This window comes from Chryseobacterium sp. Marseille-Q8038, from assembly GCF_965111995.1.
The window spans coordinates 689,324-746,994 of record NZ_CBCOPN010000002.1; the positions used below are offsets into that span (position 1 = coordinate 689,324).

The following is a 57,671-nucleotide window of genomic DNA, read 5'->3' on the forward strand; positions in this document are numbered from 1 at the left end:
TTCCAGCTTTTCGTCTGAGATATCAATATATTCCCGGATGTGTTTTTTTAATGGCTCAGTCATCGTTTAAAAATAAAAAAAGGTTTAGAAAAATCCTAAACCTTATATGTTGTATGGTAAACAGTCATGTATTGTGAAAAAATCACAATTGACTATTCATTTATTAGAGTTGTACCATCTCAGTAACCTCTACATCATATCCTCCAACCTGAGGTTTGATATTAGGGTTTTGAGTGATTACTTTAAACTTATTGATTCCTAAATTCTTCAAAATCTGCGTTCCAATTCCATAATCTCTGTAATTGTACGCTAATGTAGGATGCTGCTCCTGACCATCCTGATAGTTTAAGAACTGCTGAAGTTTTCTCAATGTATTTTCAGAATTAGAAACGTTATTGATGAAAATAATTGCTCCTTTTCCAGCTTCATTTACCATATTGGTTACTTTTTCCAACAATGGTTTTTCACCGTTATTTAATCTTGTCAATACATCGAAATAAGAATCTGATGACTGTACTCTTACCAACACAGGCTCATCTACTGTCCAGGCTCCTTTTGTCAGTGCAAAGTGGATCTGATCATTAGAAGTTTCTCTGAAGGCATAAAAATCAAACTCACCGTAATGTGTTTTTACTTTTTTCTCTTCAAGTCTTTCTACAAGATTTCCTTTTTTGAGCTGATAATGGATCAGATCTTCAATAGAAACGATCTTCATATCGTGTTTTTGAGCAAAAGCATGAAGTTCAGGCAAACGAGACATTGTACCATCTTCGTTCATGATCTCACAGATCACTCCTCCTTCTTTTAAACCTGCTAAATGAGTAAGGTCAATAGCTGCTTCGGTATGTCCGGCTCTTTTCAATACTCCTCCTTTTCTTGCACGAAGCGGGAAAATGTGACCAGGTCTCATAAAATCTGTAGGTTTGGATTTTTCATCCATCAGCGCTAAAATAGTCTTTGCTCTGTCTCCTGCAGAAATTCCGGTAGATGTTCCGTTACCCAGAAGGTCAACCGATACGGTGAAAGCAGTTTCTTTAGGATCGCTGCTTCTGCTTACCATCACTTCAAGGCCAAGCTCATCACATCTTTTTTCAGGAAGCGGCATACAGATCAGCCCTCTTCCGTGAAGCGCCATAAAATTGATAATTTCCGGCGTTGTCAGCTCTGCCGCACAAAGAAAATCGCCTTCATTTTCTCTGTCTTCATCATCTACTACTATGATTATTTTACCATTTTTAAGGTCTTCAATGGCCTCTGGAATAGTATTTAATTTAATATCGGACATTTTTACTTTTTATTTGTGCAAAGATACTCATAAAAATAAGCATCTCCCAACTAATTATGAATGGTTTATTACGCTTTGGATAGAGTTCGCTGCCTCTCTGAAAATCTCATAAGATCTCAATCTTTTCTGATGGTCATAGATATGTGAGTTGATCATCATTTCATCCACCTGAAATCTTTCCTGGAAATTTGTAAGCTTTTCCTGAACTTCCTCCTGATCCCCAATAAACGTATATCTCAGCTTTTGTAAAACCATAGATTTTTCCATGGGAGACCAGATCTCATCCATATCATCCACCGGCGGAGCAAAAGGTTTTCTATCATTTCTTACAATATTGATAAATGCCTGGAATAAAGTAGTAGATATTTTATGAGCTTCTTCCGATGTTTCTGCTGCCACCCCGTTTACACAGGCAATGATATAAGGTTTGTCCAAATATTTTGACGGTTCAAAATGTTCTCTGTATATTTTAAAAGCCATTTCCATCTGCTCCGGAGCAAAATGTCCTGCAAATGCATAAGGCAGCCCAAGTTCTGCGGCCAGCCATGCACTATCTGTACTTGATCCCAGAATATAAATCGGAATATCAAGTCCTTCTCCTGGAATAGCCCGCACCATGGCCTCTGAATTTTCTTTTGAAAAATATCTTTGCAGTTCGAGGATTTGTCTTGGAAATTGTTCATTGATGAGAGCCGGATTTCTTCCTAAAGCCTGAGCTGTTAATCCATCAGTTCCCGGAGCTCTTCCTACTCCCAGATCAATTCTTCCCGGGAAAAGAGATTCCAGGGTTCCGAACTGTTCCGCAATGATCAGGGAACTATGGTTGGGAAGCATAATTCCTCCCGAACCTACTCTGATTTTTTTCGTTCCATTGGCGATAAAACCAATTAAAACAGAAGTAGCTGAACTCGCAATACTTTCCATATTGTGATGTTCTGCCAACCAGAATCTTTTATAATCTAAATTTTCAGCGTGATTGGCTAATGATAAGCTGTCCTGAAAAGTATCGTGAATGCTTTTACCTTGCTTTACAGGGGCAAGATCTAAAACAGAAATTTCAAAATTTTTCATATTGAGATGTTAATTTTTTCAAAGTTGATCCTGAATCTCCTTTGTCAATTTCATAATTCTAAAGTCGGTTTTAAAAACCAAACAAATTTAAAACATAAAAACTGCATTAGTTACTTTTTGTAATTAATAAAAACAATGGCTCAGTTCAGGGAAAAACTATGGGAATAAAATTTTTGTTTATTTGATTTTACTTATGAGGTTTTGGGTAACTTGCAACATCATTTAATAACTAATAACATGAAGACAAAAATAATGTATATCGAAAACAAATCCTTCGGACATAGCGGGCCGGCATGGATTGGTTTTGTGGAATTTTCAAAGTCCGGACAAACTATTTACTGCAACGGGAAAGCTTTCAAAAGATTGAAAAGACCGGAATATATTGCCAACTATTTTGATATAGAAACCGGAGAAGAATACTGGGTATCCGGTATTAAGAAAAACGGACAGGACAGGCATTGGTTTGGAGGCGGAAAAATTATGCTTGATAAAAACTCTATGGATGAATATCTGAAATTGGTAGATTTCAATAGCATAGACAAAAATCACTTTGAGATCGTTGAATTCTCCAAAACAGATAAAAGCAGATTTAATGAAATAGAAAATACAGAAACTGAATTCAGAGATAGAAGTTTTCATGCTACTTTTTATGATAACAACCGAAGAAAATTAATCTTAGACACTAAAATTTAAAGGAAAAATATTTATTTACTGCTTTTATCATTCTTTTTAATAAGCTGCTCTTTCAATCAATTTTATAAAGACAGAGAATCAGACAAAACAGATGGTGAAAAAATTCCCATAAAATTTTATTGGGAACTTCGTTATGGAAAAAATCGGGATGATATTTATAAGTTATTTGGTGAGAAGTTTTTTGAAGTGACCGATAAAGAAAAACTTGTAAAACTTATGAATACAGTCAATGCGATTGGTCCTGTTGAAGAATACAATCTTGCCAAATGGGAAACAATGGTTGTGAAGGGAAACAACGCACGAAGTCAATATTTCTTCATGTATAATGTAAAAAGAGGGACTAAGAAAACAGAAGAATCTTTTACTTTAGAAAAGAATAAAGAAGGAGACATAAAAATCGTTGGCTACAGAGTTAATCAAGATATGCTAAACGAATAAAAATAAAGGGTTTTGAACATTTTCAGGACCCTTTTTTATTTTACAGGGTTTTGTTTAAGTGATTTTTAAAACAAATAATACGAATAAGTATATTTTAACGAAAATAATTCAACAAAAAGAGAGATATTCATTATATTCGTATACCAAATTTTTAAAAACTTTAATATGAACAAAAAAACAAACAGCCTGTTTTATAAGCAGATGCTGACAGGAAAAACTGTGTTTATGAGTTTTCTTATTGCAGCTACATTTTCCTCTTGCAGCAAAAATAATGAGGAAATTACCACCGAAGCCCAAACCAATGCCTTGAGCACAGACAATGTAAAAAAAGGAAAATTTGGAGGTCAGGACATTACCTATGAAAGAAAAAACGGAATGAATTTTTTCCAGGGAGATATTGTTCTTACCGACAAACAATTGTCAGAAGGCAGCGAACTCAATAAAGGCGGTGCCAGTTATTCCAGATGGCCCAATGGTAAAATTTACTATACAATAGCCAGCAATATGGGTTCAATCAACGTTAATAAAATCAATTCCGCAATCAGTGAGTATAATAATAAAACCAATACTCAATGGATCTACCGAAGCAATCAGTCTAACTATGTTGAATTTATTTTTGGGAGTTCATCCGGATCAGATGGCTGGGCTCATATCGGATATCGGGGCGGAAAACAAACGGTTTCTTTGGATCAGTATATTTCTGTAGGATCCGTAATTCATGAAATGGGCCACACGGTAGGTCTTTATCACGAACATACCCGCAAAGACAGAGATCAATATGTAAAAATCCTTTGGAACAATATTCAAAATGGGCAGGCTTATAATTTTAATATCTATAATTCCGGGACAGACATAGGGCCTTTCAATATTAATTCAGTGATGATGTATTGGCCAACATCCTATTCTAAAAACGGACTGCCAACGATTATAAGAGCAGACAATTCAAATTTCACTTATAACAGAACAGGTTTTACCACCGGGGATATCAATACCATCAATGCGATGTATCCTTAATTTTAAAGAATTTTTGTGACCATCAAAAAGGGAAGAATTCTTATGAATTCTTCCCTTTCTTATAATTATAATGATTAATCAAAATCCTGATTTCATTGAATTCAAAGTGGTTGGGCAATGCATTCTTCCACTCAGTCAATGTTTCGTGTGGGTTTTTGTAAAACTCCTCTTCAAACGCTTTGATTTTATCTGAAGTAATGACTCTTGCAATATCCAGCAATCCCTGTTCTGCAAATTTGGCAAGATGGCCAATGACCGTTTCTTTTACCAACCCTCTTTCGAGAGCAATTTCCCCAATGGTTTTTCCCTGTTCAAACAACTGAAAAGTTAAAACCTGAGACGGAACTTTAGCTATTTTCAGATTGATTTCCTTATCATTTTTTTCATCTAAAAGTTTCGTTTCTAGAAGGTAAATATCTCTTAAACTGTTCAGGTATTCTTCAATATCCTCCAGCCAGCTTTTAAATTCTTCGTTATATTGTTTTAAACCTTTCGCTCCTTTTATTTCAGCATAGAATTCCTTCAAAGGATCAAAAATTTTATTTCTGGTTTCTGTAAAAAAGAAATTAACCGCTCCTTTTGACTTGCTTTCAATTTCGGACCAATCTTCTTTTTGTTCAATAAAATTATTAACCTTCTGAAAAATGATACGTTCCAGCTTTTCAAATATTTTCCCAAGATTTACCGCTTCATGTTTCAATTGCAGATAAAGCTGCTTGGTCTTTACATGATCGATATTTTTGGTCACGATCGAAAGGTTGTTCCATTCTTCTACCTCTTTTAAAAACCATGTACAATCTAATGTACGAAGTACTTTTCTGATGCTGTAATCATATTTTTCCTGGTTCAGGATGGCTTCAACATGGTCGTTGGCAATAGTATCTGTATGGAAATGTAAAATTCGGTTATCCTTGAAAATAACTTCAGGGGTAATTTTTGATTTTAACACAATTCCTTCCAATGTTCTGCAACGGGATAAAGCCACATACACCTGACCGGCTGTAAAACTTTTTCCGGCATCAATAATCACTTTATCAAACGTTAATCCCTGACTTTTATGGATGGTTACCGCCCATGCTAATTTGATAGGAAACTGCTCGAAACTTCCTAAAACTTCTTCCTGGATATTTTTATCCGTATCAAGGAAATATTTTTTCTGTTCCCAGGTTTCTCTTTTTACAACAATTTCGTTTTCGCTTTCGTCCAGTACAACACGGATTTCATTTTCATCTAATCCGATAACCTCGCCTAGTTTTCCGTTAAAATATTTCTTCTCACCGGAAATGTCATTTCGGATAAACATGATCTGGGCTCCGATTTTCAGTTCTAAAAACTGTTCGTTCGGAAACTGATTTTCTTTAAAATCACCTACCAATTTCGCTTCATACACCTGAGGATCAACTTTAATTTCTGTCAGTTTTTCCTGGTTGATTTCATCTGCCATTTTGTTGTGAGAACACAAATAAACGTAAGACTCTTTCCCCATATCAAAATCAGGATCATACCTTTCATTGAGATGATTAAAATCTATATTATCTACATCTCCATCACGGATCGCATTCAGAATTTCCAGAAACTCTTCGTCAGATTGTCTGTATACTTTTGTCAGCTCAATGGTAACAATGGGAATTTCTTTAATGGCATGGCTGTCAAAAAAGAAGGGTGAATTGTAATACATTTTCAAAATGTGCTCATCCCTCACTACCGGAGGAAGCTGAAACAAATCCCCGATAAAAAGCATCTGTACCCCTCCAAATCTTTGATTATTCCTTCTGATGAATCTCAAAGAAAAATCCATCATATCCAGAACATCTGCCCTCAACATTGAAACCTCATCAATAATAATGATTTCTACTTCTCTCAGAAGCTTCAGTTTATCTTTACGATATTTGAAATGGGGCATCAGGTCAGCAATATTATTAGCCAAACTGGTATCTATCCTTTCTGTGGTGGGAAGAAAGGTTCTTAGCGGCAGTCCAAACATAGAATGGATGGTTACTCCACCCGCATTGATTGCAGCAATTCCCGTAGGAGCTACTACAATATGCTTTTTCTTTGTACGCCTTACAAAATCATTAAGAAATGTCGTTTTTCCTGTTCCGGCTTTCCCGGTTAAAAAAACGCTTCTGTTGGTATATTCTATTAAGTCAAAAAAATGATTGTTCATCGTTGTCAAAAATACGGAAATGAATTTGAATTTCTTACCTTGGCATAAGTTTTGAAAATTTATAAAAAGAAAAAAGTTTATTGTGAAAAAATTATTCTTTCATATCCCGGCAATAGTATTATGTACTACAATAACCCTGGTTTCATGTAATACATCAAAGAATGCCAATACCAATCTTCCTATTGATATCGCAGACAGACCTGCTGACGAAGAAAGTCAGAAATATGAACAGGCGCAGCTCGACCGATTAAAAGCCTCCATCGAATCTGAAGTGTCAGGAGAAAAATGTACGGATGCCAATGAATGGACATTTGCTCCCATGGGATCGAAATCCTGTGGCGGGCCTCAGCAATACATTGCCTATCCTAAAAAAATAGAAGAAACTTTCTTACCAAGAGTGAATGAGTATACGGATAAAGTGAAAGCTTTTAATGAAAAGTATAATATTATGTCTGACTGTATGATGATCACGCCTCCTACATCTCTCAAATGTATCAATGGCAAGATAAGACTGATCACACCGGACAATAACTAACAATAAAGCAAAGGTTCTATATCAAATCGAAAAAGCTCTGTCCAAAAACAGAGCTTTTATATTATTTTAAATAGATCAATGGTGAATTTTGCTTCGCAAGTGAATAGTGAATTTTTAACACCAAAAAAATTGACAAGCGCAGCGAATTGACTATTCACTATTCACCTGACAGCCTAAAATTGATGGTCTTTCACATTTTCCTTATACCACGATGAGTATTTCACATAGTTATCTGCAATTCTGTTCACTTCTCCTTCCAGTAACTGAGCATTAATATCTTTGATTTTTTTTGCAGGAACTCCACCCCAAACTTCTCCGGATTTTATGTGAGTTCCCTGAGTTACTACAGAACCCGCTCCTACAATGGAATTCTCTTCTACAAGACAATCATCCATCACAATCGCTCCCATTCCGATCAGTACATTATCTTTAATGGTACATCCATGAACAATCGCGTTATGCCCGATAGAAACATTGTTCCCGATATTCAAAGGGAATTTCTGATAGGTACAGTGCAGCATTGCATTATCCTGAACATTCACCTTATCTCCCATTTTGATATAGTTAACATCTCCTCTGATCACTGCATTATACCAAACACTGCAATCTCTTCCCATCTCAACATCGCCAATAATGGTAGCTGTTTCTGCTAAAAAAGTATTCTCTCCAATCTGTGGTGCTTTTCCTAAAAGTTCTTTTATAAGTGCCATAATATTAATTTGAAAATTTGAAAATGAGCTAATTTGAGAATGTATGATGTGTTATCTTTTCTTGTATCTAAGTTCTAAATTACAGCGATAGCAAAAATCTAACTCTCAATTTTCAGCTTCTAACTTCTAATGCGTATTTTTGTATCTCAAATTTAACGAAAAAATGCGTACCGTACTTATAGAACCAACTGAAAACCCAAAAGTGATGAAATTTGTAGCAGATTACAATCTCATCCCAGGGTCTTTAGAACTGGATAGAAATTCAGATATTTCAGAAATTCCTTTAGCACAGGAACTTTTCAATTATCCTTTTGTGGAAAGAGTTTTCATTACGGCTAATTTTGTAGCTGTAGCAAAACAAGATACCATAGAATGGGAACATGTTGCTGAAAGTCTGAAAAATGTAATTGAGGATGAATTATTGGCAAACCCAAGAATTTATCTTCAGAAGAAAAAAGAAATGTATCAGATTTATGCTGAAATGACTCCGAATCCCAATGTAATGAAGTTTGTGTCTAGCAAGCTGCTGATGGATGGTTTTGTGGAAGTAAAATCGAAAGAAGCTGCTGAAGAAGTTCCTTTGGCGCTGGCTATTTTTAAAGAATTTGATTTTGCAACGGAAGTTTTCATTTCTGACAACTTTGTAGCGGTAACCAGAAATAATTCTGTAGAATGGCATCAGGTAATGATGACTGTTCGTGCGCTTATTGCTGAATATCTTCAAAATGGAGGTGAAATTTCAAAAATAGAACCTCAGAAACATGAAAACCCTGTTGAAAAAATCATCAACAGAGATTATACTGAAGATGAGCAGAAGATTTCTGACATTTTAAATGAATATGTAGCTCCTGCCGTGGAAAATGATGGAGGAAAGATTTCTTTGATGGAATATGATCAGGAAAATAAAACGGCAAAAATGCTTCTGCAGGGTGCATGCTCTGGCTGTCCAAGCTCTACAGCTACTTTGAAAAACGGAATTGAAAATATTTTAAAACAATTCGTTCCTGATTTAGTAGAAAGAGTGGAAGCTGTAAACGGATAAAACAGTGGAAATGCCTCCCGAAAAGAAAATTGTCATCATTATAGGAAGTGCTTCTGAAAATTCCAGCAATCAGAAACTGATGGAACAGGTACTGAAAAAAATGGATCATGCAGATTTCAAGATGTATGATGATCTTTCTGTTCTTCCGCATTTTGATACCGCATTAACCGATGCTCACACTCCGGAAGAAGTTCTGAAAATCAGAGAGGACATTAAAAATTCAGCAGGCGTACTATTTTCTACACCGGAATATATTTTCAGTATTCCCGGAAGATTAAAGAATCTGTTGGAATGGTGTGTTTCCACAACAGTATTTTCTGAAAAACCGGTTGCTGTGATCACCGCTTCTGCCAATGGAGAAAAAGGCCATGAAGAGTTATTATTGATTTTAAAGACTCTCGGAGCTGTAACAGATGATAAACATCAGGCATTAATAAAAGGGATAAAAGGCAAATTTGACAGCAATGGCTTACTGGAAAGTAATACCTTTGCTAAAGTATCAGAATTAGTAACAGATTTTACAACTTCTGTTTCATAATTAAAAATTAGAATATTGAATAAGAAAGGAATTTTACTGGTCAACCTCGGATCACCGAGATCAACTTCTGTAAACGACGTAAAGGAATATCTTGATGAATTTTTGATGGACGAAAAAGTGATTGATTATCGCTGGATCTTCCGTGCCCTTCTTGTACAGGGAATTATTCTGAAAACAAGACCCGCAAAATCTGCTGAAGCTTATAAAACAGTCTGGACGGATAAAGGTTCTCCACTGATTGTTATTACTGAACAAATTCAGAAAAAACTTCAGAAAGTGGTAGATGTTCCGGTGGAAATCGGAATGAGGTATGCAGAACCGAGTATTGAAACCGGTATTCAGAAACTGGTAGATCAGGGAATCACTGAAATCGTTCTTTTTCCTCTATATCCTCAATATGCGATGAGTACTACGGAAACAGTGATTGAAAAAGCAGAAGAAGTCAGAAAGAAGAAGTTTCCAAAAGTAAAGATCAATTATATTCAACCTTTCTATAACAGGGATATCTACATCAACTGTCTGGCAGAAAGTATTAAAGAAAAACTTCCTGAAAATTTTGATGCCCTGCAGTTTTCGTATCATGGGGTTCCGGAAAGACATATTTATAAAACGGATCCTACCAAAACATGTAACCTCAATGACTGTTGTTCCAGAGATGATAATCCAAGTCATCAGTTCTGCTACCGTCATCAATGTTATAAAACGACACAGCGTGTTATCGAAAAACTGGATTTGCCAAAAGAAAAAACAATCGTGTCCTTCCAGTCAAGATTAGGAAAAGACAAATGGATTGAGCCATATACCGACGAAACATTGGAAACCATTGGCAAAAAAGGGATAAAAAACCTGGCTATCGTCTGCCCGGCTTTTGTTTCGGACTGTCTTGAGACCCTGGAAGAAATTTCTGTGGAAGGGAAAGAACAGTTCATGCATGGTGGTGGTGAAAATTTCCACTATATTCCATGTCTGAATGATGAAGACCGTTGGATTGAAGTCGTAAAAATCCTTTGTGAAGAAAAACTGAATGATTTCTATCTGGTATAGTTTACTTTGCACTAAATATACAAAAGGCCACAAGAATTAACTTGCGGCCTTTTTGTTGAATATATTAAAAAATTTGGTGCTACTTTTTAATCAGGTTTCCTGCTTTCTCTCCGTTTACCATTACAATATATACTCCCGGAAGAATATTGGAAGGAAGCTGGATATTAAGTCTGTTTACTCCATCGGTAATTTCTACTTTTTCAGAAATTTCTTTCTTACCTGTAAGACTTACCAATTCTACAATTCCTTTTCCTGATTTACCTTCAAAGTTGATGGTGAATCTATCAGTTGCAGGATTTGGACTGATAGTATACAGAGCTGTCTCTGCTGCGGCTACTTTTCCTGCCGGAGAAGTTCCACCTCCTACACCTACAGCGTTCCAGGCATTTTTAACCTGAGTCACTTCATTGCTGGTTGCTCCGTATAAATCGGTAGCTGCCTGAATAGAATAGGTTCTTGCACTTGCATAAGTAGAAGAAGAAGTAAGATAAGTCGTTAATGTTCTGTAAGCAATAGCTCCTGCTTTATCCAGCCCGATTGCTGAAACATTATAAGCAAAGCCTTTGTCATTAGTACCGGAACCTCCTGTAACCAGTAGATAATACCAGAAGTTAAGGACTCCTGAGTTGGTATGAACTCCACAATAATCATTAGATTGGCTTGGAGTTACACAACCGGAAGTTGTTGTTGTTTTCCAATACGTTCCCAGATAAGTATCAGGCTGGCTGTATGCGTTAGGATTAGCCATATTTCGGATCACATAATTGAAATCTTCTCCCAATGTCCAGCTTGCCTGTGTAGGTCTTGCCCAACGTTCAATGGTATTTCCGAAGATATCTGAAAAGCCTTCATTTAATGCTCCGGGTTCTCTCTGATAGACAAGGTTAGCCGTTTTAGAAGTGAGTCCATGTGTAATTTCGTGACCGCAAACATCTATTGCTGTTAAAGGTTTTCCACCGTTTGTTGTAGAGCTTCCATCTCCATAAGTCATTCTGGAACCATCCCAAAATGCATTAAAATAGTTGCTGGAATAATGAACATATGATTTTATAGCGAAGTTATTATTATCGATACTCTTACGTCCATATTTTGTATAAAAATAATCCACTGTCATTTCGGCTCCCCAATGGGCATCGGTAGCGTATTGATCTTTATTGGTATTAACATTATTCCAGTTATTGTCCGTATCTGTAAAGTCTACAGCAGAAGCATAGCTGGTTCCCTTTTTAAGGTTATAAGTTTCTACAGATGTTCCTGCATTTCTTCCTGTTTCTCTTAATCGGTAGCTTCCGTTATAAGAATCTGTAGTGATGCTACGGGTTCCGCTATATCCTGTAACGGCTGTTCCCGGGCTGTTCACTTCATGAATAATGGCATCTACACCTAATACTTTTCCATTTTTAGCATCTACGAAAACATATTGTCTGCTTAATGGTTTTTCAGCATAGATATCAAATTTATAAGCTAGTCTCAGATCATTCAGCTTATCATCATCAGGATCTGAATAATACACTAATTCTCCTTTAGGGGCAAAGCTTGCATTGGGATCACCCGTTTCTTTTTTCAGAAAATCTTCCTCCTCTTTATTTTTCCATTTATAGGATTCTGCTCCCACAAATGACAAAGCACTTTGTAATGCAACATTTTCAGCAAGGCTGGCATTTTTATCAAGTTCTTTCGGAAGTTTAAGAACCCATTTTCCTGACTGTCCTACAATTTTACCGTTTTTTGTCTGTACTGCCATCATTCCGTATTCTACAGGAATATCATTAACAGTCTGTTGAAATCTTTGGGTTTCAAAACCTAATGCATCCTTTTCCAAGCCTAGTTTACGAGCTTGTCCCGGAGAAAGTCTCTGAGACGCTTCGTCAAATAAAACAGGGTTCCCCTGATAGGCAGGAGCATTTTTTTCAAATCTCATAAACTCGGCATGTAATCCGCTTTTTCCCGGAATTAGTTTTGATGGTGTGTTTTGCCCAAAAACAAATGAGCAGGCGGCAACACTTGCCACTAAGATAAATTTCGTTTTCATAATAATATTTGGTTGGTTGTGGTGACGAATTTATAAACTTTTCACAATAAAATGATATAAACAATGAATAAAATTCAATTGATATTATAAATCGATAAATAAAACACAATGACGATTTTAAAACAAAGAAAATTTTTTAAAGATAATTTTTCTGCAATACAAACTTTACATTAAAATAATTAATTAAAATCAAAATTTTGTGAATTATTTTTTTCACTATGTAGTGCATTATAATTAAAAAAAATAACCCTATTCTGAGATTTTAGAGCATATTTTATTTCAATATGGGCAAAAAAATAAGGACTATCTTAAGAGACAGTCCTATTTTATATGTATATTTTTTATACAAAAATGATATCAAGTCATTGCTTATCGTTTATTGGCAATTGGGGTTCTGAATTCTCCGTACCCCATAAGACCATCATAATTTCTTCCGAACGGTGCATAATAAAGGAATGCCTGATAGAGGTTTTCTGTCTGCCAGAAGTTACCATTTACTTCCCCAAAATTCAGAGCGCCATTTCCTTCTTTTGTTACCAAAACGTAGTTATAGAAACCTTGCTTCAGAAATATTTTGGCTACATACTGTTTCGTGGAAGGATCATATTGCATCTGATTTTCTTTGCCCGGTTTAAAATTATTAAATCCTCCCAGCACATAGATTTCTTTATCCACAGGATCTGAATCCAGGTAGAAATGTACCCATGAATAATCCGCTTCTCTTTCTGCATCTCTTTCCCGACCCAGATCATTTCTCCTGTAATACCATGCTCCATTGACATCCGGCTGGTATTGGTAATTCAAAGGAAATGCCCATACCGGATGAAGATAAGTCTGGTTAACATCATCTTTTATTTCAGTGGCACGCACCATATCTGCTGCCATATTCATATTTTTATTATCGAAATAATAAAACTCATTGTCTCCCGGGAACGTAAGATTCGTCTGCTGAAAAAGCACCTGATTTCCTAAAACGCTGCTTGGCTTAAGATTAGAAATCACCATATTCGGGTTGTTATTCTGCATCACATTCATGGTGATTGAATTGACATTGGAAGAAATATCTCCTCCTTTCGGAGAAACATTCACTTCTACCCTTTGATTAATATTGGGATTTTTTGCATCTGCAAATCTTGAAATATTTAAAGCAACAGAGGTTACATCCTCAACCAGATAAAACCTTTTTTTGAAAAGAGGCTGGTCTGCAGAATCTTTATAAACAATCAGCTCATAATTCCCTGAAACCTTCAGCTGGATTTTATCATTCGGAAAAACCAGTTTATAATGAGTATAGGCCTGTAATGTATTGAAAGAATACTGAAACTGATCCAGCAATGCATTCATACTTCCGGTTGCAAATTCTGTAAAAAACAGGTTATCCTCATTCCAGTTTCTGTCATAATGTTTAAAAGTATACCGGTAGATCTGACTGCCATTTGTAAGATCATCAAAGCCCAGAACCAACTGTTCTCCTATCTTAATTACCGGAGTTTCATCATTCGTCTGAGGATTGAACAACTGAACACTTTGGATATTTTGTCCAAAAACCAGTCCGCCCAAAGAAAGTAAGAGTATTCGCAAAGTTTTCATTATGACGAAGATAACGAAAAATAGCCATTTTCTTAATAATATCGTATTTTTGAATAAAAAATATTCAGATATGCTTCAGATTCAAGGTTTCGTATTCAACTTTGCGAGTGAAAATACTTACATCATCTATAACGAAAATAAAAATGCCTGGTTAATTGATCCGGGAAATATGAATGCTCAGGAAACTCAAGCTATTGATCATTTTATTACAGAGAAAGAGCTGAAGATTCAGAAAATTCTTTTGACCCACGCTCATATTGATCATGTATTCGGACTTCAGTGGGCTTTTGACAAATTCAATATCCCCGTGAATATGCATCAGGAAGATCAGGAAGTATTGGATATGCTTCAGGCGAGCGGTGTAAGATTCGGAATGCAGATAGATCCGGTAAAAGTAGATGTAGAATATATCAAGGAAGGAGATGAACTGGATTTAGATGGCGAGAAATTTAAAATTTATCATGTCCCAGGACATTCGCCGGGAAGTGTTGTTTACCATAATGAAAATCAGAAATTCATGATTTCAGGAGATGTTCTTTTTGAAGGCAGTATCGGAAGAACAGATTTGTATAAAGGAAATTATGATCAGCTGATTGAGGGAATTAAATCAAAGCTTTTCATTCTGGATAATGAAACACAGGTTTTCTCAGGACATGGAAATCCTACATCCATTGGTTTTGAGAAGCAGTATAATCCGTTTTTGAAGTAAGAGAATCTGAGGATTTGAGAGTGAAATCAGCTCAATTCCCCAAATCTGCGAAAGAATAAAAAATAAAAACCGTCAGGACTAAGCCTGACGGTTTTGTTGTTATAAAGAAATAGAGTTTAGAAATCTAAAGTGATGGAAGCTCTGGCAGCTGCTCCCATAATAGGTCTTGCCATGATGATTCCATCTCCATTGGGTGATCCGGCTCTTGGATCTCCTTCTGTAATACCAATCGTATTAAAGATATTGGTACCATCCACTGCAAAACGTATTTTTCCTAACTGATAAGACATTCCTGCTCCAAATTCTGTGAAAGAAGGTAAAGTCTGTACATTCAGCTCATCCTGGAAGCGTTTTCCGTAATAGTTCATGCTTACATAAGCTCTCCATGACTTGGTAATGTTCACAGCCGGTGAAATATTAAAATAAAACTTCGGCATTCTTCTCACCACATTTCCTTCCAGAAGACTTCCGGCTTCAAGGTTTTTATATTTTGGACTCTGAACTGTTCCGTTAAAGGTAACTTCCAACATATTATTGAATAAGCGGGCATACCCTTCTACCTCAACTCCATAGTTTTCTGTATTGGCAAAGGTATTTTCAGATTTTCCATCAGAGAAAATATCTGTAAATGAAAGGTTCTTCAAGGTAGAATAGAACGGAATCACGGCTATATCAAAGGTACGCGAGTAGTATTTATATCCTACTTCCAACTGATTGGTGGTTACAGATTTTAACGGTTTATCAGGAGTCGGGTTGGAGAAATAATTGTAGTACGCTTCCTCATTCGGAGATCTGAAACCATTAGAAAAACGTGCATATACTGCATTCTCTCTGTTGATTTTATAATTCGCTGCTAATGTGAAAGAAACTTTATCTACGTTAAAATTCCAGTAAGTAAATTTATTTCCCAGTACACTCATATTATCATCAGCAGTTGTTGTGTTGAAACCGTGAGTTCCATCTGTTGTTAACCCTGAGTTATTTAAATTGGAAGTTGTTGTATTGGCAAAATTTCCTTTGTAATAATCATGGCTGTAACGAAGACCTCCGTTCACACTTAAAGCATCGGTAATATTGTAATCTAAGTTTACATAAAGGTCATTCAAACTTCCCTGAGTTTGTGTTCTTCTTTGCAGGAATGTCATATCCATCACCCCATTATAGGTTTTAGAATACCCATCATCTGTAGGGCTCATAGAAGGGTTTACCAGATTTAAAAGCTCAGGTCTGTCTGTTGCTGTGGTCAGAATATTGCTCCAGTTCCAATATTGCTGAGATTTCCAGTTGGATTTGTAAAAACCTGCCGTAACATTTCCTTTATCAAATTTATAATTGAACTGTAAATCATTCACAAAGTTATTCATCTGCTTGTCAATCGCCCAGAATCCTAATTTTTGTACGTACTCAGGATTTACAACGGCTCCGTTGCTTACCAGAGAATACTGATAATTGCTCATTCCAAGCCCGCCGTCTTTCACAGCATCTGTGGCGTATTTAGAAGCAAGTTTTGGTCCTCCTGCCGGGAAAATCCCCGTATAGTTCATATTGATATCCGTATATCGGGTTTTGTTTAAAACCGTGAAATTATTTCCAAGATCATATTTAAACTCAGCACCTAATACATCTACTTTCGGATGGATTCCGTCTTCAAGATTTCTGTTGAAAAACCCGCCTCCGGCCTGTGGAATATTCAGCTGGCTGATTGCTCTGTAACTATACGTTCCATAGTTGGGATCAAACCCCTGGAATCCTTTCAGTTTATTTCCGTTTTGTACCAATGGAATAGGAAGGAAGAATGTATTTCTGTCATCCAGTTTTTTGTAATACACTTTTACATAGCCTTTATCAAAGACATATTTAAGATTCATTCTGATTTGTCCTCCATTATTGGCTTTGAAACCTGTTTTTCTGATTCCGTCATCTGTTCTGTAAAAACCTCCGACATTGAAAAACAATTTATCCTGAACCAATGCTCCACCTACGTTAACATCGGTACGCATTAATCCATAGGTACTTGTTTCCAATTTTGCTGTACCTCTAAAATCATTGGTTCCTTCTCTGGTAATAAAGTTGATCAGACCACCGGGAGAATTCGTGGCGTAAATAGATCCGGAACCTCCTCTCAAGGCTTCCATACGATTCACGGAATTATCTACACGGAAAAAGTTATCCGCATTGGCAAACTGAAGCGCACCATCTTCAAAAACCGGAAGCCCATCTTCCTGTACCTGTACAAATTCATAGGCTCCTGCAGAAGGAATCCCTCTTGCAAAAAGGTTGTTTCCTACTTCACCTCCTGAAGTTTCCACGGCAAACCCTGGAACTCTCTGTAATAAAGCAGCAGCACTGATTGGATTCTGCTTCTGGATTTCTTTGGAACTGAATGTAGAAATTGCAGTACTGGATTCTATTTTTTTCTTCGGGTTTGAATTTCCGGTAATAACAATCTGATCTATAGAAGAAACTTTTGCAGAATCCTGCGGAGTTTCCTGGGCATAAGCATTATTAAAATATAACGTAGCTGTTGCGGCAATTAAAAAGATCGATTTTTTTTTCATAGCCATATTTTTTATTGTTAGTTTCAGTTTTGTTGTAATTGTAAATACACTCCATTGGTCCAACCGAATCCATCCTGATTGGGGTATTCCCCGCCGCCTGCTATTGTTTCTGTGTCTAATGCATTGTATTTTTCCATCAGTTTTCCGGTGTTTTTGTAGACTCTTTCTACGTTTGAACACCAGTTGTCTTTAATTTTTTCTGCCAGCTCGTTAAAGCCATAATTTTTCATTGCTTTAAAGCCCAGCCATTGATAAGGAGCCCATGCATTGGGAAGATCCCATTGCTGTCCTGAGTTTTTGGTTGTGGTGACAAGCCCGCCTTTATAAAGAAATTTTTCAGCAACCGTTTTAGCCACCGCTTCAGCTTGTGTATGGTCTGCAATTCCCAGGAATAAAGGATAAAGAGCAGCAATATGTTCAGACGGTGTTTTTGTGTTTTTTTTAGTGTGATAATCTTTATAATTGTTAGTATTTCCATCCCAGAAATATTTATTGATCATCTGTCTTCGGCTTGCTGCTCTTTCTGAAAAATAATTTTCTTTTTCACTCAGATTGTGAAGCGCTGATGATTTCGCCAAAGTTGTTTCCAAATGCCATAAAAGACAGTTCAGATCAACCTGTGCAAGGTTCAGCGTTTCTATCGTCTGTATATTTTCTCCGTCTGCGAACCATCTGCTGGAAAAATCCCAGCCGGATTCACAGGCACTTCTTATATTTCTGTAAAATTCATCTCCTGAAGTTTTTTCATGATCTTCAATATCGATCAGGTAACTTTCAGGGCGAGGTGCATTTTCTGCATCGTAATAACGGTTCAGAATATCTCCGTCTGCAGTTCTCACTACTCTTTTTACACTGGAATTGTTTTCAAGCCATTCTTCACCATTCATCCAGAAAGCATATTCTTTTTCCAAAGTGTCATGGTATTCTGTATAAATTCCTTCGTCATTTGTAGTTTCAAAAAGGAGATCCAGCATTAATGAAAAATAGGGAGGCTGTGATCTGCTCAGGAAATGAGTTCTGCTGGCATTGGGAACAAATCCTACGTTTTGAATCAGATAAGAACAGTTCTCAATAATGTTCTTCATCATTTCTACTCTGCCGGAAGCTTTTAGCCCAAGCATAATAAAATAGCTGTCCCAATAGAAAAACTCATTAAAACGACCTCCAGGAACGATGTAAGGTTTGGGTAATTTTAAAAGTGTTCCTTTTTCTTCATAGGCTGTACGGGTTAATTCATCCCATAATTTCTCAATATGTTCGCCAATAGGAAGTTGTTTTTCTCTGTGTACGGAAACTCTTGCTCCCAAAAAGTCAAAATGAGTCATCACAAAATCTTTCAGGTCAAAACCTTCAGTATTTTTTGTTTGTTCATAATCTTCATTAATCTTTGCAATGGGAAACAGAGGAACTGCATCCGTCATCATTTTCTGATCTTCAAAAATTTCAGATCTCTGTACATCATCAAACAGACTTTGAATTTCGTTTATGTAAAGCTGATTACTCATTGTTATTTTTTAGGATTAATTTTTAATTTATTCATGAAAACCGCTGAGGTGATCAGTAATGAAAGCGGAATCAGGGAAAGGTAAAATGCCTGTTGTCCACTAAACTCCTGAAACACAAAACCGGTAATGATAGAACCTATAGTTCCCCCGATTGCTGAGAAAACAACAATCAATCCTGACATGGCACTGTGTAAATATTTGGGAATAGATGCCAGAATTACAGAATTAATGCTCGGATAAATAGGTGCCAGCAAACCTCCCATTAAAGGAAATAAATAGACAACCAGAGGAGCATTCGTCCAGTTTGTATTCTTATCAATAGTAATATTATGTGTCAGTGGTAAAACCAGCAGTAAACTAATACCAAAACCTACTACACAAAAAGAAACAACATAGATCCAGCTGAATTTTTTGGAGAAGAATCCCGATAAAAATCTTCCCAACGCAAAAGCTCCTGCCAAAACCGCTCCTGCCTGAATACTCATTGAGGTAGGCACTTTTAAAATCTCTTTATAAAAAGTAGGAGTCCATGTCTGAAAACTTTGCTCTACCAATACAAAAAGGAAAGCACATAATAAGAAGCACAACACTTTTTTATAACTGAACAGGCTTGCGCTGTTTTTTAAATCTCCCAAAAGATCTGTTTTCTCACTTTTAGCTTCCTGCTCATTGAGTTTTGAAAAGAACAGGAATAAAAAAGATAAACTTGAAAGTGCTCCCAGCACCCAATACACATTCAGCCATTCGGTAGATTTCGGATTGTGATCATCAATATATAAACTGAATAAGACATTTCCCGCCAATACACCAATCATAAAAAAGCCTTCCAGAAATCCCATGAAGCTGGAATGTTCTTTATCTGTTTCCGTTACTAATCCAATAGAAGTAAAAACTGATATTTTGATCAGTGCAAAGGAAACTCCTACCGTGGCAAATAATAATTTAAATACCCAGAAATCATTGGTAAACGGCATTACAAAACACATACAGCTTACCAGGAGTAAGGCAGTCAGCATTGATTTTTTGATTCCTATTTTAGGAAGAAATGAAGCCAGAATGAATGAACATATGGCGATTGGAAGATCTTTGAAACCTTCCAGAACACTGGCCGAAGATTTTGAAATCCCAAAATTCTGCTGTACCTGTAGAATAACTGTTCCTACAGAATTCAGAAGAATTGCGAAGACAAAATAGTTTAAAAATAAAACGGCCTTGATGTTAATATTTTTCATTCAGGTTATTTCTTGTCGGCTAAGATAGAAGCATTTCTGTTAACGATAATTTAACACAGTAAATCAATATTTGAACTATATTAATATATTTAGTATTTTTAGTAATTAAATATGATTAATTAAATGAAAGTTACTTTTGAAAGGGTGATCCCAAATGAAAAGAGCTCGTTCCGTACCATTCATAATAATTCCCCTATTTCAGAATTTAAATGGGAGTATCATTATCATCCCGAAATTGAGCTGGTATGTGTCATTTCCGGGAACGGAACCCGCCATGTAGGCTACCATAAAAGTAATTATACGAATGGAGATCTGGTATTAATCGGGTCCAATATTCCCCACTCCGGATTTGGACTGAATTCTATTGATCCACATGAGGAAATTGTACTTCAGTTCAAGGAAGAAATCCTTCAGTTTCCCCAGCAGGAAGTAGAAGCACGATCCATCAAAAACCTGTTGGAGCTTTCAAAATACGGAATCCATTTTCATCATAAAGTAAAAAAAATAATGCTTCCCAAACTGAAACTGATGCTGGAATCTGAAGGTTATAAAAGATATTTACTATTGCTTGAAATTCTTTTCGAGCTTTCGAAATGCGAGGATTATGAACTTTTAAATAAGGAAATTATGCCTTACACCATCATTTCAAAAAACAAAACCCGTCTTGAAAATATCTTCACCTATGTAGAACATCATTACGATAAGGAAATTGATATTGAACAGGTAGCCAAACTTGCTAATCTGACTTTACCTGCTTTCTGTAATTTCTTTAAAAAAGCCACCCAGATTACGTTTACAGAGTTTGTAAACCGCTACAGAATTAATAAAGCATGTCTTTTGATGGCACAGGACAGATCTATTTCAGAATGCAGTTATCAATGCGGCTTTAATAATGTCACCTATTTTAATAGGATGTTCAAAAAATATACAGGGAAAACGCCTTCAGAGTTTATCAAGAACTACTCTCACAATAAAGTCAATATAGATTTAAAGGTTGAAAAAGAGGTTAAAAGTAAGGTGAGTTTTTGATAGTGTAAAGAAACTCCTACGGAGTGACAAGGTTTGTGGATAGACCATATCTCGTATTTGTCATTCCCGTAGGAATCCAGGCTTAATTCAAATTTTGTAATAATTTACAATAAAAGATATGCAGAGACTCTTACAGAGTGACAAAGTGTGTGAATAAACTGCAAGTATATGTTGCAATCAACAAAAAAGCCACTCTAAAAAGAGCAGCTTTGTATTATTGAGTAAAACCAGTAACTAAATAAACCAGCAACCAGCAATTATTTCCATTTGATATTACACCCCATGCTTGGTCTCTGGATTTCTTCCTGAGCTTCTCCAGCTAAAAGATTTTCAAAAGCTATGATTAAATCTTCACCGGTTACATCTTTATTATTTCCCGGTCTCGAATCATCCATTTGCCCTCTGTATACAAGGTCAAGTTTGTCATCAAAGAAATAAAAATCAGGTGTACATGCAGCATCATAAGCTTTTGCTACAGCCTGACTTTCATCAAATAAATATGGAAAATCAAATCTTCTCTCGATTTGGAATTCAATCATTTTTTCCGGAGAATCTGCCGGATATTTTTCAATGTCATTCGCATTAATGGCGATGAATTCAATTCCACGCTCGTTGTAATCTTCGTATAATTCATTGATCTTGTCAATCACATGCAGAACAAACGGGCAGTGGTTACACATAAAGATCACCAAAGTACCTTTTTCTCCTTTCAGTTCGTCCAAAGACTGAAGTTCATTCGTTTTTGACGGGTTAGGAAGTTCAAAGAACGGAGCCTTTGTTCCTAATGCCAGCATATTTGAGGGAGTATTCATATCCTTATTTCTTTATCGGCAAAGATAATTATTTCTTTTGTTAATTGAGCCGAGTTCTGAAACATGCATTTTATTTTTGGTAGAGTAAGGAAGCGGGAAGCTGGAGGCGGGAAGATAGTAAGCGTTCAAAAATAGTTATAGTCAAATTCTATTATTAAATTTATTTACCCCTGAAATAACTTCCAGCCCCCATTCTTCCAGCTTCCAGCCTTTGATTTATTTTCTTTAAATAGTCAGCAAATCTATAAAACTTACAATATCCTTTGGAACTTATATCAAAAAGTTTGTAGTTTTGCTAACGCTGTTAGTAAATAAATATCATGGGTCTACATGAACGCCGTCAACGAGAAAAAGAATCCATCCGTGCAAATATTTTGCAGGCTGCTTTTACGTTGGCTAAAACTGAAGGCTGGGGTTCGCTTTCTATGCGTAAGATAGCTGATGCTATTGAGTATAGTGCGCCTGTTGTATATGATTATTTTGAAAATAAAGAAGCTATCCTATTTGAAATTTCTTTAGATGGCTTCCACAAGTTACATATAGAATTATTAAAAGCTCAGCAGAAACACGATACTCCGGAAGAGCAGCTTGTTGCTATTGTGGATGCTTACTGGAACTTTGCTTTTAAAAATAAGGAATATTACCAGCTTATGTTTGGTCTTGGAATGCAGTGTTGCGGAAAAGGTCAGATGAAAAAGGAATTCTCATCATTTCAGGAGCTTATCTATGAATGTACTTATGAGATTATCAAGAAAAACGGATCCAATCCGGACAATGCCTGCCATATGTCTCATGCTCTGTTTTCTGCGGTACACGGAATGATCTCTATTATGATGATGCGTACAGCTGATATTCCTGCAACAATGAATAAGACTACATTGGACGAAACCGTTTCGGCTTTCATTAAGTCTTTGTAAATTTTTTTTGAATTAAAAATTAACACCGTTAGGAAACTTAACACCGAATTAATTTAAATTCTTCTGTTATTCCTGATTAAAAACTCAATCATTTATGAAACCATTCATAGAATTCAGTTGTTAAAAGTAATCATTTTTTGCTTACGAATTAACACTGTTAGTAAAATTAACACACCTTACACCTCATTATATACTTAAATACATTAAAAACAATTTTCAATTATGGAAACTATCGACTTTATCGGACATTAAAAATTCTGTAATTTTTTTTGAACTAATTATTAACACTGTTAGGAAAAAATACAGCATTTATTAAAACACTTTACTTACCTCTAACATTTCATTAAAAAAATTAAACCAAAATGAAAATACCTGGAAAAACAAGGTTTATTGTACTTATTGCAAGTATAATTCTTTTACAGAGCTGCACAAAAGCCGCAGAAGGAACCAATGCCGCACCTCCAGCTCCAGAACTTCCGGTTTATACCGTTATTACATCACCCGCAACTACATATCAGGAATTCCCAACTGCTTTGGAAGGGAAAAACAACGTAGAAATCAGATCTCAGGTAGACGGATATCTGGATAGAATCTATGTGGAAGAAGGCGCTTATGTAAGAGCAGGACAACCGTTATTTAAAATAGATTCAAGAAGCTACGGTGAGCAGATGAATATGGCCCAGGCTAATTTTCAGGCTGCGAATGCCAATATCCAAAAAGCAAGAGTGGAAGTAGAAAGACTTCAGCCACTGGTTGCTGCAAAAGTAGTTTCTGATGTACAACTTAAAACAGCAAAAGCCAATTATGATGCCGCTGTTGCCGCTGCTTCACAAGCCAAAGCCTCTGTAGGAAGTGCAAGAATCAACGTAGGATTTACAACGATTACAGCTCCTGTAAGCGGTTATATTGGAAGAATTCCTTACAAAAAAGGAAGTCTGATCTCCAGAACAGATGTAAATCCATTAACCTTATTATCTGATATCAGTGAAATCTACGCGTATTTCTCTTTAAGTGAACTTGACTTCATTGCATTCCAGAATAAATATCCGGGAGCAAGTTTAGAAGAAAAGCTTAAAAATATGCCAATGGTAGATCTTGTCATTGCTGATAACAGTACTTACCCTGAAAAAGGAAGATTAAGTATTGTAGACGGACAGTTTGATAAAACTACCGGAGCCATCAGTGTACGTGCTGTTTTCCCTAATGCCAACGGAACTTTAAGAACCGGAAACACAGGAAGAGTGCGTATGCCTCAGCTGATCTCAAATGCCGTAGTAATTCCTCAGGAATCCACATTTGAAATTCAGGATAAAACCTATGTATATGTGATGGATAAGGATAAAAAAGTAATGGGAAGACCTATTAAAATAGCGGGGAAAACAGAGAGCTATTACTTTATTTCAGAAGGACTTTCCCGTGGAGAAAAAATAGTATTCACAGGAATTGGAAACTTGAAAGATGGTGCTTCCATTAAGCCGAAAAATATTTCTTCTGACAGCTTATTAAAAGCAAAACCATTATAGTCCCTTTTCCCAATACAGAAGACTAAAAAAATAAACTTCTTATGTTAAAACAATTTATAGAAAGACCGGTCCTTTCAACGGTCATCTCCATAATACTCTTATTATTGGGAGCTTTGTCTCTCTTTAATTTACCGATTGCCCTCTTTCCGGATATCGCTCCTCCAAGCGTTCAGGTAACGGCATTCTATCCTGGAGCGAATGCTGAGGTTGTTGCACGTTCGGTAGCTACTCCTATTGAGGAAGCAGTGAACGGTGTGGAAAATATGACCTACATGACTTCTAACTCCAGTAATGACGGTACCATGACACTTAGTGTATACTTCAAGCAGGGAGCAGATGCTGATAATGCGGCGGTAAACGTACAGAACCGTGTATCGAAAGCAATGAGCCAGCTGCCTCAGGAAGTAGTACAGGCCGGGATTTCAACCCAGAAAGTGCAGAACAGTATGATCATGTTCATGGGATTAACCAGTGAAAATGAAAAACAATACGATGAATTATTCCTTCAAAATTATCTGAAGATCAACGTAATTCCACAGATACAGCGTATCCCGGGAGTTGCACAGGCTCAGGTATTCGGTACAAGGGATTATTCCATGAGAATCTGGCTGAAACCGGATCGTCTGGCATCCAATAACCTTTCTCCTCAGGAAGTTTTGGGAGCGATTAAAGATCACAACCTTGAAGCCGCTCCTGGTCGTCTTGGACAGGGAAGTAAGGAAACTTACGAATATATCCTTAAATACAAAGGGAAACTGAATAAGAATGAAGATTATGAAAACATCGCGATCAAAGCGAACAGTGATGGTTCTTTCTTAAGATTAAAAGATGTTGCTCGAGTAGAATTCGGATCTTATACATATACTGCCACCAACAGAGTAGACGGAAAACCGGTTGCCGGATTTGCCATCTTACAAACCGCAGGTTCCAATGCCAATGAGATCCTGACCGAAATTGAACAGCAGGTGAAAGTAATGGAAACTACCCTTCCAAAAGGAGTGAAGCCTATTATTATGTATAATTCCAAAGACTTTTTGGATGCTTCGATTCATCAGGTTGTAGAAACGCTTGTTATTGCTTTCGTCTTGGTATTTATTGTAGTATTTATCTTCCTTCAGGATTTCAGATCTACATTAATTCCGGCTATTGCCGTACCGGTAGCGATTATCGGAACATTCTTCTTCCTGCAGTTATTTGGTTTCAGTATCAACATGCTTACCTTATTTGCATTGGTACTCGCCATTGGTATTGTAGTGGATGATGCCATTGTAGTAGTGGAAGCCGTCCATTCTAAAATGGAACAGACAGGAATGCCTGTAGAGCATGCAACGATGCACTCAATGAGTGAAATTTCTGGAGCCATTATTTCCATCACACTGGTAATGTGTGCCGTGTTTATTCCGGTTGGTTTCATGCAGGGACCTGCAGGAGTTTTCTACAGACAGTTTGCCTTCACACTAGCGATTGCAATTTTAATTTCAGCAGTGAATGCATTAACCTTGAGTCCTGCATTATGTGCGATGTTCTTAAATGATCCTCAGGGAGAACACGGTGAGCATGGTCATAAAAAAGGTTTTGGAGCAAGATTCTTCAATGCTTTTAATGCCAGCTTCAACAGCATGACGAGAAAATATATCTATAGCCTTAAGTTTTTAATTAAAAACAAATGGGTTGCGATAGGAGGCCTTGTTGTCATTACAGCTGCAAGTGTATTTTTGATCAAAAAAGCACCGTCAGGATTTATTCCTACTGAAGACCAGGGATTCGTACTTTATGCAGTGAATACTCCTCCGGGAAGTTCACTGGAAAGAACACACAGAGCAACCGCACAAATTGATAAAATTATCAACGGAGAAAAAGCAACCAACCACCTTTGGGTAGCAGATGGGATGAACTTCATCAGTAATGCCAACGCTTCTCCCTATTCTGCGGGTTTCATTAAACTTAAAGATTATGACAAGCGTGGTGAAATGAAAGATCCTGATCAGATTGCAGCAACATTAACAGGTAAGGTAAGCCAGGTAAAAGATGCCAATGCATTTTTCTTCAACTTCCCTACTGTACAAGGTTTCGGTAACGTTTCCGGATTTGAATTCATGCTTCAGGATAAAACGAACGGTTCTTTTGAACAATTGGGTACAACCACTCAACAGTTCATTGGAGAGCTGATGAAAAGACCTGAAATTGCTTTTGCCTTTACCACATATGCCGCAGGAAACCCTCAATATACCATTGATGTGGATACTGATAAAGCCAACCAGCTGGGTGTTTCTGTAACAGAACTGATGCAGACTATGCAGATTTATTTCGGAAGTAGCTTTGTATCAGACTTCAACAGATTCGGAAAGTATTACAGAGTAATGGCACAGGCAGATATTCCTTATCGTACAGATGTTAATTCACTGGAAGGAATTTATGTAAAAAATAAATCCGGAGAAATGGTACCAGCAAAAACACTGGTTACGTTAAAAAGATCTTTCGGTCCTGAAACAGTAACAAGAAATAACCTTTTCAACGCAGTAACAATTAACGGAACTCCAAAACCTGGTTACAGTACCGGAGATGCCATCAAAGCGGTAGAAGAAGTTGCGCAACAGTCATTACCAAGAGGTTATGGATATGAATGGACAGGGATTACCCGTGAGGAAATTAAAACAAGCGGACAGACTGCCTTTATTTTCTTCTTAAGTATTCTGTTTGTTTACTTCTTACTGGCAGCACAATATGAAAGTTATATTCTTCCGTTTGCTATTATTCTTACGATTCCTACAGGGATTTTTGGAGTATTTGCCTTCACAGGATTAGCCGGAATTGATAACAATATTTATGTTCAGGTAGGATTGATCATGCTCGTAGGACTATTGGCGAAAAATGCCATCCTGATTGTAGAGTTCGCTGTACAGAGAAGAAAAGCAGGGAAAACATTAATTGAATCTGCTCTTCAGGCATCAAGATTACGTCTAAGACCGATCTTAATGACCTCTTTTGCCTTCATCGTGGGAATGCTTCCGCTGGTATGGACGCAGGGTGCATCTTCAAAAGGAAACCACTCTATCGGTTATAGTACAGTAGGAGGAATGCTTACAGGAGTAATATTCGGGATTTTTATCATTCCGGTGATGTATGTAATATTCCAGTATCTGCATGAAAAAATGCCAAGCAGAAAAAAGAAAAGACTTCTGAAAAAACAAATGGAGGAAGAACTTTTAGCTGCTACACACTAATAAAAAATGAATTACAAAAACTTAGAGAAAATTTTAAGATCATAGGTTTACCTATTTACCTGCCTGATCTTAATGGTTTAAAAAAGCTAATTATTTTCTCCTACTAAAGACAATTTTTGCCTCTACAGAAACCTCTCTAAGTTTTGGATTCAATTAAAAGTTTAAAAACTATGAAACGAGTAAAAAATATTATTCTAACATTTGTGCTGGCCATCGGCTCTGTTTCGTGTGTGTCTAAACTGGCATACACGGAACCCGAGCTTCCTCTCCCGGAAAAGTTCCAGTACACCGCAACTGCAGACACCGCCAGTATAGCCAACCTGGAGTGGAAACAGTTCTTCAGCGATCCTATTTTACAGGAACTGATTGAAAAAGGAATTAAAAATAATTATGACCTTCAGATTGCCCTGAAACAGGTAACTGCTTCACAGGAAAAACTGAAACAGGCAAAATATATGCAATATCCGGACGTTGGATTCGGAGTAAGCGGACAGATTTCAAGACCTTCCAAAAACAGCATGAACGGACAAAGCTTAAATTTATTTTTAGGTTCAAGCCATGTTGAAGATTATAACGCAGCCTTCAACCTTTCATGGGAAGCAGACATCTGGGGAAAAATCAAAAACCAGCAGGAAGTTTCAAGAATGCAGTACCTTCAGACTTATGAGGGTTCAAAAGCAGTTCAGACTCAGGTAGTAGCAGCTATTGCACAAGGATATTATAATTTATTAATGCTTGACAGACAATTGGCTATTGCAAAATCTAATCTGGAACTGAGCAGCAACACCCTATTGATCACCCAAAAAATGTGGGAAAGTGGTGATAATACCTCTTTAGGAGTTCAGCAGGCAGCCGCACAGAAACAGGCAACAGAACTTTTGATTGCCCAACTGGAGCAGAATATCGCCATTCAGGAAAATGCACTGAGCATTTTGACAGGAGAACTGCCTAATAAAGTAAACAGAACCATTGAAATGTCTGATACTTCTTTACCTCAAAACATAACAGCAGGACTTCCGGCAGCTATGGTAAGCCGCAGGCCGGATGTTCGTCAGCAGGAATTGGTTCTATTAGAATCCAATGCGATGGTAGGTATTGCCCAGGCTAATATGTATCCTGCATTGAAGATTACCGCTAACGGAGGGGTAAATTCATTCAAATTTGATAACTGGTTCCAGATTCCGGCTTCGTTATTCGGATCAGTTTTAGGAGGACTTACCCAGCCTATTTTCCAGAAAAGACAATTAAAAACAGATCTGGAAGTAGCAAAAATTCAGAGAGAGAAAAATGTTCTGGCATTCCGCCAATCGGTACTGAATGCAGTAGGTGAAATTTCAGATGCTTTGGTTTCCAATGAAAACTTAAAAATTCAGGAACAAAAAGCCTCTGAGCAGACCACTACACTGAAAGACGGAATTAAAAGTGCACAACTTCTTTACAAAGGAGGTTCAGCCAATTACCTGGAAGTGATTACAGCACAAGGGAATTCCCTACAGGCAGAGTTGAATCTGGCTTCCATTAAAAGACAGAGATTAAGCAGCATTGTAGATTTATACAGAGCGCTAGGCGGCGGTTGGAAGTAGTAAATTAAATTATATTTGTTAAGGTGCGGTTCTTTTTAGAGCCGCATTTTTTGTTCTATAAGACTGCATTGTCATTCTGAATGGAACAAAGTGGAGTGAAGAATCTATTAGTCGTAATGAGATTCTTCCTTCGTCAGAATGACAAACACGCGTTTAATTTATTTCTCAAACTGCTCAGCAATCCATTTCAGCAAGTCTTCAAAATCCTTTTGAGAATACCCGAGTGGTAAATAATGAATATCATCCGCCTTTCTGTACCACGTCAGCTGACGTTTCGCATACCTGCGGCTATTTTTTTTAATTTCTGAAACCGCAAAATCAAGATCCCACTCTCCGTCAAAATACTTGAAAAGTTCCGCATATCCGACCGTATTTAAAGCTGTAAGTTCTTTGAATTTTTCAAGATCTTTTACCTCATCCAGCAAGCCACTTTCCATCATCATATCTACTCTGCGATTAATTCTGTCATACAGTTCTTCTCTTGGCGCTTCAATTCCGATACGGATCACATTGAAATCTCTGCCATTCTGGGAAACCGAAATATGTTCAGAATATTTTTTATCCGTTTGCCAGATAATATCGATTGCTCTCAACAGCCTGCGATGATTGTGAATATCTACCACATTGAAATATTCCGGATCCAGTTCTTTTAAAATATCCTGAAGCTTTTCTATCCCCTCCTGCTCCATCATAGTCTGAAGTTTCTCCTGATTTTCAGCGTTCGCTTCCGGAAGATCATGTAAACCTTCTATTACCGCTTTTTCATACATCATACTTCCACCGACAAGAATAACAGTGTCATGAGTGGTAAAAAGTTCATTAAGTTTTTGAAGCGCATCTTCTTCGTACTGCCCGATAGAATAATATTCTTCCACTGAAAGATTTCCGATAAAATGATGAGGGGCACCCGCCAGTTCTTCTTCAGAAGGTGCCGCTGTTCCTATTTTCATTTCTTTAAAAAACTGGCGGGAATCACATGAAATAATCTCCGTATTGAAATGCTGAGCCAAATCAATTGCCAATCTCGTTTTACCAATTCCGGTGGGTCCCACTACAGAAATTAAATTTTTCTTTTTCACGGCGCTAATTTACGAAAACGAGTTTATTTAATTTGCTGGAAGATGGAAGCTGGAGGCTGGAAGTTAAAATTAGATCTATCACAATCTTCCTGCTTCCTACCTCCATCTTCCAGCCATTCAACATTAGCCAAACTATAGACTTAAATGATTATCTTTGTAAAACAATAAAAAACTATGATTTTATCAATGACCGGATTCGGTAGAGCCGAAGATGTTTTTGAAGGAAAAAAAATTACAATAGATATTAAATCTCTGAACAGCAAGAGCTTTGATTTGAATATCAAAATTCCTTTACGTTATAAAGAAAAAGAATTTGAAATCAGAAAAATTCTTAACGATAGAATTATCCGTGGAAAAGTAGACTGCTACGTTAATATTGAGAATCTTGAAGAGTCCAATGATGTAAAAATTAATAAAAACTTAATTGACTCTTATATCAAAGAACTTAAAAATATAGCTTCTGACGGTCCAGATTTCGAATACCTTAAAATGGCGGTGAGACTTCCTGATGCCATTACATCAAGACCAGATGAATTGACTGATGGTGAATGGGAAGCTTTGGCTAAAATTGTTAATAATGCTATTAACAAATTCGAAGAATTCAGAAAAACTGAAGGCAGCATTTTACATGAAGAATTGAACAGGAATATCCAGAATATCGACAAATATCTTGGCGAAGTAATTCCTTTTGAAGAAGAAAGAATTGTAAGCGTGAAAGAGCGTTATCAGAAATCTTTAAAAGAATTTGAAAACGTTGATGAAACACGTTTCTATCAGGAAATGGCTTATTTTACTGAAAAACTTGATATTTCTGAAGAAAAGGTAAGACTTACCCAGCACTTAAAATATTATAAAGAAGTAATGGATAATGAGTCTTTCAATGGAAAAAAACTGGGCTTCATTTCTCAGGAAATCGGAAGAGAAATCAATACACTAGGTTCTAAAGCCAATCATGCAGAAATCCAGAAACTGGTAGTAATGATGAAAGATGACCTGGAAAAAATTAAAGAACAAACGTTAAACGTATTGTAAGATAGATGCGCGTTACGAGATGCGTGATTGTCATTCCCAACAATGGACTCCGCAACTCGAAACCCGTAACCCGAAATTGTAAAAAATGGATAAAGTAATTATATTTTCAGCACCATCAGGGAGCGGAAAAACTACATTGGTAAAGCATTCACTGGAAACATTTCCCGAATTGGCATTTTCAATCTCATGTACTACAAGACAGCCAAGAGGAAGTGAAATTCATGCAGTGGATTATCATTTTCTGACACCTGATGAATTCAGACAGAAAATTTCTGAAGAAGCTTTTGTAGAATATGAAGAAGTATACACTGATAAATATTACGGTACTTTAAAATCTGAAGTAGAAAAAATCTGGAATCAGGGAAAAGTTGTTATTTTTGATGTAGATGTAAAAGGAGGCATCTCTTTAAAAAAATATTTTGGTAAAAAAGCACTTTCTATTTTTATAGAACCCCCTTCCATTGAAGAATTGGAACGAAGATTGATCTCCAGAAACACAGATGATGCAGAAACCATCAAAACCCGTGTTGCCAAGGCAGAAGAAGAAATGACCTACGCCAGCGAGTTTGATAAGATCGTGATCAATGAAGATCTTGATGCAGCTAAAAAAGAAATAGAAAGTTTAATAAAAAGTTTTATAGAAAGAAACTAGAAGTTAGAAATTAGAAGTTAGTTTTTTTAGTGTCAGGAAAATTATCCTCATTTTGTACTAACCTCTAGTTTCTAATCTCTAACTTCTATAAAGAAAAAATTGAGGTTGATATGAGTACCGAAACATTAGAAAAAGCTAAATCTGCAATTCCTGTCAGAGGATTTCTGGATATAAAAGATATTGCTATTCCTCAGGGAGAAGAACTGGTGAAAGCCATTCTTAAATTGAAAGAGGAAAAGAATGCTGTTATTCTGGCCCATTATTACCAGCCGGGAGAAATTCAGGATATTGCTGATTTCCTGGGGGATTCTCTACAGCTTGCAAGACAGGCAAAAGATACGAATGCTGATATGATCGTATTCTGCGGAGTACATTTCATGGCAGAAGCCGCTAAAATTCTGAACCCAACTAAAAAAGTAGTTCTTCCTGATACCATGGCCGGATGCTCTCTGGCAGACGGTTGTTCCGGAGAAGGATTAAGAAAAATGCGTGAACAGCATCCGAATGCTTTAATTGCCACTTACATCAACTGTAACGCAGAAACTAAAGCAGAAAGTGATATCATCGTAACAAGTTCAAATGCTGAAACAGTAATCGAAGCCCTTCCGAAAGACAGACCCATCATCTTCGCACCGGATAAAAACCTTGGAAGATATTTATCTAAGAAAACGGGACGTGACATGATCCTTTGGGACGGAAGCTGTGTAGTACACGAAGCATTTTCAATGGAAAGAATTGCTCAACAGTTAGCAGACAATCCGGATGCTAAACTCATTGCACATCCTGAAAGTGAAGAAGCTGTTTTGAAACTGGCTCACTTTATTGGTTCCACTTCTGCCCTGCTGAACTATGTAGAACAAGATGACTGTCAGAAATTCATTATTGCTACAGAAGAAGGGATTCTTCACGAAATGAGAAAACGTGCTCCTCACAAGGAACTGATTCCTGCATTGGTTTTTGATGAAAGCTGTAACTGCTCAGAATGTTTCTACATGAAACGTAATACAATGGAAAAATTGTATTTATGTATGAAGTATGAACTTCCTGAAATTCTTATCGACGAAGAATTAAGATTAAAGGCATTGAAACCTATTGAAGCCATGCTTGATCTTTCAAAAAGCATAAAATAAACAAAGAGGCTGTCTCTGAAAAAATTTACTTTTTGAGACAGCCCTTTTTATTTTAGTCTGCAGGAACTGCAACAAAACAATCTGCGCTTACAAGTACACACATTCTGCAGTTCTCGGACAATGTCCAATATGCCTCGCACGAAGGATCACTGGATGAACCCGGCCCAAAAACCAGGTGGGTAGGACAGCCATCACATCTTGATACACCAGCACCTTTCATCTGTTCCAAATCTCTTCTGTTTAATCTTTTCAAATTTTTCATAAAAGTCAAATTATCTTTTAAGAAACTCCTCCGTCCACACATTCCATACTTACCAGAACACACATCTTGCAATAATCCGGAAGTCCCTGATAAGCAGAACATGGGTACTGATATTCAGGACCATCTCCGAAAGTAGCATGTTGCGGGCATCCTGCACATCTTGACGGACCTGCTGCTCCATTTAATTTTTCAAGTTCTTTTCTGTTTAATTTCTTTAAATTTTTCATAGTCGTTTTAATTAAATTTTGATTTTTAAGTAGATTATTTTCCTGAATCTGATTTCAACCCATTTTTATAAATGAGGATCAAAACATTCAAAGCTCACAAGGACTCTTCCTTTACAACAGTCCGGTAAAGCATGGTAATCAGCACATGATCTTGGTTGACCAGGTCCGTAAGGTCCGGCAGGGCAGTTTTCAAAACAGTTATTCACATCTCCTCCATTCATTGATTTCAGATGTTGGCGGTTTAATTTCTTTAAATTTTTCATGATTATTTCGTTATTAGTTAACATTCTAAATGTAACATTTTTAATCAATTATACCAAATATATCTCCTGAAAAGGAAATATATTTTATTATGTTAAAAACTTGGCTGTTCCAAAATAATTTGTACATTTGTCTTGTTACAATGAATTTTCTAAGAAACATATCTGATATTTCTGCCCTGAAATCACTTATTTCAGGCATATCTTCTGTTTCTACATTCACAACTACAACAATTACCCCATAACGGGGTAGATTTTCACATATTATTTCCGGTACCCGTACTCTTTTTTAAAGAGTAATCATTTCTATTTGCCCAACTTCAAAAAAATAATTGATGAAAGTTTTAAAATTCGGCGGAACATCAGTCGCCCATTCTCAGAATATCTTACTGGTGAAAAAAATCATAAAAAGAGAGTCTTTAAAAAGTAAAATTGTTGTCATTGTATCAGCTCTGCATGGCGTTACTGATCAGTTGATCAAAGCCGCAGAATATGCTTCCGTAAAAGATGAAAACTATATTCATATTGTTCAGAATCTTGAAGAAAAACATATCAGTCTGGTAAAAGAACTATTCCCAATCACAGAACAGAGCTCATGGTTAAGTTTTGTAAAAAAACACTTCAACGATATCGAAGATCTCTGCAATGGAATCGCTGTCCTTGGTGAATTGACAGACAGAATTAAAGATAAAATTGCTTGTTATGGAGAATTTCTGTCATCAAAAATCATAGCAGCAAAGCTTCAGCATGAAGGATTAGATTGTGTATGGATGAATTCTGCAGAGCTGATCAGAACGGATAGTAATTTCACTCACGCAAAAGTAGATTTTGACTCTACCGAAAAAAATATCATCAATTTCCTGAATGAAAATCAAAACCATATCATTGTAGGTCCAGGTTTCATAGCTCAAGACGAAAAAAATAATGCAACAACACTAGGAAGAGGAGGTTCTGATTACACCGCTTCTATTATTGCGGCTGCCATTGATGCAGAAGAACTTCAGATCTGGACCGATGTAAGCGGAATGATGACTGCTGATCCTCGCCTTGCTTCCAATGCTAAACCTATTTCAGAAATCTCTTATCATGAGGCGATGGAACTGTCTCATTTCGGGGCAAAAGTGCTTTATCCACCTTCCATTCAGCCTGTGATGGTAAAAAATATAAACCTGATGATCAAAAATACTTTTGATCCGGATGCACAGGGAACTTTAATCTCTCATCAACTGAAATCTTCAGACAATGAAAAACAGATTGCCGTAGGTATTTCCAATATGAACAGTATTGCTCTCCTTACATTGGAAGGAAGCGGTATGGTAGGAATTCCGGGTATTTCTTCAAAGCTTTTTCAATGTTTAAGCCATGAAAAAATTAATGTCATTCTTATTACACAAGGATCTTCAGAACATTCTATCACTATTGCTATTGAAGAAAAAGAAGCGTTACGGGCTGAACATGCAATCAATTCTTCTTTTGCCGATGATATCAACCTGAAAAGAGTCTATGCAGTAAATATTGAAACAGGACTTTCCATTGTCGCTCTGGTAGGAGAAAGTATGAAAAGCAGAAGTGGTGTGAGTGCAAAAATGTTCGGATGCCTCGGAAATAACGGAATCAATATAAGAGCGATTGCTCAGGGATCTTCAGAAAGAAATATCAGCATTGTCATTTCAGAAAAAGACAGTAAAAAAGCAGTGAATGTCCTTCATGAAGAATTTTTTGAATCTGAAATAAAACAGATCCATCTTTATATCTGTGGTACAGGGAATGTAGGATCTAAGCTGATTCAACAGATCTATGACCAAAATGATTATTTAAAAGAAAATTTTTTAATTAACCTTAGAATTGCAGGAATTTCCAACAGTCGTCATATGATATTTTCAGATCAGGGAATGTCAAAGGAAAACTATCTTATCTGGAGCCAGCAAGGTGAAAAAGCCTCTCCCAGAGATTTTGCTGATGAAATTATCCGCAGAAACCTTAGAAATTCTGTTTTCGTTGATGTTACTGCAAGTTCAGACATTCCTGAAGTGTATGAAAGCTTATTAAAAAGAAGTGTAAATATTGTGGCCTGTAATAAAATTGCAGCCTCTTCAGATTATAAAAAATATAAAGCGTTAAAAGATACAGCAAGAAATCATAACTGTAATTTTTATTTTGAAACCAATGTAGGAGCAGGGCTGCCGGTAATAGGAACAATCAATGACCTCATCAAAAGCGGAGACCAAATCCAGTCTATTCAGGCTGTATTGAGTGGAACATTGAATTTTGTATTTAATGAATATGACGGCAGCAGAACATTTTCTGAAGTAGTGGCACAGGCTCAGAAAGAAGGATACACTGAACCGGATCCAAGGCTTGACCTGTCCGGAACAGATGTAGCAAGGAAAATTTTAATTCTGGCAAGAGAGGCAGGATATCCGCTTCAGTTTGATACCATTGAAAACACAGGTTTTCTACCTGAAGAATGTATGCAGGGAAGCGTTGACAGTTTTTACGAAAAACTTACAGCGTATGAAGAGCATTTTAAAAACTTGCTAAACAAAGCAAAAAACGAAGGCAAAATAGTAAAATACGTTGCAAAATTTGAAGATGGAAAAGCAAAAGTCGGTTTACAGCATATTGCTCCGGATAGTGATCTTTTTCACCTTTATGGCAAAGACAATATTGTCATTTTTAAAACCCTCAGATATTCAGAACAACCTTTAGTGGTAAAAGGAGCCGGTGCCGGAGCTGAGGTAACGGCAAGTGGAGTTTTTGCAGATATTATTCGTTCTATTTAAAAATACAATTATGAAAAAAGTAAAATTAAAAGTTCCGGCCACTGTGGCCAATCTGGTTTGCGGATTTGATATTTTAGGAATGGCCGTCCATGATCCTTATGATGAGATGGAATTCAGATTATTGGAAACCCCTGAAATTATTATAAAACATATTGATGCCTTCGGGCTTCCTGAAGAGCCTTCCAGAAATGTAGCAGGTATTGTCCTGTTAAAAATTCAGGAATATTTTAATCTGAAAAACGGCTTTGAAGTCATTATCCGTAAACATATAAAGCCTGGAAGCGGGCTCGGCTCCAGTGCGGCAAGTGCCGCCGGAGCTGCCTTTGGAGCCAATCTATTATTGGGAAATAAACTCTCAAAAGAAGAACTGGTTCATTTTGCGATGTTTGGAGAGGAGCTGGCTTCAGGAGTACGCCATGCGGATAATATCGCTCCATGCATCTATGGTGGAATTACACTGGTAAAATCAACTCATCCTATAGATATTGTTTCCCTGAACAGCCCAGATTTATTTGTAACCGCTGTACATCCGCAGGTGGAAGTCAAAACTTCAGATGCAAGACAGATTCTAAAGAAAAATATCACCTTAAAAAGTGCTGTTGAACAATGGGGGAATATTGCAGGGCTTGTAGCAGGAATTCAGAAAAATGATTTCCCTTTGATTGGCCGGAGTCTTAATGATGTTATCATAGAACCTATCCGCAGTATTCTGATTCCGAAATTTGACGAAATCAAAGCAAAAAGTCTGCAATCAGGTGCATTGGGAGGCGGAATTTCAGGTTCAGGGCCATCCATTTTTATGTTGTCTGAACAAAAAGAAACTGCAGAAAAAATTGCCCGGATGATGAAATCAGTCTACACTGAAATTGAAATAGAAAGCTTTGTATACGTTTCAAAAATAAATTCGTCAGGCATACAAATCGTTGAAGAAGTTTAATCACAAAAAACAGAAATGAAATATTATAATTTAAAAGACCATCTGGAAAACATTGACTTCAGAGGAGCAACAATAAAAGGTCAGGGAAAAGAAAAAGGATTGTTTTTCCCTGAAACCACACCTCAGTTTACTGAAGAATTTATTCAAAATCTTCAGCAGTATTCCAATGAAGAAATTGCTTATCAATGCATGAGAGATTTTGTGGGAGATGAAATTCCTTCAGAAGTATTAAAAGAGATTGTTGCAGAAACCGTCAGCTTTGAAATTCCTTTGGTAAAAATCAATGAGCAGATATCTATACTGGAATTGTTTCATGGGCCTACTCTTGCATTTAAAGATATTGGAGCAAGATTCATGAGCCGTTGTCTGTCTTATTTTCTTAAAAATCAAAAGAAAAAAGTCACCGTTCTTGTAGCTACTTCAGGAGATACCGGCGGTGCTGTTGCGCATGGATTTTATAAAATTCCACAAATCAATGTAGTAATTCTCTATCCTAAAAACAGGGTAAGTCCGGTTCAGGAAAAGCAATTGACTGCATTAGGAGAAAATATTTCAGCATTAGAAGTAAATGGCAGTTTTGATGACTGTCAAAATCTTGTAAAACAAGCTTTTTCAGATGAAGAAATCAACAATCAATTATTTCTGACCTCTGCCAATTCTATTAACGTTGCAAGATGGCTTCCTCAACAGATTTATTATTTAATAGCATTGAAACAATGGCTTCAGCATCATAAGGAACAACCGGTAATCTGTGTTCCAAGTGGTAATTTTGGAAATATCTGCGCCGGACTGCTTGCTCATTTCAGAGGGCTGCCTGCCAGTCATTTTATTGCTGCCTGTAATGCCAATCACGTAGTTCCTGATTATTTTATTACTCAGAATTACCAGCCACAAAAAGCAGTTGCTACCCTATCCAATGCTATGGATGTTGGAAATCCAAGCAATTTTGTAAGAATCCTTGAACTTTTCGGGCACCACTTTGAAACTTTAAAAAATAAAATATCAGCTTATTCTATTGATGATGATAAAACGATGAGTACTATAACAGAAGTTTATGAGAAATACGGATATATTCTGGAACCTCACAGTGCTGTTGCTTTTGCCGCAATGGAACAGTATCTGCAGGAAAATCCTGATCAAAAAGGATATATTCTGGGAACTGCACATCCGGTAAAATTCCCTGATGCTGTGGAAAATGCTATTCATACTCAGATTGAAATTCCGGAATCTTTAAATGAGCTGATGAAAAAGGAGAAAAAAACTGTAGAAATAAATTCAGATTTTGAAGAATTAAGACGATTTTTGCTTCATAAAATCTGAAGCAATGAGCAAAATATATCTTGAAGATGTACGAATATATGCGTACCATGGTGTACTTCCTGAAGAAAATATTATCGGGACCTATTATATTCTGAATGCAGAACTTCATACCGATCTGTGGAAAGCAGCAGAATCTGATGATTTGCATGACACTATCAGTTATGCAGACATCAATGATATTCTCCACCAGGAAATGAAAATAAAATCCAAATTACTGGAACATGTAGCAGGAAGAATCATCACAAAAATTCATGACAGCTTTCCACAGGTTGATTATATTAAATTAAAAATCACCAAAACAGCTCCACCCATGCAGGGAGAAATGAAAGGTGCCAGCATAGAGCTTGAAAAGAGCTTTAAACCGGAAAATTAAATTGCTTATTTTCGTTTCATTAAAAAACATACAAATTGAAATTCGTTAAAATATTATTTTTAGCTGCAGGGATCAGTGCTTTCGGTCAGACGGGTGTTGAGAATCAACTGGCAGCATACACTTTTCCAAAGATAAAGTCCAGCATTACCATGCCTGTGACGATTCCTCTTTCGGAACTGAGCAATATGATCAACGCTTCTGTGAAAGATCTGGTTTATCAGGATGATTCCTATACTGATAATAACAATGACCAATTTAAAGTGAAAGTATGGAAAACCAGACCTATCCGCCTTGTAGGAGGAACCAGCCAGAATTTACTGATTGAAGTTCCTTTAAAAATATGGGCAGAAAAAGGGATCGGTACTTTGGGAGTATATACGTATCAGAATACCACTTTTGAAACAGTAATGTCTTTCAATACAACCGTTACTTTTAAAAATAACTGGACCATTACTACGAATACCCGGCCCAATGGTTTCAGATGGGTAACCAAGCCGGTACTTGATTATGGAAGAATACAGATTCCTATTACCTCTATTGTTGAAAAAAGTCTAAAGGAACAACAGGAAAAATTCTGTAAAACGATAGATCAGCAAATGGCGACACAACTGAATTTCCAGCAATATGCTTTAATGGCATGGAATACTTTTCTGCAGCCCTTTAATATTTCAGAAGAATATAATACATGGCTTAAAGTAAGCCCTGTAGGAGTTAATATTACCCCTTTAAAGTTTTATGGAAACCAGATCAATGCAACCCTTGGTGTTGATATATTTTCTGAAACTTTTACAGGAAATAAACCTACAGCTTCTTCACCAGTGACCAGTGTTGCCAATTTTAACACCACTCCTACTGTTGCAGACAAATTCATTTTACAGACTACGGCCAATATTCCATTTACAGAAGCGAGTAATATGGCAAGAAAAACCTTTCTGAATAAAGAATTTGACGTACGTGATTCTAAAGTAAAAATAACGGACATCAGAGTCTATGGTGTTGATAACAGAGTGGTCATTGAAGCTCAAACCGATGGCTATATTAAAGGAACTTCCATCATTTCAGGAATTCCGGTATACGATGAAACAAAAAGAAAAATTGTTTTATCGGAAACGAAATTTAAACTGAAAACGACCAATATCCTGCAAAAAACGGCTTCGCTCCTATTCCAGGGAAAAATTGTAAAAATGATTGAAGAGGAATATGGAATTCCCACCCAGGAACTGGAAGAAACTTCAAGAAAAAGTATTGAAGAAGCCTTCAATAAAGAATACTATAAGGGATTAAAAATGAACGGAAAAGTATTCAACCTGAAGCCCAGCAAAATACTACTCAGCAATACTGGCATTACAGCCGTTATTGATACCAACGCTTCACTAAAACTGCTTGTCAACGGATTCTAAAACTTCAGATAAAACTAAACTAAAAAACTAATAACCGAACCATGAAAAGAATTCTAAATGTTGTTGAATACAATAAAGCCTCGTCAGGGATTAGGCTTGCCAATTATTTTCTCGATTTTATAATGCTATACGCTATTAATTATATCCTTTCTATTCTTGCTTATTTTCTTTATGAAGTAACTTCAATGGAGTTTTTCTACTACTATAGTAATGGAAATATAGTATGGCAGCTATTTATTGGAAATTTCAATTATTTTCTTTATTACTTTCTGATGGAAAACTATTTAGGAGGCAGAACCGTTGCAAAATATATTACAGGCACCAAAGTAATCAGTACAGATGGTACAAAACCTACTACCCAGCAAATGATGTACAGAAGCCTTTCCAGAATAGTTCCTTTCGATGGGCTTTCATTTCTGGGTGTAAACGGATGGCATGACAGCTGGAGTGATACGAGGGTAATTAATGTTAAAAATTATTACGCTGAAATTCAAGCAAAAAGCGAAATAGAAGACCTTGGAAAGAAAGAAATTGCTTAAAAACTTTTGTTCATAAAGAAATTTCGCTATATTTGCACACCTCAAAAATGGTAAAAATGGTACTTTGGCCGAGCGGCTAGGCAGTGGTCTGCAACACCATCTACAGCGGTTCGAATCCGCTAGGTACCTCAGAAAAAACCTCTAAGTTATTTAGAGGTTTTTTTGTTTTTAGTCTCATTATTTTTTATATCCCATTCTCTTTTTATCAATCCTATTACTCATGAAAAAAAACATAATCTTCTTCTTCATTTCATTTGTATTTGCCCTTTTGAATGGATATTTTTTTAATTATATAAATGATGTCTATTTTCATTTTGATGTACATCAGAATACACCCATCAATGTTTCGAAAGACGAACTCAACTTCATTGCCATATTCATCGCGCCTTTTCTGGAAACTTTTTTATTTCAGTATCTCCCCTATTTGATTTTAAATAAATGGATAAAGATCAATAATCAAGCAATTTGTATAATCATAATGAGTATTATTTTCGCATCCATGCATTATTATAATAGGTTGTATATTGTTATGACATTTTTTGGAGGTATTATTTTAAATAATCTTTATGTTTATTACCATCAGCACACCCATCAATACAGTTTTATTCTAACAGTGCTTTTCCACTTGCTATTTAATCTTTATGGTTTCTTATTCATCATGTGATTGTTCCATTTTTAATGATATAAAAAAGCCCTTCCCATTCAAAGAAGAGCTTGATAAATAATGTAAAAAAGTAATGATGGATAGAAAATTATCTTGTTCAAAAATAGAGGATTCATCCAACATACTTTTATGAGCAGCGTCATATGGGAATAAAAAAAAATCCCCGGAAATTCCGAGGATAAAAACTAATAACCATGAAAACTCAAATTAAACATGAGTTACATTTCTATATTGAAAAATCGTGCCAAGAATAACAATTTCAAGAAAAAAAGTTAATTTCTTTTTATGGCACCATTTTAACCAATTCAGCATTTTAAATCAATTTTAATGATACTTTAAAAACGACTTCATAATTATCTATAATAAGTTCAGATAAATATAACGCTCCGGCAAAAGTATTAAAAAAAAAATAATTTACATTTTAATAAAATAAAATTTACATTCAGGACATAAAAATTTTTTAAAATACCAATCAGCCACAAAAAAGAAAATTCACTAAACAAATTGACACACTTTTTTCTATAATTCCCTCCATCCACTAACATGGAAAACCATTATGGCACAAAAAATTTTTAATAAAAAATTTCATGATGCTAAAGGAAAAATATCATTTGGAATTTACAGTTCTATAGCATTTTCTTTCATATATAAAAAGCCCCCAGAAATGGATACCTCAAAAAACACAAATGATGAAAAAAAATTTTATATCAGAGATAAAAATTATTTTATCTTTTAATTCTTAGTCAAAGATATACCAGTCTTTTTTTTTATTTTATGAGTATAATCATAAAATTATTATTTCTTTTAAATACAGGATTTCCGGACTATCAGCTTTATTTCTCAAAAAAAGACAATAATAAAACCCCTTTGTGTATATTCTTGTCATCGTTGCAGGTAAATAATGTATTGCTGCTATTTTGATCAATGCATCTAAAAAATATCTTGCTCTTACAGTTGGGAGAATATAAGAAAAAAAAACTATATATATAATGATTGAGATTATATTTTTCCCATATATTATTTTATAATTTTACATTATTAATTCAAAATGACGTGATAAATTTCTCTATACTTATAGCCAACTATAATAATGGAAATTATTTCAAGGAGTGCTATGATTCATTAATCAATCAAACCTATGAAAACTGGGAAGCGATTATTATTGATGATGCCTCTACAGATAATTCGGTTGAAATCATACAGTCTCTGATAAAAGATGATTCCCGTTTTAAACTGTATCATCATTCAGTTAATGAAGGCTGTGGATCTACCAAGGCCAATTGTATGAAATATGCTCAGGGTGATTTATGTGCTTATCTGGATCCGGATGATGCTCTTTATCCGGAAGCACTGGAAAAAGTGGCGCTGGAATTTATGAACAGAGATGATCTGGCCGCCGTATACTCTCAAATGATGATATGTAATGAAAATCTTGTTCCGGAAAAAGTATACGCGGGTACGAAGCAGATTTATAACAATCGCTATTTCTTCAACTGTCCCATTCAGTTTGCCCATCTTTTTACCTTTAAAAGAAAAGTTTATTTAAGAACTGCAGGAATTAATACAAACCTGAAAAATGCAGTAGACCAGGATCTTTATCTGAAAATACTGGAACAGGGAGAAGTAAAATACCTCAAGGAACCTTTGTATCTTTACAGGCTTCACTCCAATGGAATTTCTCAGGATAAAGCAAAACAAAGCGCAAAAGAATCATTTGCAAGAGTGATCCATGATACCATGAAAAGACGGGGACTCAAAACGATTAATCATAAAGCTGTTCCTGAAATTTTCACCAGTTCAAATGAAATTTATGAACTTCTGAATTACCAGACCAACAAAATGCACCGTCTGATCAGCAAAATAAAAGTTACTTTAGATAATATATAAACAAAAAATGCTACTCTACTTTGAGTAGCATTTTTAATAAAATATGGAATGAAAATGTTTCTCATAAAAGTATAGGTTTTTGAACAAGTATCCTATGCGCAAAATCATAAAAACCATCAAAAAAGAAACGGCCTCCTTGCGGAGGCCTAAAAAACACAAATGATGAAAAAAATCTATTTAGAAAAATCCAAACAGAATATTGTGGAATTATTCAGCATGACCATTACATTACATTTTCTAAGCAGAAAAAATAATACAATATCGGAACAGAAGAATGAATACTTTCTATAAGAATCAAACTGCACCCTGAAGATAAATCAAAATATAATTTACATTATTAAAATGTTCAGACGATTCACATTGAATGTAAAATCAATTAAACAAAACAACAACTATGTATAATTATTTTAATTATTAAAAATCTTCATTACTGGAATGGGTAAATTTAGCTAAATATTTGTTCGCTCACAAGGCTTATTCCTCCCAAATGATCGGAATATATATTGTAATATAACCCTCAGAATCCACCTGTGCATCAGAAACTGTGGCAACTACCGTTCCATATCCTACCCAGCCTCCCTGTCCCTGCATTGCAGAAAAAGTATAGGTTCCTGCAGGAAGTCCGTCATAATATTGGGGAACAGACTGAAATCCACCACCATAATACGTATCATACACTTCTCCTGTAGCCATATTTTCAGCAAGAAAACTTCCTACATCATAATTTCCCGAAAGAATTTTTGTTCCATTTTTTGAAAGAAGGCCATAACGAATCTTATAAGTCTGAGTTGTTGGGGTCTTATCAGTTATTTCTGAACAGCCTTTATGGGTCTCTGTTATTTCCTTAGAGGTAAACGATGTTGTGACAGCCAGCAGTCCAATAAATGCTGATACTGTAAAAATTGATTTTTTCATATTAAAAAGTAATTTGGTATTCAAAAATACTCAACTTATATGAATTTAAGAAAAACTATCAATGAATTTAAATTTACAAATACAGCTTAAACCCCGCATTAATAACATAAAATTCATCATCATTAAAAATCATTTTCCTTTTTATTCTCATTTTTAACACTCGTTAACTAAAATTTGGCTTCATAATTGAAAATAAAACTAAAATTAAAGTCGTTTTGGCTTTATCTTATTAAAATTTGAATTATGAGAAAGATAGTATTAGCAGGTTTTTTGTCTGTTTTTTTAATGACAGCCTGCAAGAAAGATGACAGCGTTGCTGAAAAATCACTGGAAGTACAGAAACTTGAATTTCAGGCCAGACAACTTGAAATAGAAAAGCAAAAACTGGCTATTGAGAAAGAAAAGCTGGTATATGAAGCTCAGAAAAAAGCAGATAGTATATCAGAAAGTAAAAAAGCTAAAGCTACTGCTGAAAATAATTCAAAACCACAGGTGATCAGAGAAACACGAACAGTATATAGAGACAGAAGCTCCAATTCCAATTCTGGAGGAAGCAGCAACGGAAGTTATGCCAACAACGGAAGTGGTACTTCACAGGGAACTACTCAGAAAAAAGGATGGAGTAAAGCTGCGAAAGGAACGGTCATTGGTACTGTAGGTGGAGCTGCTGCCGGAGCCCTTATTGCTAAGAAAAACAGAGGACTGGGAGCCGTAATTGGTGGTGTTGTAGGAGGCGCTACAGGATATACCATTGGTAGATCACAGGATAGAAAAGACGGAAGGGTACAACCTCGTTAATAAATATTTTTAATGATAGAATATAAAGATTGCTTACTTTTAAGCAATCTTTTTTTATGGTATTGATTCTATTTTCTTCTATTTTCATCATTCCCGTCCTGATGGGTTGGGGAAAAATCATGGAAAATATATGGGGAATTTTATTTCAAGGCATCTCCTGGAAAATGATATCCGGAATCATAGGAATAACACTGATATGGACACTTACCTCTTTTTTCGTACCCTTAAATATAAATGTAGAAGTGCCTTCCATCCTATTGGGACTATTCTTTTTCTTTAAAAATAAACTCTATCAGGAATTTCATCAATTTTCAAAAAAAGATTTTACAGTATTAAATTTAATTTCTCTGACCATTATCTTCGCGGGTTCCTTTTACCCTTATATATTAGATCATTTCGGATATTATATTCCCACATTGAAATGGCTTACAGAATATGGGCTGATAAAGGGTATTTCCAATGTAGACCTCACCTTAGGACAAATGTCTCTCTGGCATATTTTTCAGGCTGGATTTTCAAATTTTTCCGATCCGTTTTTAAGAATCAACACGGTTCTCCTGATGATCTATACATTTTATATTATTGAAAGAAAAAACTGGATCCATCTTTGTTTCCTTCCGGTATTACTGCTATTTTCACAATCTCCAAGCCCTGACCTTCCGGTTATAGTTTTCTCATTGATTATTTTAAATGAACTTATTGCCGGAAATAGGAATACCATTATCCTTTTTGCCTTTTCGGTTTTTGTTTTTGCTATAAAACCTACCATGATATGGCTTCCTATCCTGGCTTTCTTAGTCTCTCTTTTTATTTTTAAAAGTAACTTTAAACAACTTCTTTTGGGAGGAGCAATTCTCTTTTTATTTTTCACTAAAAATATCTGGACATTCGGATATCCTATCTTTCCTGTAGCAATAGGCGATCTGGGACTATCCTGGAAACCCAATCCGGAAATTTTAAATACTTCTTCACAATTTGCAGTCATGAAGACCTATGACATGCAGTATACCTATGAGGAAATTCAAAAATTTTCAACGGCTGATTATATTAGGAATTGGTTTTCTCTTGAAGGAATCAAATCCAAAATTAATATTCTATTTGTGCTGAGCTTAATTATTTTTTCTGTATTTGCCTGGATAAAAAAAAGAAAACTCATCACGCTGATCTGCATCTCATTATTAATTAAAAGCATATTAATCCTTGCTTTTTCAGCTCAATACAGATTTTTTATCGATGTTTTTTTCGTGATATTCTTTGTCATGTTTCACGAATATTTTGACAAAAAAAAATCCATTGTTGTTTTTTCTGCTCTCAGCCTATTTTTCATTTCAATATTATCTTTTCCAGAAATTATTCAAAAATATATCCCAAGTTTTCGGGTGGGAAGTTTTATGAACGGATTACAAAAAGAACAGATCCTCAAACCTTAAACCTATGAAAATCAGCAGTTTGACACATTTAAAGTCGGAAATCTTCAATTTAATGTTTCCCATAATTACCCTTATAGTTTTGAGACTACAATTCCGGCTGTAACTACTTTCTATATTGCTGATGATGTGAAAGCAGGTATTTTTCCCCAGCTTTTGGACAAAAATGATATCAAAAAAGGATTTATCTGGAAAAAAATGACACCTGAAGAAAAAAGGGAAGCCCAAAAGGTTATCAATAATATCAAAAACACTGATAAATAGAACAAATCCAGAAACTTTATTATCTGAAGAAAAAAAGGTAATTTTGTATCATGTTCAACACATTAGGTAATCTTCTTAGTCTTACAACATTTGGAGAAAGTCACGGAGTGGCTTATGGCGGTATCATCAATAATTTTCCGGCAGGTTTAGCGGTAGATCTCGATAAAGTTCAGTATGAATTGAACCGAAGAAAACCCGGCCAGTCAGCAATCGTTACACAAAGAAAAGAAAGTGACACAGTAAAGTTTCTTTCGGGAATCTTTGATGGGAAAACAACAGGTACGCCAATTGGTTTTATCATTGAAAACGAAAATCAGAAATCAAAAGATTATGACCATATTGCAGGTGCATATCGTCCAAGTCATGCTGATTTCACCTATGACCAGAAATTTGGTTTCAGAGATCACCGTGGAGGAGGGAAATCTTCTGCCAGAGAAACAATGAACTGGGTAGTAGCCGGGGCACTTGCCAAACAACTTTTACCCAACATTGAGATCAATGCTTATGTATCTTCCGTAGGTGATATTTTCTGTGAAAAACCTTATCAGGCTTTAGATTTTTCTCAAACAGAAAGCAATGATGTTCGTTGTCCTGATGCTGAAACTGCTGAAAAAATGATTTCAAGAATCAAAGAAATCAAAAAAGAGGGTAACACTATCGGAGGAACAATCACTTGTGTAATTAAAAATGTTCCTGTAGGAATTGGTGAGCCTATATTTTCCAAACTTCAGGCTGAACTTGCAAAAGCAATGCTGAATATCAATGCCTGCAAAGGTTTTGAATACGGAAGCGGTTTCTGTGGGGCTAAAATGACGGGAAAAGAGCACAATGATGCTTTCAATACAGATTTCACTACGAAATCTAACCTTTCCGGAGGTATCCAGGGTGGAATTTCCAATGGAATGGACATCTATTTCCGTGTAGCATTCAAACCTGTAGCAACTATTCTGAGACCTCAGGACAGTATCGATAAAGACGGAAACCCGGTAATCGTAGAAGGAAAAGGACGTCACGATCCTTGTGTAGTTCCAAGAGCGGTTCCTGTAGTGGAAAGTCTTGCTGCATTTGTGCTGGCAGACCTGTTTTTGATCAACAAAACAAGAAATATCAATAATTTTTAACATAAATAGCTTTGGTAATGAAAAATTACTGGGATAAAGGAATTTCATTTGAAGAGTATCTTCAGATTGCAAAAGAAAGATTAGAGAATCCTGCTAACCAACAGGAAGCTGACTATAAACAATATTATGAGCTGGGTCTTCAGAGAATGGACAGAACAGTGAAAAAATACGTTCCGGACGAAGATCAGCTGCAAGAACTCGCTGCCAAAAACTTTGACGGAAAGATTTTAATCATTTCTGAAGCATGGTGCGGAGATGCAAGTGCAACAGTGCCTGCTCTTTTCAGATTTTTTGAAGGACATAATGAGGTAAGAGTCTTCCTGAGAGACAGTGATAAAAGTTTAATCAACCAGTTTCTAACCAATGGTACAGAGTCTATTCCTAAAGTAATTATCCTTGATAAAGACCTGAATGTAAAAAATTCTTGGGGCCCACGTCCCAAATATGGATATGAACTGCTGATGAAGTATAAAGCTGATCCCGAAGCGTATCCAAAAGACACATTTTATAATGATCTGCAGATTTATTATGCTAAAAACAGAGGGAAAGATGCTGTTCAGGAAATTTTAGATCTTCTATAAAAAAGAGAGATGAAAAAGAGTATCATTTATATTATAATAATAGCGATCATAGGTATTGTTGCTTTTGTTCCGGGAATTAGAAATTTCCTAAAGGATACATTCTTTCCGGTAGCCACTATCGAAAGCGCTGTTCATATCAGTGAAGAGGATTATGATGTAGAACTTAAAGGAATCAATGCACCCAGCACCAATCTTAAAAACTTTAAGGACAAAGGTGTTTTCCTTAACTTCTGGGGAACATGGTGCCCACCTTGCAGAAAAGAATGGCCTTCCATTCAGAAATTGTATGACACCAGAAAAGATCATGTAGATTTTGTATTGATTGCCATGAATGATAAAGAGGAAGATGTAAGAAAGTTTTTGAAAGAAAATAACTATACCGTTCCTGTCTATATTGCTCAAAGTCCTATTTCTGAGAAAATTCTTCCCAAGGTATTTCCCACCACTTTCCTACTGGATAAACACGGAAGAATCCTTATTAAAGAGGATGCCACAAAAGACTGGAACACAGAGACTGTGCATCAGTTTATTGATAATATTATCAAATAATATTTTAACTAAATTTTATAATTTGTTGGTACAGGATTTGCGAATTTTATAGCATTTAAAAATTTATTAATCCAAACACAAAATGAAATATTCAAAATTAAATCTTGCAAAAGAAGCCATCAATCATAAGGGCTTTATAAAAAAGATCCCTGATATTTTCAGAATGGTCAGAATGTGGAGAAAAGGAATCTATCCTATGAAATCCATAGACATTATTCTTCCTTTACTGGGAATTTTATATGTGCTCTCTCCTATTGACCTTCTTCCTGAATTTGTGATACCGGTACTTGGAGTCATGGATGACCTGGCAGTATTGTCACTGACTATTCCTAAGCTCATCAAAGAGGTTGACAAGTTTTTATTATGGGAAGCTCAGCAAAAATACAGTGGTGCCCAAGTCATTGATGCTGAAATCGTAAAATAAATAGTTTATTATATTTTTCACACCATCCTGCTTACTCCGGGGTGGTTTTTTATTTACAAATGAGCGATAAATTTATAAGCCGTATTTCAATTCCTTAAATTTGCAATATCTAATAAAAAATAATGGAAAGTAAAAAAGAATTCTTCTTAGAGTGCTACAAACTAGGAATCATTAAATTCGGAAGGTTTACCCTGAAAAGTGGTATCGAAAGTCCTTTTTATGTAGACCTGAGACCTTTGGCTTCAGATCCTAAAATTTTAAAAAATCTGGCTAATTATTTATTGGAAATGCTTCCATTAGATAATTTTGATTTAATCTGTGGAGTTCCTTATGCTGCCCTTCCTATGGCTACTGCAATGTCTTTGGAAAGCTATATTCCATTAATTATTAAAAGAAAAGAAGCGAAAAGCTACGGAACAAAAAAACTGATTGAAGGAATTTACCAGAAAGGGCAAAACTGTCTTTTGGTAGAAGATGTGATCACTTCAGGAAAGTCTTTATTAGAAACCATTCCTGAAATAGAACAGGAGGATCTTAAAGTTTCGGATATCGTTGTGGTACTGGACAGAGAGCAGGGAGGAAAACAATTACTGGAAAGCAAAGGATTTAGAGTGCACACTCTTTTCAATATTTCTGAAGTATGTGGTATTCTTCAGGAAACGGGTGAATTGTCTGATGAAGAGGTAAAAAGAATCCAGGACTTCCTTCAGGGGAATCATATTCAGTTCGAAGAAGAAACAAGATCTTCTTATGAGCAGAAACTTCAGGTTACCCAACATTCTGTTTCAAAAAAATTACTGGAAACAGCTTTAGCAAAAAAATCAAACCTTATTGCTTCTGCTGATGTTACTACCACTCAGGAGTTATTGGAGCTGGCTGAAAAGGTAGGTCCGCATATTGTTGCTTTAAAAACGCATATCGATATTATTTCTGATTTCGAATATGAAAAAACAATCACTCCTCTAAAAGCTATTGCTGCAAAACACCAGTTCTTATTGATGGAAGACAGAAAATTTGCTGACATTGGAAATACACAGGAACTTCAGTTTACCAGTGGAGTTTTCAAAATTACAAATTGGGCAGATTTTGTAACCTCTCAGGTAATCGGAGGTTTTGAATCCTTAGACTGCTTCAGCAATGTAGGGGTAGTAGCTATTGTTGGAATGTCTTCCAAAGGAGCTTTAACAACAGCAAGCTATCGTGAAGAAGCTTTAAAAGTAGCATTATCGCATCCTAATGTTATTGGTGGTGTATCTCAGAATAAAATTCCTGAAGAACTTTTATTGTTCACTCCAGGGGTAAACCTTGCAGATTCAGGAGATGGTAAAGGACAGCAGTACAACACACCAGAACATGTTTTCAAGACCTTGCATACAGATTTTATTATCGTAGGAAGAGGAATCTACAAATCCAACGATCCTGAAGCGTCTGCAATCACTTATAAAACAGAAGGATGGAATGCATATATTAATTCTTTGGAAAAAAAAGCAATTCAGGGTTAAAATCCTATAAAGTATATACAAAATAAGTTATATTTGGGCTTTATCACGAATATTTGAAAAAGATCAGCATTTGCCTTATTTTGTTATGGGGAGTTGTACAGGTTTCTGCACAGACAGACAGTATATACGTTGAAACGAAACTGTCTCCTGACAAAAAGAACCTTGATGTCAGCCAGGAAATTGTTTACTACAATCATTCCGGGAAAGACCTGCAAACCGTAAAACTCCTGAATTGGGTTTCCGCGTACAATAAACGGGGAACTTCTTTAGTCTACCGAAAACTGGAAGACCGAAATAATGATTTGCATTTTGCGAAGAGCGATCAATTGGGAAAACTTCTTGAACTGAACATTAAAAGTTCTGAAAATGAAGTAATTCCCGTCAATACACTTTCAGATGAAAATATTTTTATTCCTCTGAAAAATGTATTAAAACCTGGCGAGAGCGTCACATTACAGTTGCAGTACAGGATGCAGCTTCCCGATAAAACATTTACGGGATACGGAACATCCGCTCAGAATACTGTATTAAAATATTTCTTTATTGTTCCGGATCATTTTGATCCGGACAATATTTCTAAAAGAAACTACCACGATATTGAAGAACAGGTAAGTTTCAACACTTTCTGGACCATCAACTTTGATATTCCTGTTAATAATTTTGTAGAAGGTAATCTTCCACAGGTACAGATGAATTCATTTAAGGGATACCTTGATTCCGATCCTGAATTTTTAATTTCTTCAACCGGTTTTCCTTCCATAAAAACCAATGTTGACGGAGAGGAAATCGAAATCAAATTTGGGTATAATCTGAAACCGGAAGAAAAACAAAATCTGGAGTTTTATCTTCCCTTACATTTAAAATTCCTTAAGGAACGCATCGGGGTTCTTCCGAAAAGTATTTTTATTTCAGATAAATTCAGAGCTAAAGAAGACTTTTTCGGAAATAATGATATTACTTTCTGGAAATTCAGATTCCGTTTGTTTACCGATACTGAAAAAACAGATCTGGATTATTTTGGAATCATAGCCAAGAAAATTCTTAATGAAAACGTTATTGCGGATAAGGAAAAAGACCACTGGTTTAAAAATGGGTTAAAATCTTATCTGGAAATTCAGTATCTCAAAAAATTCTATGCTGATACAAAACTTTTAGGAACGCTACCCGAAACCAGAATATTTGGGCTCAAACCTTTAAAATTATTCCATGCATCCAAAGTAAAACTTCTGGATCGTTATGGACTTTCCTATCAGTACATCATGCTGCAAAATCTTGATCAGAAGATTGATGAACACTTCCCTGTTTTGAGTAATTTCAATGACATGGCCATCAGCAGCTTTGAAACAGGAAGCCTTTTCAACTATTCGGCTGACAAAATGGGATACGATAACTTCAATGGGATTGTAAAAAATTATATTTCTCAGAATTCCGGAAAAAAAATCAATCCTGAAGAATTCCTGACCGCTCTTTCAGAAAATAATAAATCAACAGCCTATCTCTCCAACTTTTTCAAACAAAAGAACCGTGTTGATTTTAAACTAAAAAATATTAGAAAAGAAAATGATTCTCTACAAATAAAAATTGTAAAGAATACCGATATTTCCATTCCGGTAAAGCTGGAAACAGAAACCAGAGAAGGAGAAAAGAAGGCCTATTGGATAGATACCGAAGAAAATGAACGTATCACCAGCCTTTCTCTTCCCGCATCAGAAAATATTTATAAAGTCACTCTAAACAGCGGATATATTTTCCCTGAATCCAATTACAGAGATAATTTTCTGTATGCAAAAGGCCTGTTTTCCAATGCAAAAAAAATTAAACTAAAATTAATAAAAGATATTCCAAACCCGGAATACAATGAAGTTTACCTCAGCCCAAGGGTACGTTTTAACAATACGTATGATAAATTTCTTTTGGGAATCAATTTAAAAAACCAGTCTTTCTTTGATCAGAAATTTTTGTATTCGGTTACTCCCACTTATAGTACCGGAACAGGAAAACTGACGGGTTCTGGAGCAGTCTCCTATTCTATTCTACCTGCAGAAAGCATTATCCGAAGTTTAACATTCGGACTTTCAGGTTCTTATTTTCATTATGATTATGATCTTGCCTACAGAAAAACCTCAATATCTTCTTCTATCAACTTCAGGAAGAACCCGAGAAGTACTGTAAGCAGAGGTCTAGGGATTTCCTATAATTATTTTGAAAGGGATCTGAGTCCTAAAATGATCGCTAATAATGATTATAGCAAGTATAATCTCTGGAGTATCGGCTATGGCTATAGTGACAACCAGATGATTCATGAAAAAAGCTTTAGTCTAAGTACGCAGGGAATGGAAGACTTTAATAAAATAACGGCTGAAGGTTTCTACAGATGGGAATTTGCTCCTAAGCAAAAACTGAGCTTACGTTTATTTGCCGGATATTTTTTAAGAAACAACACCCGAAATAACCTTTTCGACTATGGAATTTCCAGGGTTTCCAACTATTCATTCTCTTATACGCTTTTAGGAGAAAGTGCCAGCAGCGGCCTTCTTTCCCAACAGTTTATATTAGCTGATGGAGGTTTTAAATCTTTTCTTCCGGGAACAGTAAACCAATGGATCACTTCTGCCAACGTGGATTCAAGCGTCTGGAAAATATTCCATGTGTATGCTGATGCCGGTGTTTATAAAAACAAAGATCTTCCTGCCAAATTCATATGGGATACCGGAGTTAAAGTAAGAATCATTCCTGATTTTCTGGAAGTTTATTTCCCGATACAATCTTCTTTAGGTTTTGAACCATCCTTCAAAGATTATGGAAAGCGTATCAGATATACATTGATTCTTAATCTTGGTTCCATTATTAATGCTGCAAGAAGAGGTTGGTATTAAACTTATGGTAATAAAAAATAAAAGAACAGTTCATTAATGAGCTGTTCTTCTTTATTAAAAAACTAATCTTTTATAATTTTCTGTGAGATCGGAATATTATTAATGGTTCCTGTGACAATATAAGTTCCTTTTGGAAGTTCTGCAATGTCAAGAGTTGAAGCTAATTTTGTAGGGGATTTTTTAACAACCTGTCTGAATGTATCGTAAACTTTCACATCTTTCACCTCGGTTCCGAACACTACTTTACTGTCTTTTATAAAAGGATTCTGTACAAAACCAGATTTCACACTGCCTTCAAGGGAAAAGTCTGCCATATTATCATTACTTCCAACCATCGTTCTTTTAATAGCCGTTGTTGTAGTGGGAGAAGGAGCCGGCCCATCTCCTTTAAACTGATCTGCATTTGATCCGTATCCTACAAAATCCAGTACATTGGATGCGGAAGGTCCCGTCACCTGCAATATATTTCCGGCCAAAGCAACTTTTCCTGATACGCTGGAGATTCTCATCCCGGAAGATTTATTGGGAGTTCCATCAAAATTAGTGATTGTAGTGGCAATAAAATCCGGTGTGGGTAGATTTTCCACGCCTCCTTCAATTGCTGACTCCTGAATCAGATAAGTTTCTTCAGGGCCTAAAGTAAAGTCAGGCAGTGTATGATATTCGGTAAAAGCACCTATCGCCGGAGCATATTGAATGCTTGCTCCCGTTAAAGAAACCAAAGTAGTTCCGATATTTTTAAGGACAATATAATTATTCTTCAATACAGCACCAGAACTTGCATTCCCACCATAGATTTCATTAATCACAATCTGGGCATTTGAAAAAGAAGTTAATAACGTAAGTCCAACAAGAGTAAAGATTTTTTTCATCGTAATAATTTTAAAGAAATAGATCAATAATAAAACATCAAAAACAATACCACCAAATTAAGAAATATATAGGATACAAAAATCTCAAAACCAGTAATAATTATATAAAAAACAGCCACTTCAATGAAGTGGCTGTCTGTATTTTTATCTAAAAGAAATTAGTCTTTAAGAACTTTTTGAGAAACCGCTTGGTTGTTCACTGTACCTGTTATGATATAGTTCCCTTTTGCCAGTTCAGCAACACTTACCGTTTCATTTTGTTTTACAGAAGCTTCTTTTACAAGCTGTCCGAACATATTGAAAACTTTCACATCTTTTACATCAGATCCGAAAACAATCTCGTTATTTTTAACGAAAGAATTCTTTACAAAGTTTCCTGATTTTACGTTTTTAGCATCAATAACAGCTAGAGAAGCAGTAGATGAAGTAACCATTAAAGAAATATCATCTATTCTCCAGTTGGCAGTACCTAAAGATGGAGTTCCCGTACCAGGGCTGTCGCTTCCATAGATTCTTAAAGTAACCGGAGCAGATTCCGCACCTACTAAATTAGTTCCTGAAAAAGTGATGCTATTCAATGTCCATGTACTGTTGTTGTTAACATTTACAGTACCTATTGCAGTAGCATAATTATCAATACTGGAATATACTGTAATCTTTCCCGGTCCGGTAGAGGTACCTCTGGACCCTAGACTTAAAGAATTCAATGTTACTTTATTACCCGCAACAGGAGTAACAGTAACACTAAAATAAGTACTTGCAGCAGTAGAAAGAGCCTCTTTAAAAGCCGCAGCACCAAAATTACTGGATCCGCTTGCTCCTGTATAACCTGAAGACACAGATGTAGCGGTAATTAAATTCGTAGTACCGTTATTATTTCCCTGGGTAGCTGCAAATGCTACATTTGAAATATTAGCATTTGTACCCGAAACAGGATTTACAGAAGTACCGTCCCAAAGGTATGTTGTTTGTGCCAAAGCAACTGCACTCATCATCACCGTTGCAAAAAGAGAATAAAATTTTTTCATGATTTAATATTTTTATAATTAATAATTTCCTTGATAAAAGTACATCGTTTTATTTTTTTTGACACAATAAACAGGTTAAGTTTCTGTTAATAATAGTTAAGCTATTACGATTAACATTTTTTAGTTACTTTTACCAATTATTTTTCAGGGCTTGCGGAATTATATCCTTCTAATTGTATTCTTCTTAGGCATATTTTCAGGAAATGCTCAGGTATTTTCATGGAAAAATCCCAACGTGCCTGAAGACAGCATTAAACGAGACAGTATTCTTGCGGCAAGGCTTGAGCAGGATATCTTTGCAAAAGACACCCTTGATTTCATAAGAACGCACAACAAAATCGTTATCGATGAGGCTGTACTGGCAAAGAATGATAAAAAACGATTTTTAGGAGAACTTAATTCAAAAGGTTCTATCATCAGAGGGATTACTTTTGGTAACAATCAGGGCCAGTCTGTGCAAAGTTCAATGGATCTTCAGATTTCAGGACGCTTATCCAAAGATGTTACGATTTTAGCCAGTATTTCGGATCACAACCTGCCTATTCAGGCTGATGGTTATACGCAAACGCTGGAGGAGTTTGACAAAATCTACATGCAGCTTAATATTAAGGAAAAATCCATCCTCAGAGCCGGACATCTTGACCTTGTAGAATCTAAGAATTATTTTGCCAAATACCAGAGACGAAGCATGGGGCTTCAGTTCCAGACAGAATTCGGGAAGGAAAACAAAACATTGGTAGATATCTCTGCAGGTGTTGCACGAAGTGAATTTCACAGAATCCGTTTTCAGGGGGTTGAAGGAAATCAGGGACCTTACCGTCTGACAGGTAAGAATGGGGAACAGTTTATCACACTGATCTCCGGTTCTGAACAGGTCTTCATTGATGGAATCCTGATGAAGCGTGGTGAAAACCAGGATTATATTATCAATTATAATACCGGTGAAGTTACCTTTACCAGTTTCCGTCCTATTTTCCAGCAGAATTTCATAACGATTTCCTATAACTATGCCAACAGGAATTATTCAAGATATCTGTTTACAGGAAAGCTTGAACATCAGAGAGAGAAATTCAAAGTAGGCTTAAACTGGTTCATGGAAAATGACAATAAGAATGCTCCTCTGTCTTTAAGTCTTTCCAAAGAAGATGAACAGATTCTTGCAGATGCAGGAAACAATCCGGATTTGATGTATGCTCCTTCAGGGGTGGTAACGGAGTATGATGTGAATAAAATTTTATATAAATTAAATCCTGCCGGAACTTTCTATGAGTATTCTACTGATTCAAGCTTAACGCTGTACCAGGTTTCTTTTACGTATTTCGGGGCTAATCTGGGGGATTATAAAATAGCACAAACCACCAATAACGGACGTGTTTTTGAATATGTAGGTCCTAATGCCGGAGATTACAGAGCGGTAAGAAAACTTCCGTCTCCTCAGAAGTCACAGGTATACTCTCTGAACTCAGAATATTTACTGAATGAAGGAAAAATAGGAGCTGATATCTCGTTGAGTAACTA

52 protein-coding genes and 1 tRNA gene (2 of these 53 running past the window's edge) are annotated in these 57,671 nt (G+C 36.0%); 35 read left to right on the plus strand and 18 right to left on the minus strand.

The window, feature by feature from the left end:
- The 3 genes from ACWPWS_RS17075 to ACWPWS_RS17085 form a co-directional block, all read right to left on the minus strand.
- Positions 1-63, minus strand: the beginning of a protein-coding gene (locus tag ACWPWS_RS17075) for a Crp/Fnr family transcriptional regulator (RefSeq protein WP_454047324.1). The gene continues 519 nt to the left of window position 1, outside the view; only the first 63 of its 582 coding nucleotides appear in the window; the start codon lies at positions 61-63; its stop codon lies off the left edge, out of view.
- Between the two features lie 100 nt (positions 64-163).
- On the minus strand, positions 164-1,285 hold the full coding sequence (ribB, locus tag ACWPWS_RS17080; RefSeq protein ID WP_101239474.1) for a 3,4-dihydroxy-2-butanone-4-phosphate synthase: 1,122 nt from the start codon (positions 1,283-1,285) through the stop codon (positions 164-166).
- A 54-nt stretch (positions 1,286-1,339) separates the two neighbouring features.
- Positions 1,340-2,356: an LLM class flavin-dependent oxidoreductase gene (locus ACWPWS_RS17085; protein WP_454047325.1), complete on the minus strand. Its 1,017-nt coding sequence runs from the start codon at positions 2,354-2,356 to the stop codon at positions 1,340-1,342.
- A gap of 237 nt (positions 2,357-2,593) precedes the next feature.
- Between ACWPWS_RS17085 and ACWPWS_RS17090 the strand changes: the two genes are divergently transcribed.
- The 3 genes from ACWPWS_RS17090 (at position 2,594) to ACWPWS_RS17100 (ending at position 4,501) form a co-directional block, all read left to right on the plus strand.
- The gene (locus ACWPWS_RS17090) at positions 2,594-3,049 is read left to right on the plus strand and encodes a hypothetical protein (RefSeq protein ID WP_454047326.1); all 456 of its coding nucleotides are present in this window, start codon (positions 2,594-2,596) and stop codon (positions 3,047-3,049) included.
- A gap of 216 nt (positions 3,050-3,265) precedes the next feature.
- Positions 3,266-3,487, plus strand: a complete 222-nt coding sequence (locus ACWPWS_RS17095; protein WP_454047327.1) for a hypothetical protein — start codon at positions 3,266-3,268, stop codon at positions 3,485-3,487.
- Between the two features lie 165 nt (positions 3,488-3,652).
- Complete coding sequence (locus tag ACWPWS_RS17100; protein WP_454047328.1) at positions 3,653-4,501, plus strand: M12 family metallopeptidase; 849 nt, start codon at positions 3,653-3,655, stop codon at positions 4,499-4,501.
- Positions 4,502-4,541: 40 nt separating this feature from the next.
- Here ACWPWS_RS17100 and ACWPWS_RS17105 read toward each other — a convergent pair whose 3' ends face one another.
- Entirely contained in the window at positions 4,542-6,668 is a 2,127-nt protein-coding gene (locus ACWPWS_RS17105; protein ID WP_454047329.1) for a helix-turn-helix domain-containing protein, read from the minus strand.
- Positions 6,669-6,750: 82 nt separating this feature from the next.
- Between ACWPWS_RS17105 and ACWPWS_RS17110 the strand changes: the two genes are divergently transcribed.
- A complete protein-coding gene (locus ACWPWS_RS17110; RefSeq protein ID WP_209787371.1) occupies positions 6,751-7,203 on the plus strand; it encodes a hypothetical protein in 453 nt (150 codons plus the stop codon).
- Between the two features lie 173 nt (positions 7,204-7,376).
- Here the strand turns inward: ACWPWS_RS17110 and ACWPWS_RS17115 are convergent, their stop codons facing one another.
- A complete protein-coding gene (locus tag ACWPWS_RS17115; protein WP_209787369.1) occupies positions 7,377-7,913 on the minus strand; it encodes a gamma carbonic anhydrase family protein in 537 nt (178 codons plus the stop codon).
- A gap of 163 nt (positions 7,914-8,076) precedes the next feature.
- Here ACWPWS_RS17115 and ACWPWS_RS17120 point away from each other — a divergent pair, with 163 nt between their 5' ends.
- The 3 genes from ACWPWS_RS17120 to hemH are packed head-to-tail and all read left to right on the plus strand — an operon-like array spanning position 8,077 to position 10,537.
- Positions 8,077-8,955, plus strand: coding sequence for a NifU family protein (locus tag ACWPWS_RS17120; RefSeq protein WP_105681409.1), 879 nt, complete (start codon positions 8,077-8,079; stop codon positions 8,953-8,955).
- A 10-nt stretch (positions 8,956-8,965) separates the two neighbouring features.
- Complete coding sequence (locus ACWPWS_RS17125) at positions 8,966-9,493, plus strand: NADPH-dependent FMN reductase (RefSeq protein ID WP_105681809.1); 528 nt, start codon at positions 8,966-8,968, stop codon at positions 9,491-9,493.
- Between the two features lie 15 nt (positions 9,494-9,508).
- A complete protein-coding gene (hemH, locus tag ACWPWS_RS17130) occupies positions 9,509-10,537 on the plus strand; it encodes a ferrochelatase (protein WP_209787366.1) in 1,029 nt (342 codons plus the stop codon).
- A gap of 79 nt (positions 10,538-10,616) precedes the next feature.
- Here hemH and ACWPWS_RS17135 read toward each other — a convergent pair whose 3' ends face one another.
- Together ACWPWS_RS17135 and ACWPWS_RS17140 are read right to left on the minus strand one after the other, a co-directional pair.
- Positions 10,617-12,569: a M4 family metallopeptidase gene (locus tag ACWPWS_RS17135; RefSeq protein ID WP_454047330.1), complete on the minus strand. Its 1,953-nt coding sequence runs from the start codon at positions 12,567-12,569 to the stop codon at positions 10,617-10,619.
- A gap of 369 nt (positions 12,570-12,938) precedes the next feature.
- The gene (locus ACWPWS_RS17140) at positions 12,939-14,159 is read right to left on the minus strand and encodes a type IX secretion system plug protein (RefSeq protein WP_454047331.1); all 1,221 of its coding nucleotides are present in this window, start codon (positions 14,157-14,159) and stop codon (positions 12,939-12,941) included.
- A 70-nt stretch (positions 14,160-14,229) separates the two neighbouring features.
- On the opposite strand from ACWPWS_RS17140, the gene ACWPWS_RS17145 reads away from it, so the two are divergent.
- Positions 14,230-14,868, plus strand: a complete 639-nt coding sequence (locus ACWPWS_RS17145; protein WP_209787360.1) for an MBL fold metallo-hydrolase — start codon at positions 14,230-14,232, stop codon at positions 14,866-14,868.
- 116 nt (positions 14,869-14,984) lie between these two features.
- On the opposite strand, the gene ACWPWS_RS17150 is transcribed toward ACWPWS_RS17145, so the two are convergent.
- From ACWPWS_RS17150 to ACWPWS_RS17160, 3 genes are read right to left on the minus strand one after another with little or no spacing between them, the layout of a single operon-like run.
- The gene (locus ACWPWS_RS17150; RefSeq protein WP_454047332.1) at positions 14,985-17,426 is read right to left on the minus strand and encodes a TonB-dependent receptor; all 2,442 of its coding nucleotides are present in this window, start codon (positions 17,424-17,426) and stop codon (positions 14,985-14,987) included.
- Between the two features lie 23 nt (positions 17,427-17,449).
- The gene (locus tag ACWPWS_RS17155; RefSeq protein ID WP_454047333.1) at positions 17,450-18,931 is read right to left on the minus strand and encodes a trehalase family glycosidase; all 1,482 of its coding nucleotides are present in this window, start codon (positions 18,929-18,931) and stop codon (positions 17,450-17,452) included.
- A gap of 2 nt (positions 18,932-18,933) precedes the next feature.
- The gene (locus ACWPWS_RS17160) at positions 18,934-20,163 is read right to left on the minus strand and encodes an MFS transporter (RefSeq protein WP_454047334.1); all 1,230 of its coding nucleotides are present in this window, start codon (positions 20,161-20,163) and stop codon (positions 18,934-18,936) included.
- Positions 20,164-20,286: 123 nt separating this feature from the next.
- Here ACWPWS_RS17160 and ACWPWS_RS17165 point away from each other — a divergent pair, with 123 nt between their 5' ends.
- Complete coding sequence (locus ACWPWS_RS17165) at positions 20,287-21,192, plus strand: AraC family transcriptional regulator (RefSeq protein WP_454047335.1); 906 nt, start codon at positions 20,287-20,289, stop codon at positions 21,190-21,192.
- A 257-nt stretch (positions 21,193-21,449) separates the two neighbouring features.
- On the opposite strand, the gene ACWPWS_RS17170 is transcribed toward ACWPWS_RS17165, so the two are convergent.
- Entirely contained in the window at positions 21,450-22,004 is a 555-nt protein-coding gene (locus ACWPWS_RS17170; protein WP_034694944.1) for a thioredoxin family protein, read from the minus strand.
- Between the two features lie 320 nt (positions 22,005-22,324).
- Between ACWPWS_RS17170 and ACWPWS_RS17175 the strand changes: the two genes are divergently transcribed.
- The 4 genes from ACWPWS_RS17175 to ACWPWS_RS17190 all read left to right on the plus strand — a co-directional run bounded on the left by ACWPWS_RS17175 (position 22,325) and on the right by ACWPWS_RS17190 (position 29,251).
- On the plus strand, positions 22,325-22,921 hold the full coding sequence (locus ACWPWS_RS17175) for a TetR/AcrR family transcriptional regulator (RefSeq protein ID WP_209787353.1): 597 nt from the start codon (positions 22,325-22,327) through the stop codon (positions 22,919-22,921).
- A 362-nt stretch (positions 22,922-23,283) separates the two neighbouring features.
- Positions 23,284-24,444: an efflux RND transporter periplasmic adaptor subunit gene (locus tag ACWPWS_RS17180; RefSeq protein ID WP_454047336.1), complete on the plus strand. Its 1,161-nt coding sequence runs from the start codon at positions 23,284-23,286 to the stop codon at positions 24,442-24,444.
- A 41-nt stretch (positions 24,445-24,485) separates the two neighbouring features.
- Positions 24,486-27,668, plus strand: coding sequence for an efflux RND transporter permease subunit (locus ACWPWS_RS17185; protein WP_105681419.1), 3,183 nt, complete (start codon positions 24,486-24,488; stop codon positions 27,666-27,668).
- 170 nt (positions 27,669-27,838) lie between these two features.
- Positions 27,839-29,251: an efflux transporter outer membrane subunit gene (locus tag ACWPWS_RS17190; protein ID WP_454047337.1), complete on the plus strand. Its 1,413-nt coding sequence runs from the start codon at positions 27,839-27,841 to the stop codon at positions 29,249-29,251.
- Positions 29,252-29,409: 158 nt separating this feature from the next.
- Here the strand turns inward: ACWPWS_RS17190 and miaA are convergent, their stop codons facing one another.
- Positions 29,410-30,330 (minus strand): tRNA (adenosine(37)-N6)-dimethylallyltransferase MiaA, encoded by a 921-nt coding sequence (gene miaA, locus ACWPWS_RS17195; RefSeq protein WP_454047338.1) that lies wholly within the window; start codon positions 30,328-30,330, stop codon positions 29,410-29,412.
- A gap of 174 nt (positions 30,331-30,504) precedes the next feature.
- Here miaA and ACWPWS_RS17200 point away from each other — a divergent pair, with 174 nt between their 5' ends.
- From ACWPWS_RS17200 to nadA, 3 genes are all read left to right on the plus strand, one after another.
- On the plus strand, positions 30,505-31,362 hold the full coding sequence (locus ACWPWS_RS17200) for a YicC family protein (RefSeq protein WP_105681422.1): 858 nt from the start codon (positions 30,505-30,507) through the stop codon (positions 31,360-31,362).
- 85 nt (positions 31,363-31,447) lie between these two features.
- Complete coding sequence (gene gmk / locus ACWPWS_RS17205) at positions 31,448-32,014, plus strand: guanylate kinase (protein WP_454047339.1); 567 nt, start codon at positions 31,448-31,450, stop codon at positions 32,012-32,014.
- A gap of 110 nt (positions 32,015-32,124) precedes the next feature.
- Complete coding sequence (gene nadA, locus ACWPWS_RS17210; RefSeq protein WP_454047340.1) at positions 32,125-33,144, plus strand: quinolinate synthase NadA; 1,020 nt, start codon at positions 32,125-32,127, stop codon at positions 33,142-33,144.
- A 52-nt stretch (positions 33,145-33,196) separates the two neighbouring features.
- Here the strand turns inward: nadA and ACWPWS_RS17215 are convergent, their stop codons facing one another.
- The 3 genes from ACWPWS_RS17215 to ACWPWS_RS17225 all read right to left on the minus strand — a co-directional run bounded on the left by ACWPWS_RS17215 (position 33,197) and on the right by ACWPWS_RS17225 (position 33,896).
- The gene (locus ACWPWS_RS17215) at positions 33,197-33,406 is read right to left on the minus strand and encodes a hypothetical protein (RefSeq protein WP_454047341.1); all 210 of its coding nucleotides are present in this window, start codon (positions 33,404-33,406) and stop codon (positions 33,197-33,199) included.
- Between the two features lie 17 nt (positions 33,407-33,423).
- Positions 33,424-33,633, minus strand: coding sequence for a bacteriocin-like protein (locus ACWPWS_RS17220; RefSeq protein ID WP_105681426.1), 210 nt, complete (start codon positions 33,631-33,633; stop codon positions 33,424-33,426).
- 65 nt (positions 33,634-33,698) lie between these two features.
- Positions 33,699-33,896 carry a bacteriocin-like protein gene (locus tag ACWPWS_RS17225; RefSeq protein ID WP_454047342.1) on the minus strand — a complete coding sequence of 66 codons (198 nt, stop codon included), beginning with the start codon at positions 33,894-33,896 and terminating at the stop codon, positions 33,699-33,701.
- Between the two features lie 332 nt (positions 33,897-34,228).
- On the opposite strand from ACWPWS_RS17225, the gene thrA reads away from it, so the two are divergent.
- From thrA to ACWPWS_RS17275, 10 genes are all read left to right on the plus strand, one after another.
- A complete protein-coding gene (thrA, locus tag ACWPWS_RS17230) occupies positions 34,229-36,676 on the plus strand; it encodes a bifunctional aspartate kinase/homoserine dehydrogenase I (RefSeq protein WP_454047343.1) in 2,448 nt (815 codons plus the stop codon).
- A 10-nt stretch (positions 36,677-36,686) separates the two neighbouring features.
- A complete protein-coding gene (locus ACWPWS_RS17235) occupies positions 36,687-37,613 on the plus strand; it encodes a homoserine kinase (protein ID WP_454047344.1) in 927 nt (308 codons plus the stop codon).
- Between the two features lie 15 nt (positions 37,614-37,628).
- Positions 37,629-38,933 carry a threonine synthase gene (thrC, locus tag ACWPWS_RS17240; RefSeq protein WP_454047345.1) on the plus strand — a complete coding sequence of 435 codons (1,305 nt, stop codon included), beginning with the start codon at positions 37,629-37,631 and terminating at the stop codon, positions 38,931-38,933.
- A gap of 4 nt (positions 38,934-38,937) precedes the next feature.
- Complete coding sequence (gene folB, locus ACWPWS_RS17245) at positions 38,938-39,306, plus strand: dihydroneopterin aldolase (RefSeq protein WP_105681431.1); 369 nt, start codon at positions 38,938-38,940, stop codon at positions 39,304-39,306.
- Positions 39,307-39,341: 35 nt separating this feature from the next.
- Positions 39,342-40,706 carry a DUF4403 family protein gene (locus ACWPWS_RS17250; RefSeq protein WP_309512792.1) on the plus strand — a complete coding sequence of 455 codons (1,365 nt, stop codon included), beginning with the start codon at positions 39,342-39,344 and terminating at the stop codon, positions 40,704-40,706.
- A 41-nt stretch (positions 40,707-40,747) separates the two neighbouring features.
- Entirely contained in the window at positions 40,748-41,245 is a 498-nt protein-coding gene (locus tag ACWPWS_RS17255; protein WP_454047346.1) for an RDD family protein, read from the plus strand.
- Positions 41,246-41,303: 58 nt separating this feature from the next.
- Positions 41,304-41,374, plus strand: a tRNA-Cys gene (locus tag ACWPWS_RS17260).
- A gap of 91 nt (positions 41,375-41,465) precedes the next feature.
- Positions 41,466-41,909, plus strand: coding sequence for a CPBP family glutamic-type intramembrane protease (locus ACWPWS_RS17265; RefSeq protein ID WP_454047347.1), 444 nt, complete (start codon positions 41,466-41,468; stop codon positions 41,907-41,909).
- A 556-nt stretch (positions 41,910-42,465) separates the two neighbouring features.
- Positions 42,466-42,645 carry a hypothetical protein gene (locus ACWPWS_RS17270; RefSeq protein ID WP_454047348.1) on the plus strand — a complete coding sequence of 60 codons (180 nt, stop codon included), beginning with the start codon at positions 42,466-42,468 and terminating at the stop codon, positions 42,643-42,645.
- 317 nt (positions 42,646-42,962) lie between these two features.
- A complete protein-coding gene (locus tag ACWPWS_RS17275) occupies positions 42,963-43,796 on the plus strand; it encodes a glycosyltransferase family 2 protein (protein ID WP_454047349.1) in 834 nt (277 codons plus the stop codon).
- 474 nt (positions 43,797-44,270) lie between these two features.
- Here the strand turns inward: ACWPWS_RS17275 and ACWPWS_RS17280 are convergent, their stop codons facing one another.
- Positions 44,271-44,711: a hypothetical protein gene (locus tag ACWPWS_RS17280; protein ID WP_309512798.1), complete on the minus strand. Its 441-nt coding sequence runs from the start codon at positions 44,709-44,711 to the stop codon at positions 44,271-44,273.
- Between the two features lie 243 nt (positions 44,712-44,954).
- Here ACWPWS_RS17280 and ACWPWS_RS17285 point away from each other — a divergent pair, with 243 nt between their 5' ends.
- The 8 genes from ACWPWS_RS17285 (at position 44,955) to ACWPWS_RS17320 (ending at position 54,253) form a co-directional block, all read left to right on the plus strand.
- Complete coding sequence (locus ACWPWS_RS17285; RefSeq protein WP_105681439.1) at positions 44,955-45,509, plus strand: YMGG-like glycine zipper-containing protein; 555 nt, start codon at positions 44,955-44,957, stop codon at positions 45,507-45,509.
- Between the two features lie 119 nt (positions 45,510-45,628).
- Complete coding sequence (locus ACWPWS_RS17290; protein WP_454047350.1) at positions 45,629-46,939, plus strand: LIC_10190 family membrane protein; 1,311 nt, start codon at positions 45,629-45,631, stop codon at positions 46,937-46,939.
- 311 nt (positions 46,940-47,250) lie between these two features.
- Positions 47,251-48,321: a chorismate synthase gene (aroC, locus tag ACWPWS_RS17295; RefSeq protein ID WP_454047351.1), complete on the plus strand. Its 1,071-nt coding sequence runs from the start codon at positions 47,251-47,253 to the stop codon at positions 48,319-48,321.
- 17 nt (positions 48,322-48,338) lie between these two features.
- A complete protein-coding gene (locus ACWPWS_RS17300) occupies positions 48,339-48,902 on the plus strand; it encodes a thioredoxin family protein (protein WP_454047352.1) in 564 nt (187 codons plus the stop codon).
- Between the two features lie 9 nt (positions 48,903-48,911).
- Positions 48,912-49,451 carry a TlpA family protein disulfide reductase gene (locus ACWPWS_RS17305; RefSeq protein ID WP_309512800.1) on the plus strand — a complete coding sequence of 180 codons (540 nt, stop codon included), beginning with the start codon at positions 48,912-48,914 and terminating at the stop codon, positions 49,449-49,451.
- 82 nt (positions 49,452-49,533) lie between these two features.
- Positions 49,534-49,875, plus strand: a complete 342-nt coding sequence (locus ACWPWS_RS17310; protein ID WP_209787321.1) for a YkvA family protein — start codon at positions 49,534-49,536, stop codon at positions 49,873-49,875.
- 122 nt (positions 49,876-49,997) lie between these two features.
- Positions 49,998-51,377, plus strand: coding sequence for an orotidine-5'-phosphate decarboxylase (gene pyrF / locus ACWPWS_RS17315; protein ID WP_454047353.1), 1,380 nt, complete (start codon positions 49,998-50,000; stop codon positions 51,375-51,377).
- 53 nt (positions 51,378-51,430) lie between these two features.
- Positions 51,431-54,253, plus strand: a complete 2,823-nt coding sequence (locus ACWPWS_RS17320; RefSeq protein WP_454047354.1) for an aminopeptidase — start codon at positions 51,431-51,433, stop codon at positions 54,251-54,253.
- Positions 54,254-54,315: 62 nt separating this feature from the next.
- On the opposite strand, the gene ACWPWS_RS17325 is transcribed toward ACWPWS_RS17320, so the two are convergent.
- Positions 54,316-55,125, minus strand: coding sequence for a T9SS type A sorting domain-containing protein (locus ACWPWS_RS17325; protein WP_454047355.1), 810 nt, complete (start codon positions 55,123-55,125; stop codon positions 54,316-54,318).
- A gap of 158 nt (positions 55,126-55,283) precedes the next feature.
- A complete protein-coding gene (locus ACWPWS_RS17330) occupies positions 55,284-56,153 on the minus strand; it encodes a T9SS type A sorting domain-containing protein (RefSeq protein ID WP_454047356.1) in 870 nt (289 codons plus the stop codon).
- Between the two features lie 151 nt (positions 56,154-56,304).
- Here ACWPWS_RS17330 and ACWPWS_RS17335 point away from each other — a divergent pair, with 151 nt between their 5' ends.
- On the plus strand, positions 56,305-57,671 hold the beginning of the coding sequence (locus ACWPWS_RS17335; RefSeq protein ID WP_454047357.1) for a hypothetical protein. The gene runs 1,858 nt beyond the window's last position; the window shows 1,367 of its 3,225 coding nt (coding positions 1-1,367); the start codon lies at positions 56,305-56,307; its stop codon lies beyond the right edge, outside the window.

What these genes read in the sequence shown, in the direction of transcription:
- ribB (WP_101239474.1), bottom strand. Translation starts at nt 1,285, where the DNA reads ATGTCCGATATTAAATTAAATACTATTCCAGAGGCCATTGAAGACCTT.
- ACWPWS_RS17085 (WP_454047325.1), bottom strand. Translation starts at nt 2,356, where the DNA reads ATGAAAAATTTTGAAATTTCTGTTTTAGATCTTGCCCCTGTAAAGCAA.
- ACWPWS_RS17090 (WP_454047326.1), top strand. Translation starts at nt 2,594, where the DNA reads ATGAAGACAAAAATAATGTATATCGAAAACAAATCCTTCGGACATAGC.
- ACWPWS_RS17095 (WP_454047327.1), top strand. Translation starts at nt 3,266, where the DNA reads ATGAATACAGTCAATGCGATTGGTCCTGTTGAAGAATACAATCTTGCC.
- ACWPWS_RS17100 (WP_454047328.1), top strand. Translation starts at nt 3,653, where the DNA reads ATGAACAAAAAAACAAACAGCCTGTTTTATAAGCAGATGCTGACAGGA.
- ACWPWS_RS17105 (WP_454047329.1), bottom strand. Translation starts at nt 6,668, where the DNA reads ATGAACAATCATTTTTTTGACTTAATAGAATATACCAACAGAAGCGTT.
- ACWPWS_RS17115 (WP_209787369.1), bottom strand. Translation starts at nt 7,913, where the DNA reads ATGGCACTTATAAAAGAACTTTTAGGAAAAGCACCACAGATTGGAGAG.
- ACWPWS_RS17120 (WP_105681409.1), top strand. Translation starts at nt 8,077, where the DNA reads ATGCGTACCGTACTTATAGAACCAACTGAAAACCCAAAAGTGATGAAA.
- ACWPWS_RS17125 (WP_105681809.1), top strand. Translation starts at nt 8,966, where the DNA reads ATGCCTCCCGAAAAGAAAATTGTCATCATTATAGGAAGTGCTTCTGAA.
- ACWPWS_RS17135 (WP_454047330.1), bottom strand. Translation starts at nt 12,569, where the DNA reads ATGAAAACGAAATTTATCTTAGTGGCAAGTGTTGCCGCCTGCTCATTT.
- ACWPWS_RS17140 (WP_454047331.1), bottom strand. Translation starts at nt 14,159, where the DNA reads ATGAAAACTTTGCGAATACTCTTACTTTCTTTGGGCGGACTGGTTTTT.
- ACWPWS_RS17145 (WP_209787360.1), top strand. Translation starts at nt 14,230, where the DNA reads ATGCTTCAGATTCAAGGTTTCGTATTCAACTTTGCGAGTGAAAATACT.
- ACWPWS_RS17150 (WP_454047332.1), bottom strand. Translation starts at nt 17,426, where the DNA reads ATGAAAAAAAAATCGATCTTTTTAATTGCCGCAACAGCTACGTTATAT.
- ACWPWS_RS17155 (WP_454047333.1), bottom strand. Translation starts at nt 18,931, where the DNA reads ATGAGTAATCAGCTTTACATAAACGAAATTCAAAGTCTGTTTGATGAT.
- ACWPWS_RS17160 (WP_454047334.1), bottom strand. Translation starts at nt 20,163, where the DNA reads ATGAAAAATATTAACATCAAGGCCGTTTTATTTTTAAACTATTTTGTC.
- ACWPWS_RS17165 (WP_454047335.1), top strand. Translation starts at nt 20,287, where the DNA reads ATGAAAGTTACTTTTGAAAGGGTGATCCCAAATGAAAAGAGCTCGTTC.
- ACWPWS_RS17170 (WP_034694944.1), bottom strand. Translation starts at nt 22,004, where the DNA reads ATGAATACTCCCTCAAATATGCTGGCATTAGGAACAAAGGCTCCGTTC.
- ACWPWS_RS17175 (WP_209787353.1), top strand. Translation starts at nt 22,325, where the DNA reads ATGGGTCTACATGAACGCCGTCAACGAGAAAAAGAATCCATCCGTGCA.
- ACWPWS_RS17180 (WP_454047336.1), top strand. Translation starts at nt 23,284, where the DNA reads ATGAAAATACCTGGAAAAACAAGGTTTATTGTACTTATTGCAAGTATA.
- ACWPWS_RS17185 (WP_105681419.1), top strand. Translation starts at nt 24,486, where the DNA reads ATGTTAAAACAATTTATAGAAAGACCGGTCCTTTCAACGGTCATCTCC.
- ACWPWS_RS17190 (WP_454047337.1), top strand. Translation starts at nt 27,839, where the DNA reads ATGAAACGAGTAAAAAATATTATTCTAACATTTGTGCTGGCCATCGGC.
- ACWPWS_RS17200 (WP_105681422.1), top strand. Translation starts at nt 30,505, where the DNA reads ATGATTTTATCAATGACCGGATTCGGTAGAGCCGAAGATGTTTTTGAA.
- gmk (WP_454047339.1), top strand. Translation starts at nt 31,448, where the DNA reads ATGGATAAAGTAATTATATTTTCAGCACCATCAGGGAGCGGAAAAACT.
- nadA (WP_454047340.1), top strand. Translation starts at nt 32,125, where the DNA reads ATGAGTACCGAAACATTAGAAAAAGCTAAATCTGCAATTCCTGTCAGA.
- ACWPWS_RS17215 (WP_454047341.1), bottom strand. Translation starts at nt 33,406, where the DNA reads ATGAAAAATTTGAAAAGATTAAACAGAAGAGATTTGGAACAGATGAAA.
- ACWPWS_RS17220 (WP_105681426.1), bottom strand. Translation starts at nt 33,633, where the DNA reads ATGAAAAATTTAAAGAAATTAAACAGAAAAGAACTTGAAAAATTAAAT.
- ACWPWS_RS17225 (WP_454047342.1), bottom strand. Translation starts at nt 33,896, where the DNA reads ATGAAAAATTTAAAGAAATTAAACCGCCAACATCTGAAATCAATGAAT.
- thrA (WP_454047343.1), top strand. Translation starts at nt 34,229, where the DNA reads ATGAAAGTTTTAAAATTCGGCGGAACATCAGTCGCCCATTCTCAGAAT.
- ACWPWS_RS17235 (WP_454047344.1), top strand. Translation starts at nt 36,687, where the DNA reads ATGAAAAAAGTAAAATTAAAAGTTCCGGCCACTGTGGCCAATCTGGTT.
- thrC (WP_454047345.1), top strand. Translation starts at nt 37,629, where the DNA reads ATGAAATATTATAATTTAAAAGACCATCTGGAAAACATTGACTTCAGA.
- folB (WP_105681431.1), top strand. Translation starts at nt 38,938, where the DNA reads ATGAGCAAAATATATCTTGAAGATGTACGAATATATGCGTACCATGGT.
- ACWPWS_RS17255 (WP_454047346.1), top strand. Translation starts at nt 40,748, where the DNA reads ATGAAAAGAATTCTAAATGTTGTTGAATACAATAAAGCCTCGTCAGGG.
- ACWPWS_RS17265 (WP_454047347.1), top strand. Translation starts at nt 41,466, where the DNA reads ATGAAAAAAAACATAATCTTCTTCTTCATTTCATTTGTATTTGCCCTT.
- ACWPWS_RS17270 (WP_454047348.1), top strand. Translation starts at nt 42,466, where the DNA reads ATGGCACAAAAAATTTTTAATAAAAAATTTCATGATGCTAAAGGAAAA.
- ACWPWS_RS17280 (WP_309512798.1), bottom strand. Translation starts at nt 44,711, where the DNA reads ATGAAAAAATCAATTTTTACAGTATCAGCATTTATTGGACTGCTGGCT.
- ACWPWS_RS17285 (WP_105681439.1), top strand. Translation starts at nt 44,955, where the DNA reads ATGAGAAAGATAGTATTAGCAGGTTTTTTGTCTGTTTTTTTAATGACA.
- ACWPWS_RS17290 (WP_454047350.1), top strand. Translation starts at nt 45,629, where the DNA reads ATGGAAAATATATGGGGAATTTTATTTCAAGGCATCTCCTGGAAAATG.
- aroC (WP_454047351.1), top strand. Translation starts at nt 47,251, where the DNA reads ATGTTCAACACATTAGGTAATCTTCTTAGTCTTACAACATTTGGAGAA.
- ACWPWS_RS17300 (WP_454047352.1), top strand. Translation starts at nt 48,339, where the DNA reads ATGAAAAATTACTGGGATAAAGGAATTTCATTTGAAGAGTATCTTCAG.
- ACWPWS_RS17305 (WP_309512800.1), top strand. Translation starts at nt 48,912, where the DNA reads ATGAAAAAGAGTATCATTTATATTATAATAATAGCGATCATAGGTATT.
- ACWPWS_RS17310 (WP_209787321.1), top strand. Translation starts at nt 49,534, where the DNA reads ATGAAATATTCAAAATTAAATCTTGCAAAAGAAGCCATCAATCATAAG.
- pyrF (WP_454047353.1), top strand. Translation starts at nt 49,998, where the DNA reads ATGGAAAGTAAAAAAGAATTCTTCTTAGAGTGCTACAAACTAGGAATC.
- ACWPWS_RS17325 (WP_454047355.1), bottom strand. Translation starts at nt 55,125, where the DNA reads ATGAAAAAAATCTTTACTCTTGTTGGACTTACGTTATTAACTTCTTTT.
- ACWPWS_RS17330 (WP_454047356.1), bottom strand. Translation starts at nt 56,153, where the DNA reads ATGAAAAAATTTTATTCTCTTTTTGCAACGGTGATGATGAGTGCAGTT.